Origin of the sequence: Streptomyces sp. NPDC001796 (assembly GCF_042892355.1) — a bacterium.
GTDB lineage: Bacteria > Actinomycetota > Actinomycetes > Streptomycetales > Streptomycetaceae > Streptomyces.
Genome location: NZ_JBIAUC010000002.1, coordinates 646,949 through 704,619 on the forward strand (window position 1 = coordinate 646,949; position 57,671 = coordinate 704,619).

42 protein-coding genes, 9 tRNA genes, 3 pseudogenes and 1 riboswitch (2 of these 55 running past the window's edge) are annotated in these 57,671 nt (G+C 71.4%); of the genes and pseudogenes, 27 read left to right on the forward strand and 27 right to left on the reverse strand.

Annotated features, from left to right (window positions below; translation table 11 throughout):
• The 5 genes from ACFYZE_RS06445 to ACFYZE_RS06465 form a co-directional block, all read left to right on the forward strand.
• Window positions 1-1,802, forward strand: partial view of a DNA polymerase III subunit gamma and tau gene (locus ACFYZE_RS06445; RefSeq protein ID WP_388989387.1) — the 3' portion only. 472 nt of this gene lie to the left of the window's left edge; only the last 1,802 of its 2,274 coding nucleotides appear in the window; its start codon lies beyond the left edge, outside the window; it ends in the stop codon at window positions 1,800-1,802.
• Between the two features lie 114 nt (window positions 1,803-1,916).
• Window positions 1,917-3,173, forward strand: coding sequence for a phosphoribosylamine--glycine ligase (purD, locus tag ACFYZE_RS06450; protein ID WP_388989390.1), 1,257 nt, complete (start codon window positions 1,917-1,919; stop codon window positions 3,171-3,173).
• A gap of 486 nt (window positions 3,174-3,659) precedes the next feature.
• Window positions 3,660-5,501: a hypothetical protein gene (locus tag ACFYZE_RS06455; RefSeq protein WP_388989567.1), complete on the forward strand. Its 1,842-nt coding sequence runs from the start codon at window positions 3,660-3,662 to the stop codon at window positions 5,499-5,501.
• A gap of 467 nt (window positions 5,502-5,968) precedes the next feature.
• Window positions 5,969-7,468, forward strand: coding sequence for a N,N-dimethylformamidase beta subunit family domain-containing protein (locus tag ACFYZE_RS06460; protein ID WP_388989392.1), 1,500 nt, complete (start codon window positions 5,969-5,971; stop codon window positions 7,466-7,468).
• Window positions 7,469-7,554: 86 nt separating this feature from the next.
• Complete coding sequence (locus tag ACFYZE_RS06465) at window positions 7,555-8,454, forward strand: phosphoribosylaminoimidazolesuccinocarboxamide synthase (RefSeq protein ID WP_388989395.1); 900 nt, start codon at window positions 7,555-7,557, stop codon at window positions 8,452-8,454.
• Window positions 8,455-8,585: 131 nt separating this feature from the next.
• On the opposite strand, the gene ACFYZE_RS06470 is transcribed toward ACFYZE_RS06465, so the two are convergent.
• The 9 genes and pseudogenes from ACFYZE_RS06470 to ACFYZE_RS06510 form a co-directional block, all read right to left on the reverse strand.
• Window positions 8,586-8,661: transfer RNA gene (locus ACFYZE_RS06470), tRNA-Gly, on the reverse strand.
• A 22-nt stretch (window positions 8,662-8,683) separates the two neighbouring features.
• A complete protein-coding gene (locus tag ACFYZE_RS06475; protein WP_388989398.1) occupies window positions 8,684-9,304 on the reverse strand; it encodes a response regulator in 621 nt (206 codons plus the stop codon).
• Complete coding sequence (locus ACFYZE_RS06480; protein ID WP_388989401.1) at window positions 9,301-10,569, reverse strand: sensor histidine kinase; 1,269 nt, start codon at window positions 10,567-10,569, stop codon at window positions 9,301-9,303. Before ACFYZE_RS06480 ends, ACFYZE_RS06475 begins: the two co-directional genes overlap by 4 nt.
• A gap of 46 nt (window positions 10,570-10,615) precedes the next feature.
• Entirely contained in the window at window positions 10,616-11,422 is an 807-nt protein-coding gene (locus ACFYZE_RS06485) for an ABC transporter permease (protein ID WP_388989404.1), read from the reverse strand.
• Window positions 11,419-12,300 (reverse strand): annotated as a pseudogene (locus tag ACFYZE_RS06490) (ATP-binding cassette domain-containing protein); the annotation flags it as partial. The gene ACFYZE_RS06485 and the pseudogene ACFYZE_RS06490, both read right to left, overlap by 4 nt.
• A pseudogene (locus ACFYZE_RS06495) lies at window positions 12,240-12,410 on the reverse strand (ABC transporter ATP-binding protein); the annotation flags it as partial. The pseudogenes ACFYZE_RS06495 and ACFYZE_RS06490, both read right to left, overlap by 61 nt.
• A gap of 130 nt (window positions 12,411-12,540) precedes the next feature.
• A tRNA-Gly gene (locus tag ACFYZE_RS06500) sits at window positions 12,541-12,616 on the reverse strand.
• A 95-nt stretch (window positions 12,617-12,711) separates the two neighbouring features.
• Window positions 12,712-12,783: transfer RNA gene (locus tag ACFYZE_RS06505), tRNA-Gly, on the reverse strand.
• 253 nt (window positions 12,784-13,036) lie between these two features.
• Window positions 13,037-13,354, reverse strand: coding sequence for an Lsr2 family protein (locus tag ACFYZE_RS06510; RefSeq protein ID WP_388989407.1), 318 nt, complete (start codon window positions 13,352-13,354; stop codon window positions 13,037-13,039).
• A gap of 376 nt (window positions 13,355-13,730) precedes the next feature.
• On the opposite strand from ACFYZE_RS06510, the gene purS reads away from it, so the two are divergent.
• The 6 genes from purS to purM all read left to right on the forward strand — a co-directional run bounded on the left by purS (window position 13,731) and on the right by purM (window position 20,911).
• Entirely contained in the window at window positions 13,731-13,994 is a 264-nt protein-coding gene (gene purS, locus ACFYZE_RS06515; protein WP_200421782.1) for a phosphoribosylformylglycinamidine synthase subunit PurS, read from the forward strand.
• The gene (gene purQ, locus ACFYZE_RS06520) at window positions 13,991-14,695 is read left to right on the forward strand and encodes a phosphoribosylformylglycinamidine synthase subunit PurQ (protein ID WP_388989409.1); all 705 of its coding nucleotides are present in this window, start codon (window positions 13,991-13,993) and stop codon (window positions 14,693-14,695) included. Before purS ends, purQ begins: the two co-directional genes overlap by 4 nt.
• On the forward strand, window positions 14,692-16,950 hold the full coding sequence (purL, locus tag ACFYZE_RS06525; RefSeq protein WP_388989412.1) for a phosphoribosylformylglycinamidine synthase subunit PurL: 2,259 nt from the start codon (window positions 14,692-14,694) through the stop codon (window positions 16,948-16,950). Before purQ ends, purL begins: the two co-directional genes overlap by 4 nt.
• Before the next feature lie 175 nt (window positions 16,951-17,125).
• Window positions 17,126-17,923, forward strand: coding sequence for a sterol carrier family protein (locus ACFYZE_RS06530; RefSeq protein WP_388989415.1), 798 nt, complete (start codon window positions 17,126-17,128; stop codon window positions 17,921-17,923).
• 327 nt (window positions 17,924-18,250) lie between these two features.
• Window positions 18,251-19,777: an amidophosphoribosyltransferase gene (gene purF / locus ACFYZE_RS06535; protein WP_388989418.1), complete on the forward strand. Its 1,527-nt coding sequence runs from the start codon at window positions 18,251-18,253 to the stop codon at window positions 19,775-19,777.
• A 63-nt stretch (window positions 19,778-19,840) separates the two neighbouring features.
• The gene (gene purM / locus ACFYZE_RS06540) at window positions 19,841-20,911 is read left to right on the forward strand and encodes a phosphoribosylformylglycinamidine cyclo-ligase (protein WP_388989421.1); all 1,071 of its coding nucleotides are present in this window, start codon (window positions 19,841-19,843) and stop codon (window positions 20,909-20,911) included.
• A gap of 69 nt (window positions 20,912-20,980) precedes the next feature.
• Here purM and ACFYZE_RS06545 read toward each other — a convergent pair whose 3' ends face one another.
• Both ACFYZE_RS06545 and ACFYZE_RS06550 read right to left on the reverse strand, forming a co-directional pair.
• Window positions 20,981-21,232: a DUF3073 domain-containing protein gene (locus ACFYZE_RS06545; protein WP_200421788.1), complete on the reverse strand. Its 252-nt coding sequence runs from the start codon at window positions 21,230-21,232 to the stop codon at window positions 20,981-20,983.
• Between the two features lie 303 nt (window positions 21,233-21,535).
• On the reverse strand, window positions 21,536-22,618 hold the full coding sequence (locus tag ACFYZE_RS06550) for a Leu/Phe/Val dehydrogenase (protein WP_388989424.1): 1,083 nt from the start codon (window positions 22,616-22,618) through the stop codon (window positions 21,536-21,538).
• 234 nt (window positions 22,619-22,852) lie between these two features.
• Here ACFYZE_RS06550 and ACFYZE_RS06555 point away from each other — a divergent pair, with 234 nt between their 5' ends.
• Both ACFYZE_RS06555 and bldC read left to right on the forward strand, forming a co-directional pair.
• The gene (locus ACFYZE_RS06555; RefSeq protein WP_388989427.1) at window positions 22,853-23,695 is read left to right on the forward strand and encodes a hypothetical protein; all 843 of its coding nucleotides are present in this window, start codon (window positions 22,853-22,855) and stop codon (window positions 23,693-23,695) included.
• Window positions 23,696-24,261: 566 nt separating this feature from the next.
• Window positions 24,262-24,468, forward strand: a complete 207-nt coding sequence (gene bldC / locus ACFYZE_RS06560; protein ID WP_003949541.1) for a developmental transcriptional regulator BldC — start codon at window positions 24,262-24,264, stop codon at window positions 24,466-24,468.
• A 478-nt stretch (window positions 24,469-24,946) separates the two neighbouring features.
• On the opposite strand, the gene ACFYZE_RS06565 is transcribed toward bldC, so the two are convergent.
• From ACFYZE_RS06565 to ACFYZE_RS06580, 4 genes are all read right to left on the reverse strand, one after another.
• Window positions 24,947-25,150, reverse strand: coding sequence for a DUF6274 family protein (locus ACFYZE_RS06565; RefSeq protein ID WP_388989430.1), 204 nt, complete (start codon window positions 25,148-25,150; stop codon window positions 24,947-24,949).
• Between the two features lie 247 nt (window positions 25,151-25,397).
• Window positions 25,398-25,472: transfer RNA gene (locus tag ACFYZE_RS06570), tRNA-Asp, on the reverse strand.
• A gap of 92 nt (window positions 25,473-25,564) precedes the next feature.
• Window positions 25,565-29,509, reverse strand: coding sequence for an ATP-dependent RNA helicase HrpA (hrpA, locus tag ACFYZE_RS06575; RefSeq protein WP_388989433.1), 3,945 nt, complete (start codon window positions 29,507-29,509; stop codon window positions 25,565-25,567).
• 92 nt (window positions 29,510-29,601) lie between these two features.
• Entirely contained in the window at window positions 29,602-29,865 is a 264-nt protein-coding gene (locus tag ACFYZE_RS06580; RefSeq protein ID WP_388989436.1) for a hypothetical protein, read from the reverse strand.
• A 510-nt stretch (window positions 29,866-30,375) separates the two neighbouring features.
• Here ACFYZE_RS06580 and ACFYZE_RS06585 point away from each other — a divergent pair.
• Window positions 30,376-31,320: a DUF1259 domain-containing protein gene (locus tag ACFYZE_RS06585; RefSeq protein WP_388989439.1), complete on the forward strand. Its 945-nt coding sequence runs from the start codon at window positions 30,376-30,378 to the stop codon at window positions 31,318-31,320.
• Between the two features lie 135 nt (window positions 31,321-31,455).
• Here the strand turns inward: ACFYZE_RS06585 and ACFYZE_RS06590 are convergent.
• From ACFYZE_RS06590 to ACFYZE_RS06605, 4 genes are all read right to left on the reverse strand, one after another.
• Window positions 31,456-31,529, reverse strand: a tRNA-Phe gene (locus tag ACFYZE_RS06590).
• A gap of 24 nt (window positions 31,530-31,553) precedes the next feature.
• Window positions 31,554-31,628, reverse strand: a tRNA-Asp gene (locus ACFYZE_RS06595).
• A gap of 37 nt (window positions 31,629-31,665) precedes the next feature.
• Window positions 31,666-31,738: transfer RNA gene (locus ACFYZE_RS06600), tRNA-Glu, on the reverse strand.
• 80 nt (window positions 31,739-31,818) lie between these two features.
• Complete coding sequence (locus tag ACFYZE_RS06605) at window positions 31,819-33,414, reverse strand: metallophosphoesterase (RefSeq protein WP_388989442.1); 1,596 nt, start codon at window positions 33,412-33,414, stop codon at window positions 31,819-31,821.
• Window positions 33,415-33,518: 104 nt separating this feature from the next.
• On the opposite strand from ACFYZE_RS06605, the gene ACFYZE_RS06610 reads away from it, so the two are divergent.
• The 5 genes from ACFYZE_RS06610 (at window position 33,519) to ACFYZE_RS06630 (ending at window position 39,030) form a co-directional block, all read left to right on the forward strand.
• Window positions 33,519-33,869: a metallopeptidase family protein gene (locus ACFYZE_RS06610; RefSeq protein WP_366028985.1), complete on the forward strand. Its 351-nt coding sequence runs from the start codon at window positions 33,519-33,521 to the stop codon at window positions 33,867-33,869.
• A 214-nt stretch (window positions 33,870-34,083) separates the two neighbouring features.
• Window positions 34,084-34,623 (forward strand): hypothetical protein, encoded by a 540-nt coding sequence (locus ACFYZE_RS06615; RefSeq protein ID WP_388989445.1) that lies wholly within the window; start codon window positions 34,084-34,086, stop codon window positions 34,621-34,623.
• A 250-nt stretch (window positions 34,624-34,873) separates the two neighbouring features.
• A complete protein-coding gene (locus ACFYZE_RS06620) occupies window positions 34,874-37,117 on the forward strand; it encodes a DEAD/DEAH box helicase (RefSeq protein WP_388989448.1) in 2,244 nt (747 codons plus the stop codon).
• A 169-nt stretch (window positions 37,118-37,286) separates the two neighbouring features.
• On the forward strand, window positions 37,287-38,822 hold the full coding sequence (locus ACFYZE_RS06625) for an amino acid permease (RefSeq protein ID WP_388989451.1): 1,536 nt from the start codon (window positions 37,287-37,289) through the stop codon (window positions 38,820-38,822).
• A 135-nt stretch (window positions 38,823-38,957) separates the two neighbouring features.
• Window positions 38,958-39,030 (forward strand) — tRNA-Lys (locus ACFYZE_RS06630).
• Window positions 39,031-39,349: 319 nt separating this feature from the next.
• On the opposite strand, the gene ACFYZE_RS06635 is transcribed toward ACFYZE_RS06630, so the two are convergent.
• Window positions 39,350-40,129, reverse strand: a complete 780-nt coding sequence (locus tag ACFYZE_RS06635) for a hypothetical protein (RefSeq protein WP_388989453.1) — start codon at window positions 40,127-40,129, stop codon at window positions 39,350-39,352.
• Window positions 40,130-40,505: 376 nt separating this feature from the next.
• On the opposite strand from ACFYZE_RS06635, the pseudogene ACFYZE_RS06640 reads away from it, so the two are divergent.
• Together ACFYZE_RS06640 and ACFYZE_RS06645 are read left to right on the forward strand one after the other, a co-directional pair.
• Window positions 40,506-40,628: pseudogene (locus ACFYZE_RS06640) on the forward strand (MgtC/SapB family protein); the annotation flags it as partial.
• A 56-nt stretch (window positions 40,629-40,684) separates the two neighbouring features.
• Window positions 40,685-42,421, forward strand: coding sequence for a heavy-metal-associated domain-containing protein (locus ACFYZE_RS06645; protein ID WP_388989455.1), 1,737 nt, complete (start codon window positions 40,685-40,687; stop codon window positions 42,419-42,421).
• A 139-nt stretch (window positions 42,422-42,560) separates the two neighbouring features.
• Here ACFYZE_RS06645 and tyrS read toward each other — a convergent pair whose 3' ends face one another.
• The 3 genes from tyrS to ACFYZE_RS06660 form a co-directional block, all read right to left on the reverse strand.
• Window positions 42,561-43,829, reverse strand: coding sequence for a tyrosine--tRNA ligase (gene tyrS / locus ACFYZE_RS06650; protein ID WP_388989458.1), 1,269 nt, complete (start codon window positions 43,827-43,829; stop codon window positions 42,561-42,563).
• A 165-nt stretch (window positions 43,830-43,994) separates the two neighbouring features.
• Window positions 43,995-44,804, reverse strand: a complete 810-nt coding sequence (gene ribA / locus ACFYZE_RS06655; protein ID WP_388989461.1) for a GTP cyclohydrolase II — start codon at window positions 44,802-44,804, stop codon at window positions 43,995-43,997.
• A 152-nt stretch (window positions 44,805-44,956) separates the two neighbouring features.
• A complete protein-coding gene (locus tag ACFYZE_RS06660; protein WP_388989464.1) occupies window positions 44,957-45,466 on the reverse strand; it encodes a MarR family winged helix-turn-helix transcriptional regulator in 510 nt (169 codons plus the stop codon).
• A gap of 79 nt (window positions 45,467-45,545) precedes the next feature.
• Here ACFYZE_RS06660 and ACFYZE_RS06665 point away from each other — a divergent pair, with 79 nt between their 5' ends.
• The 5 genes from ACFYZE_RS06665 (at window position 45,546) to ACFYZE_RS06685 (ending at window position 50,972) form a co-directional block, all read left to right on the forward strand.
• The gene (locus tag ACFYZE_RS06665) at window positions 45,546-46,694 is read left to right on the forward strand and encodes a dihydrofolate reductase family protein (protein ID WP_388989467.1); all 1,149 of its coding nucleotides are present in this window, start codon (window positions 45,546-45,548) and stop codon (window positions 46,692-46,694) included.
• A 116-nt stretch (window positions 46,695-46,810) separates the two neighbouring features.
• Window positions 46,811-46,884, forward strand: a tRNA-Met gene (locus ACFYZE_RS06670).
• Window positions 46,885-47,313: 429 nt separating this feature from the next.
• Entirely contained in the window at window positions 47,314-48,540 is a 1,227-nt protein-coding gene (locus ACFYZE_RS06675; protein ID WP_388989570.1) for a PP2C family protein-serine/threonine phosphatase, read from the forward strand.
• A gap of 211 nt (window positions 48,541-48,751) precedes the next feature.
• Window positions 48,752-48,908, forward strand: a riboswitch (cyclic di-AMP (ydaO/yuaA leader).
• Between the two features lie 11 nt (window positions 48,909-48,919).
• Window positions 48,920-49,942 carry a M23 family metallopeptidase gene (locus ACFYZE_RS06680; protein ID WP_388989470.1) on the forward strand — a complete coding sequence of 341 codons (1,023 nt, stop codon included), beginning with the start codon at window positions 48,920-48,922 and terminating at the stop codon, window positions 49,940-49,942.
• An 85-nt stretch (window positions 49,943-50,027) separates the two neighbouring features.
• Window positions 50,028-50,972, forward strand: coding sequence for an aldo/keto reductase (locus ACFYZE_RS06685; protein WP_388989473.1), 945 nt, complete (start codon window positions 50,028-50,030; stop codon window positions 50,970-50,972).
• A gap of 63 nt (window positions 50,973-51,035) precedes the next feature.
• Here ACFYZE_RS06685 and ACFYZE_RS06690 read toward each other — a convergent pair whose 3' ends face one another.
• The 4 genes from ACFYZE_RS06690 to ACFYZE_RS06705 all read right to left on the reverse strand — a co-directional run bounded on the left by ACFYZE_RS06690 (window position 51,036) and on the right by ACFYZE_RS06705 (window position 56,214).
• Window positions 51,036-52,454, reverse strand: coding sequence for a PrsW family intramembrane metalloprotease (locus ACFYZE_RS06690; protein ID WP_388989475.1), 1,419 nt, complete (start codon window positions 52,452-52,454; stop codon window positions 51,036-51,038).
• A gap of 62 nt (window positions 52,455-52,516) precedes the next feature.
• A complete protein-coding gene (gene trmB / locus ACFYZE_RS06695) occupies window positions 52,517-53,374 on the reverse strand; it encodes a tRNA (guanosine(46)-N7)-methyltransferase TrmB (protein WP_388989478.1) in 858 nt (285 codons plus the stop codon).
• Window positions 53,375-53,501: 127 nt separating this feature from the next.
• On the reverse strand, window positions 53,502-54,737 hold the full coding sequence (lhgO, locus tag ACFYZE_RS06700; RefSeq protein ID WP_388989481.1) for an L-2-hydroxyglutarate oxidase: 1,236 nt from the start codon (window positions 54,735-54,737) through the stop codon (window positions 53,502-53,504).
• A 52-nt stretch (window positions 54,738-54,789) separates the two neighbouring features.
• On the reverse strand, window positions 54,790-56,214 hold the full coding sequence (locus ACFYZE_RS06705) for an MFS transporter (RefSeq protein WP_103840391.1): 1,425 nt from the start codon (window positions 56,212-56,214) through the stop codon (window positions 54,790-54,792).
• A gap of 682 nt (window positions 56,215-56,896) precedes the next feature.
• Between ACFYZE_RS06705 and ACFYZE_RS06710 the strand changes: the two genes are divergently transcribed.
• Window positions 56,897-57,671 carry the 5' end (the start) of an asparagine synthase-related protein gene (locus ACFYZE_RS06710; protein ID WP_388989484.1) on the forward strand. It continues 1,310 nt past the right edge of the window, so only the first 775 of its 2,085 coding nucleotides appear in the window; it begins with the start codon at window positions 56,897-56,899; its stop codon lies beyond the right edge, outside the window.

Below are 57,671 nucleotides of genomic sequence, written 5' to 3' on the forward strand. Positions count from 1 at the left end.
CCACCGAGCCCGAGAAGGTCATCGGGACCATCCGGTCGCGTACGCACCACTACCCGTTCCGGCTCGTCCCGCCGGGGACCCTGCGGGACTATCTCGCCGAGGTGTGCGAGAAGGAGAAGATCCCCGTCGAGGACGGGGTCCTGCCGCTGGTCGTGCGGGCGGGCGCCGGTTCCGTGCGTGACTCCATGTCCGTCATGGACCAGCTGCTCGCGGGCGCGGGCCCCGACGGTGTGACGTACGCCATGGCCACCTCGCTGCTCGGGTACACGGACGGCTCGCTCCTCGACTCCGTCGTCGAGGCCTTCGCCACCGGGGACGGGGCCGCCGCCTTCGAGGTCGTCGACCGCGTGATCGAGGGGGGCAACGACCCCCGTCGGTTCGTCGCCGACCTGCTGGAGCGGCTTCGGGACCTCGTCATCCTCGCCGCCGTGCCCGACGCCACCGAGAAGGGGCTGATCGACGCCCCGGCCGACGTGCTGGAGCGCATGCAGGCCCAGGCGGGCGTCTTCGGCCCGGCCGAGCTGAGCCGCGCCGCCGACATCGTCAACGAGGGGCTGACCGAGATGCGCGGGGCCACCTCGCCCCGCCTGCAGCTCGAGCTGATCTGCGCACGGGTGCTGCTGCCCGCCGCATACGGGGACCAGCGGTCCGTCATGGCCCGCCTCGACCGCCTGGAGCGCGGCGTCAACTTCTCCGGCGGCGGTGCGGGGCCCGCCCTCGGGTATGTGCCCGGTCCCGAGGCGCACGGCGGGGCGAGCACGGGGACGTCGCCCGCTCCCGCGGTGCCGCCCGGCGGTGGTCCGGCCGCGGCCCGGGCGGCGGTGCGGGCCCAGGGCGCAGGCGCGGGCGCGGGCAGTGCGCAGGGGCCGGGTGCGTACGACGGTGCGGCGACGCCTGCTCCGGCGCCGCCCGCAGCACCCGCACCGCCCGCGGAGACTCCGCCGGCGGCTCCCGCTCCCGCTCACCCAAGGCCCCAGGCCACCCCTGCTCCCGCTCAGCCAGGGCCTCAGGCATCCCCTGCTCCCGCCGGTCCCGGCGCCTGGCCCACCGCTGCCGCCGCGGGCAGCGGCCGACGGCCCGGCGGATGGCCCACGGCCGCGCCAGCGGGCGGAGGGCAGCCCCCGGCCGCACCCACGCGACCGGCGCCCGCAGCCACGTCGGCACCGGCAGCCTCCGCTCCCGCACCGGCCGCCGCACCGGCGCCCGGCGGGCTCGACCCCCGCGCGCTGTGGCCGAACATCCTGGAGGCGGTCAAGAACCGCCGCCGCTTCACCTGGATCCTGCTCAGTCAGAACGCGCATGTCGCGGGGTTCGACGGGACGACGCTGCAGATCGGCTTCGTCAACGCCGGGGCCCGGGACAACTTTCTCAGCAGCGGCAGCGAGGACGTCCTGCGGCAGGCGCTGGGCGAGCAGTTCAACGTGCAGTGGAAGATCGAGGCGATCGTCGACCCCTCGGGCGGCTCGGCACCGCCGGCCGCCTCGGGCTCGGGCTCGGGCTTCGGCGGCGGTTACCCGTCCGGTGGGGGCGGTGGCTACGGATCGGGCCCCCCGTCGACGCCCCGTCCCGCACCCCAGCAGCCCGCTCCGGCCGCACGCCCGGCGGCGCCCGCCACCCCGGCTCCGGCGGCGCCCGCCCCCGCACCGACCGCGCCCCCCGCGCCGGAGCGCCATGTGGTCGCCCCCGAGGACGACATGCCGGAGGACGACGACCCCGACCTCGACGAGTCGGCCCTCTCCGGCCACGAACTGATCGTCAGGGAGCTCGGGGCCACGGTGGTCGAGGAGTTCTCGAACGAGTAGGAGGACCGAGGGCACCACGAGCGGGGACTCTTGGGAGGAACCCACAAACCCCCGCCCCATCCCTCTTCGGCGGCCCCCACAAGGTCACTCGCCGGCGCCCGTTAGGCTGACCCCGTGAAGGTCCTCGTCATCGGTAGCGGCGCCCGCGAACACGCCCTGTGCCGTTCCCTCTCCCTCGACCCCGACGTCACCGAGCTGCACTGCGCCCCCGGCAACGCGGGTATCGCCGAGGTGGCCCGGTTGCACCAGGTCGACGCCCTCGACGGACAGGCCGTGGCCGCGCTGGCCGGCGAGCTCGGCGCCGAGCTGGTCGTCGTCGGCCCGGAGGCGCCGCTCGTCGCAGGGGTCGCCGACGCCGTGCGCGAGGCCGGGATCCCCGTCTTCGGCCCCTCCGGGGAAGCCGCGCAGCTCGAGGGCTCCAAGGCCTTCGCCAAGGACGTGATGGCGGCCGCGGGCGTCCCCACCGCACGGTCGTACGTCTGCACGAACGCCGAGGAGGTCGAGGAGGCGCTCGACGCCTTCGGCGCCCCGTACGTCGTGAAGGACGACGGCCTCGCCGCAGGCAAGGGCGTCGTCGTCACCGCCGACCTCGAGGCCGCCAGGGCCCACGCGGCCGCCTGTGAGCGTGTCGTCATCGAGGAGTTCCTCGACGGCCCCGAGGTGTCGCTGTTCGCCGTCACCGACGGCGAGACGGTCGTACCGCTCCAGCCCGCCCAGGACTTCAAGCGCGCCCTGGACGGCGACGAGGGACCGAACACCGGCGGCATGGGCGCTTATTCGCCGCTGCCCTGGGCCGACCCGAAGCTGGTCGAGGAGGTGCTGCAGACGGTTCTGCAGCCGACCGTCGACGAGATGCGCCGCCGCGGCACGCCGTTCTCCGGGCTGCTGTACGCGGGACTCGCGATCACCTCGCGCGGCGTCCGGGTCATCGAGTTCAACGCCCGTTTCGGCGACCCCGAGACCCAGGTCGTCCTCGCCCGGCTGAAGACCCCGCTCGCCGGCGTGCTGCTCGCCGCCGCGAACGGCACCCTCGCCGACCTCCCGCCGCTGCGCTGGAGCGACGACGCGGCCGTCACCGTGGTCGTCGCCTCCCACAACTACCCGGGCACCCCGCGCACCGGCGACCCGATCACCGGGCTCGACGAGGTGGCGGTCCAGGACGCCCCGCACGCCTACGTCCTGCACGCCGGCACCCGGCGCGAGGGCGACGCGGTGGTGAGCGCGGGCGGCCGCGTGCTGTCCGTCACTGCGACCGGCGCGGACCTCACCGAGGCACGCCGCCGGGCGTACGCGGCGGTGGGGCGCATCGGACTCGAGGGCTCCCAGCACCGCACGGACATCGCGGCCAAGGCCGCGGGCGCCGGCATCTGACACATCGGGCGCCGGCGTCCGGCACGCCGGCGTCCGACCTCGGCGCGTCCGCGTCGTGGTCACGCCGGCCGCTGAAGCTCGTGGGCCCCGGATCCGTCTCAGGATGCGGGGCCCGTGTCATGCGGTGGTGTCGAGTGGTGGTGTCGCGCGGTGGTTGTCGAGCGGTGGTGTCGCGCGGAGGCTCGACGCCGACCGGGCGGAATCCTGACCTGGCCGTTGCCCTGCGTCAGCCACCTTTCCCCAAAGCCATTCCATCGAGTGAGCGGTGTCCCGTCCGGCTGACGACGGCCGAAGCCCCAACTAGGGTGCGGCGCAAGCGTTCCGGCACTTGGCCCACCGGCATTGCGATGTCAGTGGCGGGTGCCACAGTGGGGGAGTGAGCAACGCACGGGCATCCGGCGGCGACCTCCGTGACGCATACCGTCACGGCACGGGTCGCGCCGGGCAGAGGCGGGTCGGAGGGGGTGACGTCAGGTCGTGACCGGAATGGGTGTGGAGGCGGGCGCGCAGGCCGCGCGCTCACGGGCCCTGGCCGTGCTGCGGATCCGCAGCCGGGCGCTGGCCGTCGCCCTGCTGCCCGCGGCCGTCGCCGTCGTGCTGCTTGTCGGCGGCGCCACGGGGCACCTCCGCGGAACGCGCTGGGGCACCGCCCGCTGGGTCATGACCGGCATCGCCGTGGTGGTCCTGCTCTGCGCCGCCGGTATCGCCCTCGTGATCGCCCGCGCCCGCCCGGCCATGAGCCCGACGGTCCCGATAGTGGAGGACGCGGCACCCGATCTGTACCGGATGGTCAGAGACCTGGCCGACCGCCTCGACGTACCGGCGCCGTCCGCCATAGCGCTGACCCCGGACTGCGACAGCTGGCTGGAGGACCGCACCCACCCCGCTCACGGTCCGCCGGGTCCGCCGCCCGGAGAGGAGATATCCGGCGCCCGGGGCATACGCGGCCTGTCGGCTCCCCGGCACCGCGCCGCGACCGCCCCCGTGCTCGTCATCGGCTCGCCGTTCCTGTGGTGGATGCGGGTGGGCGAGCTGCGTGCGGTCCTCGCCCCGGTCGTCGCCGGTACGGGACCGTCGGCGCACCCGGACATAGCGGCGGCACGGCGCTTCGTCCGGGGGCTGGACGCCGCGGTGGCGGTCACGTCGGCCCCGGCCCACGGGCCCGTGGTCCGTACGGTGCTGGCGGGCGTCGGCTGGGTGGCGCGACTGCTGTTGCGCAGCTGCCGCGGGCATGCGGAGGAGATGGAGCGCGGGGTGGCGGCGGCCGCGGCCGAGCGTGCACAGGCTGTGGACTACGGGGTGCGGATCGTCGCGCAGGAGCAGGTGGGGCTGGCGTACGCGGGCTGGGACCGGCTGCTGACCCGGGTCGCGCTGCCGGCCTGGAGGATGGGCCGCTGGCCCTCGCGCCTGGACGCGGGCGTGGTCGCGGCGCTCACGGAGCTGTCGCGCCGGGACCGGCTGGCCGAGGGCTTCACCTCGCGGCTGGGCGAGCGGCCGGCCTGTGACCTGCTTGAGGAGCCCGGCTTGGTCGACGAGGCCGCGTCCCTGCTCGCTGCCCGCCTCTTCCACGGAGGCCCGGCCGAGTCCGGTCCCAATTGGGCGCCGGTGGACTGGCAGGAGTACCCGGACGAGGTCGTCGACCGCAAGTGGCGCACGGACGCGGCCCGCCTGCACCGCGTCCTGGACGCCCTCGGCGTCCACCACGCCCACCACGGAACGACCCCCGAGGCGAGCGGACCGACGCTGGAGCGGGTCCTGGAGTATCTGACGGTCCGCCCGGCCGTCGGCGCGAGCGGCACGCCGACGGGTGAGGGCGTGAGCGCGAGCGTCACGGGTGAGAACAGGTCCGACGGCATACGCCACCCGGGCGAGGACGGCGCCGGCGACACCGCCGACGTTCCCGACGACGACGCGGTCGCCAGTGTGCGGACCGCCGCGCTCGCCGCCGGGCTCAGCGCCGAGATGGCGCGGGACGAGGCGGCGGGGGCGATGCCCGGCGGCGCCAGGGGACAGGGACAAGGGCCGGACCGTGCGGTGTGGGACGCTGCCGCGATGCTCCCGCTGTTCCCCCTGCAGCCGCCCCGCACCGGTCGCGAACTGCTTGTCGACCACGTCGCCGCGGTGGTGTGCTGCGCCGCGATGGACACGGCGGGAGCGGCACCCGGCCTCGACTGGCTGGACGGCCCTTCCCTCCTGGTGAGGGGCGAACGCGCGGCCGACCTCTCCCCCCGGGTCCGCACGCTCGTCGAGGAGGGCGACCCCACTCCACTGCGCACCTGGCTCCGCAACCTCGGCGTACGCCCCGAGAAACCCGTCCGCCTGGTCTGACGACCTCTGAAGACCGCCGACGACTGCCCTGCCTGGTGTGACGACCCCGACGACTGCCCTGCCTGGTGTGACGACCCCGACGACCGCCGACGACTGCCCCGCCCGGTCTGACGCCCCCCACGACCGCCGACGACTACCCCGCCCGGTCTGAGGCCGCTCCCTCTGGTCGCACGACCGCTCGGTCCGGCCCGAGAGCGGGGTCCGCCCGCTCTGAGGAGCGGTGTGAGTGGGCATGATCCGACGACTGCTCCGCCCCGGTCCGAGACCGTGCGGACCCCCCGCCGACCTGGGGAAACTCCGCCCACCCCGTTCCGTAAGCCCGACCCCTGGCCGCAGAATCCCATTCCGTTCACGTCAATTCGCGACGAACGGTGACGGAGCGGGTGCGTTATGTGATGTGCTGGGTACCGATCGCGTACTCGGTAAGGGCTTACGACGGCTCACGGGGGACGAGGGAGGGGACACGCATGGGGTCGGAACACATCCGCCGGTGGGAGTCGGGTGCTCTCGCGCACGCCGTGACGGATCCTTTCGGCCAGGGTCCCGTTCCCTGGCTGAGGGGCAGTGAGACGTACTTCGACGACACGGGCCACGTGGTCCCCTGGTACGTGGACCCGACCCCGGCCCACGTCCCCGCTCAGGGCCAGAAGGGGGCTCGGATCCCGGCCCCCCGCACCAGCGGACCCCGCTCCGCGGACGACGTCCACCGCCAGATCAAGGGCTTCACCTCCACCGGCGCCGTCGCTCCGGGCGAGGCCCTGGACTTCCACATCACCGTCGACCCGCCCCAGGAGTTCGCCGTCGACGTGTACCGGATCGGGCACTACAACGGCGACGGAGCGGCCAAGATCACCACGAGCCCCCGTCTCTCGGGCATCGTCCAGCCGCCGCCGCTCACCGCGGACCGCACGGTCTCCTGCCATCACTGGTGGCTGTCCTGGCGGCTGCAGATCCCGTCGTACTGGAGTGTCGGCGCCTACGTCGCAGTGCTGACCACCGCCGACGGCTACCGCTCCCACGTCCCGTTCACCGTCCGCGACGCCCGCCCGGCCGACCTGCTCCTGCTGCTCCCGGACATCACCTGGCAGGCGTACAACCTGTACCCGGAGGACGGTCGCACCGGCGCCAGCCTCTACCACGCCTGGGACGACAGCGGCCGGCTGCTCGGCGAGGCCGACGCCGCCACCACGGTCTCCTTCGACCGCCCCTACGCCGGCGCGGGCCTGCCTCTGCACGTCGGTCACGCGTACGACTTCATCCGCTGGGCCGAGCGGTACGGCTACGACCTCGCCTACGCCGACGCCCGCGATCTGCACGCCGGCCGCGTCGACCCCACCCGCTACCGCGGCCTCGTCTTCCCGGGCCACGACGAGTACTGGTCGGCGCGGATGCGCCGCACCGCGGAGCTCGCCCGCGAGCACGGCACGTCGCTGGTCTTCCTCTCCGCGAACACCATGTACTGGCAGGTGGAACTCGGCCCGTCCGCGTCCGGCGTCCCCGACCGCCTGCTCACCTGCCGCAAGCGGCGCGGCCCCGGAAAGCCGGTTCTGTGGCGGGAGATCGACCGTGCGGAGCAGGAGCTGATCGGCATCCAGTACGCGGGCCGGGTGCCCGAACCCCACCCGCTCGTGGTCCGCAACGCCGACCACTGGCTGTGGGAGGGGACCGGCGCCGACGAGGGCGACAAGCTGGACGGCATGGTCGCCGGGGAGGCGGACCGTTACTTCCCGCGTGCCCCACTGCCCGACCACGAGGGCCGGGTCCTGCTCGCCCACTCCCCGTACCGGGACGGCGAGGGTGTTCCGCGCCACCAGGAGACCTCCCTCTACCGCGCCCCTTCCGGCGCCCTGGTCTTCGCGTCCGGAACGTTCGCCTGGTCCCCCGCGCTGGACCGCCCCGGCCACGTCGATCCCCGTGTCCAGCAGGCGACAGCAAACCTCCTGGACCGCATCTGCAAACGAGACTGAACGCAACGCTCCCCGCCCCCGCGGACCGGCTCGCTCCCGGCATGGGGGAGAATCGAGCCATTGGGAGAGAACCACGGGGAGGGACCGTGTCCGGATTCGTCGAAAAGCCCGAACCCGTCCAGGTGCCGGGGCTGGTGCATCTGCACACCGGGAAGGTGCGCGAGCTGTACCAGAACGAGGCGGGTGACCTCGTGATGGTCGCCAGCGACCGCACGTCCGCATTCGACTGGGTGCTGCCGACCGAGATCCCGGACAAGGGCCGGATCCTGACCCAGCTGTCGCTCTGGTGGTTCGACCTGCTCCGGGACCTGGTCCCGAGTCATGTCCTGAGCACCGAACTCCCGCCGGGCGCCCCCGCGGACTGGGCCGGCCGCACCTTGGTCTGCAAGTCCCTGAAGATGGTCCCGGTGGAGTGCGTGGCCCGCGGCTACCTCACCGGCTCGGGCCTCGCCGAGTACAAGGAGTCCCGCACCGTCTGCGGTCTCGCCCTGCCCGAGGGCCTGGTCGACGGCTCGGAACTGCCCGCCCCGATCTTCACCCCGGCGACCAAGGCCGCGGTCGGCGAGCACGACGAGAACGTCTCCTACGAGGAGGTCGCCCGCCAGGTCGGCGCCGAGACCGCGGCCCAGCTGCGGCAGGCGACCCTCGCCGTCTACGGACGCGCCCGCGACATCGCCCGCGACCGCGGGATCATCCTGGCGGACACCAAGTTCGAGTTCGGCTACGACGGGGACACCCTCGTCCTCGCCGACGAGGTCCTCACCCCGGACTCCTCCCGCTTCTGGCCGGCCGACCAGTGGCAGCCGGGCCGCGCCCAGCCGTCGTTCGACAAGCAGTTCGTACGGGACTGGCTCACCTCCCCCGCCTCCGGTTGGGACCGCGCGAGCGAGCAGCCCCCGCCGCCGCTGCCGCAGGAGATCGTGGAGGCGACCCGTGCGAAGTACGTGGAGGCATACGAGCGCCTGACCGGCGTGCGCTGGTCATAGTTCGACCGGCCGACCGCATACGACGGCACGCAGGGCCTGGCACTCGGCCGGGCCCTGAGGGCCGCCGCGAGCATCCGGACGCACCCCGAGGCACACGAAGAAGCCCCCGGCCTGGGCCGGGGGCTTCTTTCTGGAGCGGACGACGAGGCTCGAACTCGCGACCTCAACCTTGGCAAGGTTGCGCTCTACCAACTGAGCTACGTCCGCACTGCGCGCTGCGCGAAGCCAACTATACCCAACCTCGCTCCCGTGCGAGACGCACTGCGGCATGACGGTTCTCGGCGCCGAGTTTGGAGGCGGCCGACGACAGGTAGTTCCGCACGGTGCCCTCCGCGAGCGCGGCCCGCTCGGCGATCTCCGAGACGGGCGCCCCGTCGGCCGCGTACTCCAGCACCTCGGCCTCCCGGGCGGTCAGGGGGGAGTCCCCGGCAGCGATGGCGTCGGCGGCCAACTCGGGGTCCACGTACCGGTTTCCCGCATGCACGGTCCGGATGATCTCGGCGAGCCGCTGCGCGCTGACGGTTTTCGGTACGAAGCCGCGCACCCCCGCCTCGAGCGCACGCTTCAGATGCCCGGGCCGCCCGTGGCTGGTCACGATCAACACCTGGCAGTCCGGCAGCTCGGCCTTCAGGGATGTGGTCACCTTCACACCGTCCGCACCCGGCATCTGAAGATCCACCACGGCCACGTCCGGTCGGTGCGCCCGTGCCATGGCGAGGGCCTCGGGCCCCGTCGCGGCCTCGGCCACCACCAGCAGGTCATCCTCCAGCGACAGCAGCGCGGCCAGGGCTCCCCGGATCAGGTGCTCGTCATCGGCCAGCAGCAGGCGCACGTGCGGTACTGACGTCATGAGGCGACCTCGCTCACACCGCCGGGGACGGCGGCCGACGGCGCGGCGGGCGGCAGCGGAACCTCCGCGGTCAGCAGGAACACCCCTGGTCCCGCGGATCCGGCCCGCAGAGTCCCACCGATCTCCGACAGTCGCTCGCGCAGTCCCACAAGTCCCGACCCCCTTCCCGGCTCTCCGTCCGGTGCCCCGTCGTTCTCGACGCGGAGCACGATCCGTTCGTCCGTCGCTCGCAGGGACACGGCACAGTGCCGGGCATCCCCGTGGCGCAGGACGTTCGTCGTCGCCTCCCGTACGACCCAGGCCAGCGCGGACTGCACCGGCGCGGGCAGCCCGGCGGTCGGCCCGCTCACCGTGCAGTCGATCCCGGCGGCGGTCAACACGCCCCGGGCTCCCGCCAGTTCGGCTGCCAGGTCAGCCTCACGGTAGCCGCGCACGACCTCGCGGACCTCGCGCTGCGACTCCTGCGCGATCCGCTGCACCTCGATCATCTGCTCCAGGGCCTCCGGCCGGCCGCGCCGCGCCAGCTGCACGGCGAGCTCGCTCTTGAGCGCGATCACGGCCAGGTTGCGCCCCATCACGTCGTGCAGATCGCGGCCGAAGCGGAGCCGTTCCTCGGCCACGGCGAGCCGGGCCTCGATCTCACGGGCCCGTTCCGCCTCCCACAGCACCGCCAGGGTCCATGCGCCGCAGCGCGAGGTGAGCAGACAGAACCCGATCGCCAAGGCGGTCATGACACCCGTGGTCACCGCTTCCGTGGTGTCCATGCGGACGAGCGCGGTCGTCACCATGAGGACGCCCCCGAACGCGGCGGACCGCCGAACGAACACCCTCATGGGGACGACGAGTGCGTACAGCATCCCGAACGGCAGCAGCACGGCGTCGAGGGCCAGCAAGCAGGTCGCCGGGGCGGCCGCGTCCAGTGCGTGCAGCACGAGAACGGGCGCCAGCGCCAGGGCGAGCAGCGCAGCCGGTGTCCACAGGGTGCGCGGGGGCATTGCGGAGCGATCGAGGTAGTGGTCGAGCACCGGCCTCAGGAGCCGGTTCGCCGCCGCGCACTGCAGGGCGTTGGCGAGGAGGAGCAGCCCTCCGAGGGCCAGCGCGGTCCGGTCGTGGTGAAGGTCCGAGACGAGTGGCAGCCCCAGCCAGCTCATGGAGAAGCCCCACACCGAGCAGTGCCACACGATCATGCTCTGCAATTCGACGCGGGCGGCCTTGCTGCGGTCGTGCCAGGTACGGCGCTGCCATGCGCGTATTCCTGCGATCACCCGTCTCGTCCCCCTTCGTGCCAACGCGTCCGCACCGCGGCGTCGGTCAGCGCCGCGGTTCCCAGCGGAACCACCGTCGTACGGCCCACACCGCGGCCACCACCCAGGCGACCGCTGTCGCGACGGCGCTCAGAGTGTCGTACACCGACAGGCCGCCGTTCCACCCGCCGCGGATCAGCCGGATCGCCGGGGAGAGCGGCAGCAGCGCGCAGACCGACGCGATCCGCTCGGGCAGCAGCTCCGTCGGGATCGTGATGCCCGAGCCCAGCAGGGAGACGGCCACCATCGGCAGCGCTGTCACCTGTGCGCTCTCGACGGTCCTGCTGAAGCTCGCGGTGACGGCGGCGAGTGCCGCGCACAGGGCGAGGCCCGACGACAGCCCGAGAGCGGCGAGATGGGGGGCACGCGGCACTCCGGCGTCGAGCAACACCGCACAGCCGACCGCCAGCAGCACGGACTGGCCGAGGCCGACGCAGACCGAGGGAAGCGCGGCGCCGGTCAGGATCTCGGCGTCGCCGAGCTCCCCGGTGCGCAGGCGTTTGAGCACCAGCTCCTCCCGGCGGGCGACGAAGACGTTCACGAGGGAGCTGTAGACGGCGAACAGCATGGAGAAGCCGATGGAGGCCGTCACCATCACGGTGCCCATCGTCAGTCCCTCGGCCCTGAGGCCCATCTGCCTGGCCGTCGGCCGCACGCTGAAGGGCAGCGTCAGCGGGACGAACAACGCCGTGATGATCACGCTCTTGTTGCGGCTCAGCAGCGTGAGTTCGGCGCGCGCGAGGGCGCGGAGACGCCTGGCACGGGTGGACCTGCTGCTCGATCCGGTTGCTGTGACGGTCGCGAGGGTGCTCATACCGCGGCCTCCGTCGTCCGGTTCGTCGTGTCGTGCTGTGGGCCGGTGCGGTCCGGCGGCGGTGCGGCCGTCCTGGCGATGTGCAGGAACGCCTCTTCCAGGGATGCGGACCGCACATCGAGGGCGCGCAGTTCGACCCGGGCGCGCTGGGCCCACAGCAGGACGGCGGTGGCGGTGCGCTGGAGTTCGTCGGTCCGCAGGCGGACGGTGCGGCCCGCCGTCTCGTGTGCCGTCACGCCCAGGTCGGCGAGCGGGGGCAGGTCACCGAGGAAGTAGCCCTCGGGCAGCTCGAAGGAGACCCGGGAAGGCTGGGTAGAGGTGACCTCGGACGGTGTGCCCGAGGCGGCGATGCGGCCCTCATGGAGGACGGCGAGCCGGTCGGCGAGCTCTTCGGCCTCCTCGAGGTAGTGCGTGGTCAGCAGGACGGTCGTCCCCGCGTCCCGCAGTTCACGGACCACCCGCCAGGTGTCCTGGCGGCCCTCGGCGTCCAGGCCGGTCGTCGGTTCGTCGAGGAAGAGGACCTCGGGGCGCCCGAGGAGCGCGAGCGCCAGGTCCAGGCGCCGCTTCTCACCTCCCGACAGCTGTTTGACGCGTACGCCGGAGCGCCGGGTCAGCCCGACCAGCTCCAGGGCTTCGCCCACGGGCCGGGCACCGCTGCTGCAGCCGGCCCACATCCGTGCGGTCTCCGCGACCGTCAGTTCGGAGGGGAAGCCACCCTCCTGGAGCATCACGCCGATCCGGGGCCGGACGCGGCCCGCTCCGCGTGCGGGTCGTGGCCCAGGACCCGCACGCGTCCGCCGGCCGGAGGGGCGAGGCCCTCGAGCAGTTCGACGGTGGACGTCTTGCCGGCGCCGTTGGTGCCGAGCAGCGCGAAGACCTCGGCGCGGCCCACCGAGAAGGTGATGCCGCGCACGGCTTCGAAGCCGCCCCCGTACACGCGCCGCAGATCAGTGACCTCAATCACGTGCTCGCGTTGGTCGGTGTTCACGACATCCAGCGTCGTCGTCGACGGGGAGGGGCAGCAGTGCGCCGTGTCATCAGTCCGCGTGACAAATGTCAGAAGACTCGGAAAGCCAAACGAGGAAGGCCCCGATCGACTGACCGGGGCCTTCCTCGTATGGAGCGGACGACGAGGCTCGAACTCGCGACCTCAACCTTGGCAAGGTTGCGCTCTACCAACTGAGCTACGTCCGCATTGCCCTCGACCGCCAGCTGTGAAAGACACAGCCGCCGATCGGTGCGAGCACCAGCGTACCTGATCCACAAGGGTGGTCCGACCGGTCTCGTAGAGCGGGTGACAGGGATTGCACACTGCGCCTCCCCCTTGGAAAGGGGGTGTTCTGCTACTGAACTACACCCGCGTGACGCTCGGGCCTCGGCCCTTCCGGCCTCGCCCCTCGGCGTGCTCAGACTCTAGCTGATCACCAGGGGTGCAACGCAAGTCGGTTGCCTACGGGCCCGCATGGGGCTCTGACGGGGCGAGGGGGAGCGCCCCGGAACCCACGGCGAACCCACGAGGAACGGCACGCGGGGCCCGTGCGGAGCCCCGCGGCGGCACCCCGCCACCGAGCCCCGCTCAGCCGAGGGCGCGCGAAACCTGCCAAGCCCGCGCGGCTACTGCGCCTCGGCGAACGCCTCGTACACCTTCTTGGGGATCCGCCCCCGCGGCGGCACGTCCAGCTTGTTGGAGCGGGCCCACGCCCGGACCGCAGCCGGGTCCGGGGTCAGGGCCGTGTGCGTGTACGTCCGGCCCGACTTGGCCTTCTTCCGCCCGGCCTCCACGTACGGCTCCAGCGCCTTACGCAGTTTCTTGGCATTGGCTTGATTGAGGTCGATCTCGTACGACTTGCCGTCCAGTCCGAAGACGATCGTTTCCGCCGCTTCTGAGCCGTCGATGTCGTCGGAGAGAGTGACCACGACACGCTGCGCCACGAATATCGGTCCCTTCGTGCGGCACCCCCGCGATCCCGTGCCATGACGTGCGCAACGATGACGTGCGCAGTCGTCCGGCGGATGTCGGGGAGGTGTCGACTGTCCGGCAGTAATTGGGCAAAGTATCGGCTATTGCCTTTTCCTTTGTACAGTGCCCGGCATTGCATTGTGAAGACAGGTTGAATACTTCCGCGTGTCCGCGTGCAATGCCCCGGCGTCCTTCTCTTGCGGTTTTTCCGAGGATTTTCCGTGCCCGGCACCGCGTCGATGCCGGATCGTGATGCCGGTCACGTAGGATGCTACGAATCTACGCGAGTAGAAATTGTGTGCGGGTAGTCTGAAGGAACCTGCTCAGCACCACACACCGGGAGTGCCAGTGGCACGCGTCGTAGTCGACGTCATGCTCAAGCCGGAGATCCTCGACCCCCAGGGCCAGGCGGTGCAGCGCGCACTGCCGCGCCTCGGTTTCGACGGCATCTCCGACGTACGTCAGGGAAAGCGATTCGAACTCGAGGTGGACGGGCCGGTCGACGACGCCGCGCTCGCCCGTATCCACGATCTCGCCGAATCCTTCCTCGCCAACACCGTGATCGAGGACTTCACCGTCAAGGTGGAGGAAGTGGCGGAGGCCTCGAAGTGACCACCCGTATCGGCGTCGTCACTTTCCCGGGCAGCCTCGACGACCGGGACACCCAGCGCGCGATCCGTATCGCCGGGGCGGAGCCCGTCGCCCTCTGGCACAAGGACAAGGACCTCAAGCAGGTCGACGCCGTTGTCCTGTGCGGCGGTTTCTCCTACGGCGACTATCTGCGGGCCGGTGCCATCGCCCGCTTCTCGCCGGTGATGGAGCCCCTCATCGAGCAGGCGAAGGCGGGCCTCCCGGTCCTCGGCATCTGCAACGGCTTCCAGATCCTCACGGAGGCCCATCTCCTCCCGGGCGCGATGCTCGGCAACGACCACCTCCACTTCATCTGCCGCGACCAGAAGCTGCGGGTGGAGAACGCGGACACTTCCTGGACCAGCGACTACGACGCCGGCCAGGAGATCCAGATCCCGCTGAAGAACATGGACGGCCGGTACGTCGCCGACGAGTACACCCTCGACAAGCTCGAGGCCGAGGGCCGGGTCGCCTTCCGCTACCTGGTCCGCGGCGAAGCCGCTGATGGATACGGCAACCCCAACGGCTCGCTGCGGGACATCGCCGGCATCACCAACGAGGCGGGCAACGTCGTGGGCCTCATGCCGCACCCCGAGCACGCCGTCGAATCGCTGATCGGTACCGGTCGTACCGACGGCCTCCCGTTCTTCACCTCGATCCTCAAGAAGCTGGTCACCGCATGAGCAGGACGCCTCTGGACACGGTCGAGCACGCGACCGCGACCCCCGACGTCGCGCTGCCCTGGGCCGAACTCGGCCTGAAGAAGGACGAGTACGAGCGGATCGTCGAGATCCTCGGCCGCCGCCCGACCGGCGCCGAACTCGCGATGTACTCGGTCATGTGGTCCGAGCACTGCTCGTACAAGAGCAGCAAGGTCCACCTGCGCCAGTTCGGCGAGAAGGCACCCGAGTCCGACGCTCTGCTCGTCGGCATCGGCGAGAACGCCGGTGTCGTGGACGTCGGCCAGGGCTACGCCGTCACCTTCAAGGTGGAGTCGCACAACCACCCCTCCTACGTCGAGCCCTACCAGGGCGCGGCCACGGGCGTCGGCGGCATCGTGCGCGACATCATCGCGATGGGCGCGCGCCCGGTCGCCGTGGTGGACCCGCTGCGCTTCGGCGCGGCCGACCACCCCGACACCAAGCGCGTCCTGCCCGGCGTCGTCGCCGGCATCGGCGGCTACGGCAACTGCCTGGGCCTGCCGAACATCGGCGGCGAGGTCGTCTTCGACGCCTGCTACCAGGGCAACCCGCTGGTCAACGCCGGTGCCATCGGTGTGATGCGGCACGAGGACATCCACCTCGCGAAGGCGTCCGGCGCCGGCAACAAGGTCATCCTGTACGGCGCCCGCACGGGCGGCGACGGCATCGGCGGCGCCTCCATCCTCGCCTCCGAGACCTTCGACGACGCCAAGCCCTCCAAGCGCCCCGCCGTCCAGGTGGGCGACCCCTTCCAGGAGAAGCTCCTCATCGAGTGCACCCTGGAGGCGTTCCGGGAGAAGCTCGTCGTCGGTATCCAGGACCTGGGCGCGGCGGGCCTGTCCTGCGCGACCTCGGAGCTGGCCTCGAACGGCTCCGGCGGCATGCGCGTCACCCTCGACGACGTCCCCCTGCGTGACTCGACGCTCTCCCCCGAGGAGATCCTGATGAGCGAGTCGCAGGAAAGGATGTGTGCGGTCGTCGAGCCGGAGAAGGTCGACCGCTTCCTGGAGATCTGCGCCAAGTGGGACGTCATCGCCACCGTCATCGGTGAGGTGACCGACGGGGACCGCCTGGAGATCTACTGGCACGGCGAGAAGATCGTCGACGTCGACCCGCGCACGGTCGCGCACGAGGGCCCGGTCTACGAGCGCCCGTACGCCCGCCCGTCCTGGCAGGACGAACTGCAGGCCGACGACCCGAACAAGCTCCCGCGCCCGGCGACGTCCGAGGAGCTGAAGGACCAGGTCCTGAAGCTGGTCGGCTCGCCCAACCAGGCGTCCAAGAAGTGGATCACGCAGCAGTACGACCACTTCGTGCAGGGCAACACGGTCCTCGCCCAGCCCGAGGACTCCGGCATGATCCGCATCGACGAGGAGTCCGGCCTCGGCGTGGCCATCGCCACGGACGGCAACGGCCGCTACGCCAAGCTCGACCCGTACGCGGGCGCGCAGCTGGCCCTCGCGGAGGCGTACCGCAACGTGGCGACCACGGGCGCCAGGCCGCTGGCCGTCTCCGACTGCCTGAACTTCGGCTCGCCCGAGGACCCGGCGGTGATGTGGCAGTTCGCGGAGGCCGTGCGTGGTCTGGCGGACGGCTGTCAGCAGCTGGGCACCCCGGTGACCGGCGGCAACGTCTCCCTCTACAACCAGACGGGCGAGGCTGCCATCCACCCGACCCCGGTGGTCGCCGTGCTGGGCGTCATCGACGACGTCGCCCGGCGCACCCCGGTCGCCTTCCAGGAGGAGGGCCAGCTGCTGTACCTCCTCGGCGACACCCGTGAGGAGTTCGGCGGTTCGGCCTGGTCGCAGGTGATCCACGACCACCTCGGCGGTCTGCCCCCGCAGGTCGACCTGGAGCGCGAACGCCTCCTCGGCGAGATCCTGATCTCCGCATCCCGCGACGGCATGATCGACTCCGCGCACGACCTGTCCGACGGCGGTCTGATCCAGGCCGTGGTCGAGTCGGCGCTGCTCGGCGGCAAGGGCGCACGGCTGATCGTGCCGGACGGCCTGCACGCGTTCACGTTCCTCTTCTCCGAGTCGGCGGGACGCGCGATCGTCGCCGTGCCGCGCTCGGAGGAGGTCCGCTTCAACGACATGTGCGGCGCGCGCGGCCTGCCGGCCACCCGCATCGGTGTCGTGGACGGGGAGACCGTCGAGGTCCAGGGCGAGTTCGAGCTGACCCTGGCAGAACTGCGCGAGGCCCACGAGGGCACCATTCCGGCGCTGCTCGCGTAAGCGTTCGTCGGACGGTCGTACGTCGGTGAAGGCCCCACCCGGTCGACGGGCGGGGCCTTCACCGTTCGCGTCCCCCCGCCCCCGCCTCCGCCTCCCGCGTTCCCCAGGCCCCGCCCCCGCCTCCCGCGTTCCCCAGGCCCCGCCCCCGCCTCCCGCGCCCACTAGGCTCGACGCCATGCCCCCGGCCAAGAAGCGCACTCGGACCTACGACCCCGTCAAGACCCGCGCCGCCGTTCTCGCGCAGTTCGGGAACGTACGGGAGGCCGTGCGCACCCTCACGGCCGAACAACTCGCGCTGCCCACCCGGCTCGGGGACTGGACCGTGCGGGAACTGGCCACGCACATCGGGATGGCCCTCTCGGCCTTCGGGCGGTTCCTCGGCAGGCCGGAACCCGCCGCGCAGAACGCCACCGTCCTCGACTGGCCCTTCGCGACCTCCGCCAACTCCGGGGCCATCGCGGACACCACCCGCACACTGGCCGCCCAGAACCCCGACCTCGACACCTACCTCGCCGGCATCGAGAAGGAGTTCTCGGAACTCCTCGCCGCCCACCCCGGCACCCGGCTTCTCGACAGCTCCGCGGGCGCCATGCCGATCGCCGACTACCTGGTCACCCGCACCGTCGAACTCGTCGTCCACACCGACGACCTGAACGCCGCCGTCCCCGGTCTCGACATCCCCTACGACCGCCAGGCCCTCGCCGCCGCCACCCGGCTGCTCGCCGACGCGCTCGCCGCGAAGGCGCCCGGCGCCTCCACCGAGGTGCGTGTCCCGCCGTACGCCGTCGTGCAGTGCATCGAGGGCCCCCGGCACACCCGCGGCACCCCGCCCAACGTCGTCGAGACCGACCCGCTGACCTGGGTCCGGCTCGCGACCGGCCGTACGAGCTGGGACACGGCCCTCGCCGACGCCACGGTCAGCGCGAGCGGCGAACGGGCCGACCTCGGCGGGCTGCTGCCCTTGATGGCGTGAGGTGCGTGAGGCCGTGACGGCGTGGCCGTCGTGGAGCCGCGAAGGCGACGATACGTGCCGGTCGCTTCACGGACCGCACCCTCCGCCCACCCACCCGGTAGATGTGCGACGGCTCACTCATGGACACCGGCGAGCCGCTGAGCGAGCTCCCGGGCCGCCCGCCGTCCTCCGCCCCCGGCCGCCGGAGCACCTCTCTGACCAGCGCAGACGTCACGGGCGTCAGCGCGTTCGCCGAGCGCCGACCACGGGCGTCCGGCCAGTGCGCACGGCGTGCGGCATCGGTGACCGGATTCGGACCAGTGCGCGATCTCGCCTACACTCGGTGGCGTGCCACGTGGTGACGGTCGACTCAATCACGATCTGCTCCCCGGTGAGAAAGGCCCCCAGGACGCGTGCGGCGTCTTCGGTGTCTGGGCCCCGGGCGAAGAGGTCGCAAAGCTCACGTACTTCGGGCTCTACGCCCTCCAGCACCGGGGTCAGGAATCCGCGGGTATCGCGGTGAGCAACGGCTCCCAGATCCTCGTCTTCAAGGACATGGGCCTGGTCTCCCAGGTCTTCGACGAGACCTCCCTCGGTTCGCTCCATGGTCACATCGCGGTCGGTCACGCCCGCTACTCGACCACCGGCGCCTCCGTCTGGGAGAACGCCCAGCCGACGTTCCGGGCCACCGCGCACGGCTCGATCGCGCTCGGCCACAACGGCAACCTGGTCAACACGGCGCAGCTCGCCGAGATGGTCGCCGACCTCCCCAAGGAGAACGGCCGCGCCACCCAGGTCGCCGCCACCAACGACACCGACCTCGTCACCGCCCTCCTGGCGGGCCAGGTCGACGACGACGGCAAGCCGCTGACCGTCGAAGAGGCGGCCCCCAAGCTTCTGCCCCAGGTCAAGGGCGCCTTCTCGCTCGTCTTCATGGACGAGAACACCCTCTACGCGGCCCGCGACCCGCAGGGCATCCGCCCGCTGGTCCTCGGCCGGCTGGAGCGCGGCTGGGTCGTCGCCTCCGAGACCGCCGCGCTGGACATCGTCGGCGCGAGCTTCGTCCGCGAGATCGACCCGGGCGAGTTCGTCGCGATCGACGAGAACGGCCTGCGCACCTCCCGGTTCGCGGAAGCGAAGCCGAAGGGCTGTGTCTTCGAGTACGTGTACCTGGCCCGCCCGGACACCGACATCGCCGGCCGGAACGTGTACCTCTCCCGCGTCGAGATGGGCCGCCGCCTGGCCAGGGAGGCGCCCGTCGAGGCCGATCTGGTCATAGCGACGCCCGAGTCCGGCACGCCCGCCGCGATCGGCTACGCGGAGGCCTCCGGCATCCCGTTCGGCTCCGGCCTGGTGAAGAACGCGTACGTCGGCCGGACCTTCATCCAGCCCTCGCAGACGATCCGCCAGCTCGGCATCCGGCTGAAGCTGAACCCCCTCAAGGAAGTCATCAAGGGCAAGCGCCTGGTCGTCGTCGACGACTCGATCGTGCGCGGCAACACCCAGCGGGCACTGGTGCGGATGCTGCGCGAGGCGGGCGCCGCCGAGGTCCACATCCGGATCTCCTCGCCGCCGGTGAAGTGGCCCTGCTTCTTCGGCATCGACTTCGCGACCCGCGCCGAGCTGATCGCCAACGGCATGTCGGTCGAGGAGATCGGCCGCTCCCTGGGCGCCGACTCCCTGGCGTACATCTCCATCGACGGCATGATCGAGGCGACCGCCATCGCCAAGCCGAACCTGTGCCGCGCCTGCTTCGACGGCGAGTACCCGATGGAGCTGCCCGACCCGGAGCTCCTCGGCAAGCAGCTGCTGGAGACCGAGCTGGCGGCCGGTCCCGCCGCCACGGCCGCGACCGACGCGATCCGTCGCCCGTAAGACCAGAGGGTCCGGGGGCGTCCCCCCGGAAGACCCAGCCACCAACCCGAAAGATCCCAGGCAATGTCTGAGACCCAAACCGGTGCTTCCTACGCGGCGGCAGGCGTCGACATCGAAGCGGGCGACCGCGCCGTGGAGCTCATGAAGGAGTGGGTGAAGAAGACGCAGCGCCCCGAGGTCCTCGGCGGCCTCGGCGGCTTCGCCGGCCTCTTCGACGCCTCCGCCCTCAAGCGCTACGAGCGTCCGCTGCTCGCCTCCGCCACCGACGGCGTCGGCACCAAGGTCGACGTCGCGCGCCGGATGGGCGTCTACGACACCATCGGCCACGACCTCGTCGCCATGGTCATGGACGACATCGTGGTGTGCGGCGCCGAGCCGCTGTTCATGACCGACTACATCTGCGTCGGCAAGGTCCACCCCGAGCGGGTCGCCGCGATCGTGAAGGGCATCGCCGAGGGCTGCGTGCTGGCGGGATGCGCCCTGGTGGGCGGAGAGACGGCCGAACACCCCGGCCTGCTGGGTGCGGACGACTTCGACGTCGCGGGCGCCGGTACGGGTGTCGTGGAGGCCGACCGGCTGCTCGGCGCCGAGCGCGTCCGCGAGGGTGACGCGCTGATCGCCATGGCGTCCTCCGGACTTCACTCCAACGGGTACTCCCTCGTCCGGCACGTCCTGCTCGACCGGGCGAAGCTCGGCCTCGACCAGCACATCGACGACCTCGGCCGCACCCTCGGCGAGGAGCTGCTCGAGCCCACGAAGATCTACTCGCTGGACTGCCTGGCCCTGATGCGCACCGCCGAGGTGCACGCGTTCAGCCACGTCACCGGCGGCGGACTCGCGGCCAACCTGGCCCGCGTGATCCCCGACCACCTGCACGCCGTCATCGACCGCTCGACCTGGACCCCCGCTCCGGTGTTCGACCTCGTCGGGAGGACCGGCGACGTCGAGCGCCTGGAGCTGGAGAAGACCCTGAACATGGGCGTCGGCATGATCGCGGTCGTCCCCGAGCAGTCGGTGGACGTCGCGCTCGCCGCCCTCGCCGACCGCGGCGTGGACGCATGGGTCGCCGGCGAGATCACCGAGCGGGGCGAGCACGAAACGGGTGCCGCCCTGGTCGGGGACTACGCCGGCTGAGACCCTGCCGACAGCACAGAACCCGGTCCGTGGCCAGGGCCACGGACCGGGTGAAAACTCAGTGCAGGGTCAAGCGCCGCGACGGTGCCGAGAGGACGACTCGTCTTGCTCGTCCTCGTCGTCGTCCGCGTACAGCTCGGCGTACCGTGCGTACAGATCGTCGTCGTGCTCATCGTCCTCGAACCGGTCGCCGTTCGGCGACGCGTTCGACGTCGATGCGCCCAGCTCCTCGGCCAGGCGTGAGAGGTCCGTCCCACCGCTGTTGTACTTCAGCTGGCGGGCGACCTTCGTCTGCTTGGCCTTGGCCCGGCCGCGCCCCATGGCTCGACCCCCTCAACGACGGGGCTCGACGGCCCCAGAGTCTTGACACGCGTTCATGATCCGGAACGGGCTCTCCGCAGAGAGACCGGCCCGTAGGGCTTCCACGGTACCTGAGCCCACGCCCATACGGTACGTCGCCCGCAGGACGGGCGTGTGCCCATGACCGTCGAGGAGCCCTGTCCTCGCTGGTCACGGCCGATTTTAACCACTTATTGGCCGACGACCCGCCGTGGAAAGTGAGAGTCCTCTCAAACCCTCCCTCGGCGGGTACCGGTCAAACCCGGGTGGCCCCCCTCGGGAAGGTCACCGTCCGCGTGCCTCCGCCATCCGCTGCTCGGCGATCCGGTCGGCTGCGGCGGCCGGCGGAATGCCGTCTTCCTTCGCACGAGCGAAGATCGTCAACGTGGTGTCGAAGATCTTCGCCGCCTTCGCCTTGCACCGGTCGAAGTCGAATCCGTGCAGCTCGTCGGCGACCTGGATGACGCCGCCGGCGTTCACGACGTAGTCGGGCGCGTACAGGATCCCGCGGTCCGCGATGTCCTTCTCCACACCCGGGTGCGCGAGCTGGTTGTTGGCCGCGCCGCACACCACCTTGGCCGTCAGCACCGGCACCGTCTCGTCGTTCAGCGCCCCGCCCAGCGCGCACGGGGCGTAGATGTCCAGGCCCTCGGTGCGGATGAGGGCAGCGGTGTCGGCGGCGACGGCGACCTGCGGGTGCGCGTCGGTGACGCGGCGCACGGCGTCCGGCCGTACGTCCGTGATCACGACGTCGGCGCCGTCCTCGAGCAGGTGCTCGACCAGGTAGTGCCCGACCTTCCCGACACCCGCGATGCCGACCTTGCGCCCGCGCAGCGTCGGGTCGCCCCACAGGTGCTGTGCGGAGGCCCGCATGCCCTGGAAGACGCCGTAGGCGGTGAGCACGGAGGAGTCGCCCGCGCCGCCGTTCTCGGGGGAGCGGCCGGTGGTCCAGGGGCACGCCCGGGCCACCACGTCCATGTCGGCCACATACGTACCGACGTCGCAGGCCGTGACGTACCGGCCACCGAGCGAGGCCACGAAACGGCCGTAGGCCAGCAGGAGCTCCTCGGTCTTGATCCGCTCGGGGTCGCCGATGATGACGGCCTTGCCGCCGCCGTGGTCGAGACCGGCCATGGCGTTCTTGTACGACATCCCGCGCGAGAGGTTCAGCGCGTCGGCGACGGCCTCCTCCTCGCTCGTGTACGGGTAGAAGCGCGTGCCGCCGAGGGCGGGGCCCAGAGCGGTGGAGTGGATCGCGATGACGGCCTTGAGGCCACTGGCCCTGTCCTGACAGAGCACGACCTGCTCATGACCCCCTTGATCCGAGCGGAACAGGGTGTGCAGGACGCCGTCGGTTACGTCGGTCACGGTGGTGACTCCCGGTTGAGTAGCGGCGGTTGGGGGAGGGTCCCGTGCGGGTGGCGGGGCCCGTGGGCATGAGCGTAGAGCGTGCGGGCGCCCACGATGCGCGCAGTGCCGAGGATCACCCTCCCTCGGAGTACGCCCGGACGGGTTCGTGGGACGATTTGCAAGGGTTTTCCACCTCGGCCGGGCCGGTGCCCGGGCGGGTTCGGGTCGGGTTCGGGTGGGGAGGGAGCAGGTGTGCCCAAGGTGTCCTCGGTGATCGTCCCGTACGCGACCTACTTGCGCGTGTACGAACCGCTGGCCGCCTTCCCGGAGCCGGAGCGCAGCCACTGGGCCCGCTACGCCCGCCGCCCCGACCGTCCCTCGTACCAGGACGAACTGCGCCGTTCCCTGGCCGACTTGCTGCCCACGCCGCCTGTCCCGGTGCCGGTGCACGAGAGCGACGACGCCTTCGTGACCGAGGTCGAAGGCGTGCTCTGCGTGTGCCCCTGGCGCACCCGGCTGCGCGGCTGGGAGGCGCTGGAGGAGCTGCCCGAGGAACTGCCGGCGCCGGTCCTGGACGCGGTCCTGCCGCCCGTCGTGCGCCGCCAGGCCGCCCAGGACTACGAGCGCTGGCGGGAGCGGAACCCGGACGCGCGCCCCTGGATCCGCACCGCGACCTGGCAGGTGCCGCTGAACTGGTTCGTGCTGGTCTCCGACGAGGAGCGCAGGTACGAGAAGGGGTCCGGCGAGGTGCCCCCGATGCTGCGCTACCGCACGCCCATGGTGCAGGCCCGCAGGCGCGTCGCGCGGGCGCTCAGGACGCTGAAGGACACGATCGACGAGGGACCGCTCATCGACGGACTGGTGGACGTCGGGCGGTGGCTCGAGGAGTTCCACCCCCGGTCGCTGGTCGAGCTGGACTACGGCGGGCTCGTCCACGTCCTGCCGGCCGCGGAGCTGGACGCGGACCACTCGGCCGCGGACGTCGCCGAGGGCATCGAGGCCCTGCGGCTCGGGGACGGGGCGGCGGCCGGGGAGGCGTACGGGCGGCTGGTGGAGCGCTGGCGGGCCGTACGGGAGCGCCGGTCGGCGAACTGAGGGCGGTCCCTCAGCCGGGGCGCCGGTGAACCGTTGCTCGAATTGTGACCCGCGAGACATGGTGAAGTCAGAACCCTTGGCCCATGGTTGACGTACCGCAGGTAGGCGCGGGGTCGGAGCCGAGGACGTAGCGACCGATCCGGGCTTATGCCGCCAAGCGTGACGGACGGCACTTACAAGGACCTTGCGTCTTACGGCCCTCCTCGTGCCAAAATAGGACAAGGAGCCCGGGGGAGGCTCCTTCTGCCCACATCTGGGCGGAAACTCAGCATTGCACGCTTTGGGGGGTCTTGTGACTCCTGATCGTCCTGTGACTGTTCGTCACAGTGGCGTGACTGTCCGCTATGGCATGGTCCATCGGCTTCCGTCGCTGATGAACACCTGGGAGGGCAATTCCATCGGTTTGGCCGACGCGGCTGGACAGATGGTGTAGTTGTAGTGCCGAGGACAAGCCGTTCGTCCTATAACCGACTCGACTCGCGTCCGCCATTTCGGGCAACGCGGGTCAAGGTGCAGAATTTAGAGGAAAGAACCGAGAAGGTTCGGTTCTCCCGAGGAGGCCGCTCATGACCGCTCGCACCCCTGATGCCGAGCCGCTGCTGACCCCGGCTGAGGTCGCCACCATGTTCCGTGTCGACCCCAAGACGGTCACGCGGTGGGCGAAGGCCGGCAAGCTCACGTCCATCCGTACGCTCGGCGGGCACCGCCGCTACCGCGAGGCCGAGGTCCGCGCCCTGCTCGCGGGCATCCCGCAGCAGCGCAGCGAGGCCTGAAAAATCGCATAGCCGGACATACGAGCAGGTCCCCCACCTGCCGTGACGTCCGGGACAACAGCTCCAAGCGACGCGGGTCCTGCCCCAACAGGACTCACGCCCGAGGTCAACAGAGACACGACAAGGGTGCGTCGTAGGTCGCGCTGGACTCCGCCGGGTCCAGCGCGATCTTTTTTTGTGCGCCGGCCGACTGCCCGGGACCGGGCTGTGAGCGGCCTTGTCGCAGTCTGGGGAAGGGTGTCGGAACTTCTGCGCGACACCTCAGGGCAGGGTGCAATTGCACATATTAAATTGACCCTTTGTAGGAGGGGGGTAAGGGTGGCGGTCCCCGAGACTGGTTCGGTGACACCCGTCACATGCCAGAGTCCTTGTTACGGGCGTGGAGTCTTTGCTAGGGAACAGCCCGCTGAGCGGCGGGTGTTGGCCGGCCGCACGTCCAGGAGTGCCCACGCCGACGCGGGATGAACCCCCGGGTTTGTCACGCGGTCGTGGCACTCTCGGGGGCGCCGTCGCCCACCGGGGCCGTCTCCGGCGCCTCCTCGCCGCGCTGGGCGGGTTCGAGGGCCAGGCGCAGCAGGTGGTGGCAGATGGGGCAGTGCGGGGTCAGATGGCGGTACCCGGCCGCGGCGGACAGATGGGCACGGAGCAGAGCACGGGTCTCATGCCGAACGGACGCCGCCATACGCCACCTCCCCGGGGCCGCCCGCACCTCAGGGAGCCCTGACTTCTGGGGTACCGAGGGAAAGTGACGCCGTCAAGGCACGGGGCACTGCCGCTCGGGGAGCCGAGGGGGGTGCCACCGGCCGAGGGCCCGGTGGTGTCCGGTTGCGGCTGCGCCGCGGGCGCGGCCTCTGTCTCGACCGGTGGTGTCGTGTGCTGGTGGTACGGCGAAGGCCCGCGTCCGTTGCCGGATGCGGGCCTTCTCGATGCGGTCCTGACGGGATTTGAACCCGCGGCCTCCACCTTGACAGGGTGGCGAGCACTCCAAACTGCTCCACAGGACCAGGTCTCGCGGCGCTTTCGTGCGTTGCGCTGCGAGAAGAGACTGTACAGGAGGGTGAGCCCCTGGTCGAACTCACCCATCGTGCACGCGCCGTCACGGCACCGCCGCGTCGATCGCCTTCACGATCCGCTTGTCGGAGATCGGGTACGCCGTGCCCAGCGCGTGGGCGAAGTAGCTGACCCGGAGCTCCTCGATCATCCAGCGGATGTCCCGCACCGAGGACGGCACGGGACGGCCCTGCGGCAACTGCTCCAGCAGCCACGCGTACTCGTCCTGCATCTCCCGGACCTTCTCCATGCGCGTGGTGTCCCGCTGCACGTTCGTCGGCATCTGCTGGAGGCGGCGGTCGGCGGCCACCAGGTACCGCATCAGGTCCGGCAGCCGCCGTATCCCCGCCTCCGTCACGAACCCGGGTTTCACGAGGGCGTCCAGCTGCGCCCGTACGTCCGCCAGGTTCGGCAGCAGGGCCGGGCTGCGCACCGCCTTCAGGCGGCGCTCACAGGCCTGCCAGGCGGCCAGTACCTGCTGCACCTGTGCGACGGTGCGCACCGTCGTGTCGACGATCTCCGCGCGCACCCTGTCGAACAGCTTCCGGTACGACTCCTCGTCCCACGCAGGCCCCCCGAAGTCCCCGATCAGCTTGTCCGCCGCCGCCATGGCGCAGTCGTCGAACAGGGCCTGGACCGAGCCGTGCGGGTTCGCGGACAGGGCGAGCTTGTGCTGGTTGGTCAGCTTCTCGGACGCGAACTTCGCGGGGTTCACCGGGATGTTGCGGAGGATGAGCCGGCGTGTGCCCTTCCACATGGCCTCGGACTGTTCGGCCTCCGTGTCGAAGAGGCGTACGGACACCGTGTCGCCGTCGTCGACCAGTGCCGGGAACGCCTTGACCGGCTGCCCGGCCCGACGCGTCTCGAACACCTGGGTGAGCGTGCCGATCGTCCAGTCCGTGAGGCCAGTGCGCTCCAGGGACTCGCCGCCCTGCCGCTCGGCGGTGGCCGCCGCGGCCTGCGACAGCGCCTTGCGCGCCTTGGGCTTCAGCTGCAGCTTCAGGGCCTCGAGGTCCTTGTCCTCCGCCAGCTTGCGGCGCCGCTCGTCGACGATCCGGAAGGTGATCTTCAGATGGTCCGGCACCTTGGACCAGTCGAAGTCCTCCGGCTCGAACGGCACACCGACCATCCGCTTCAGCTCACGCGCCATCGTGGTCGTCAGCGGCTCCTGCAAGGGCACCGCGTTCTCCAGGAACGCCTTCGCGTAGTTCGGCGCCGGGACGTAGTTGCGGCGGATCGGCTTCGGCAGGGAGCGGATCAGCTCGGTGACCAGCTCCTCCCTCAGGCCCGGGATCTGCCAGTCGAAGCCCTCGTCCACGACCTGGTTGAGGACCTGCAGCGGGATGTGGACGGTCACGCCGTCCGCGTCCGCGCCCGGTTCGAACTGGTACGTGACCCGGAACTTCAGCCGGCCCTGGCGCCACGAGTCGGGGTAGTCGTCCTTGGTGACCGCGCCCGCCTTCTCGTTGATGAGCATCTCGCGCTCGAAGTCGAGGAAGTCGGGCTGCTCGTGGCGTTTGCGCTTCCACCAGGAGTCGAAGTGTGCGCCGGAGACGACGTGTTCGGGCACGCGCTGGTCGTAGAAATCGAACAGCGTCTCGTCGTCGACCACGATGTCCCGCCGCCGGGCGCGGTGCTCCAGCTCCTCGACCTCGCTCAGCAGCCTGCGGTTGTCGGCGAAGAACTTGTGGTGGGTGCGCCAGTCGCCCTCGACCAGGGCGTTGCGGATGAACAGCTCGCGGCTGGCCTCGGGGTCGATGCGGCCGTAGTTCACCTTCCGCTGGGCGACGATCGGGACGCCGTACAGCGTGACCTTCTCGTACGCCATCACGGCCGCCTGGTCCTTCTCCCAGTGCGGTTCGCTGTACGTCCGCTTCAGCAGATGGCCGGCGAGCGGCTCGACCCACTCGGGCTCGATCTTCGCGTTGACGCGGGCCCACAGGCGTGAGGTCTCCACCAGCTCGGCGGACATCACGAACCGTGGCGGCTTCTTGAAGAGGGCCGAGCCCGGGAAGATCGCGAACTTGGCGTTCCGGGCACCCAGGTACTCGTTCTTCGCCCCGTCCTTCACGTCCTTCATGCCGATGTGCGACAGCAGACCCGCGAGGAGCGAGACATGGATGCGGTCGGCCGGGGCGTCGTCCTCGTTGACGTGGATGCCCATCTGCTTGGCGACCGTGCGCAGCTGGGTGTAGATGTCCTGCCATTCGCGAATGCGCAGGAAGTTGAGGTACTCCTGCTTGCACATCCGGCGGAAGGACGAGGACCCCCGCTCCTTCTGCTGCTCGCGGATGTACCGCCACAGGTTGAGATACGCGAGGAAGTCGCTCGTCTCGTCCTTGAAGCGGGCGTGCTGCTGGTCGGCCTGGGTCTGCTTGTCGGCGGGGCGCTCGCGCGGGTCCTGGATGGACAGTGCGGCGGCGATCACCATGACCTCGCGCACGCAGCCGTTCTTGTCCGCCTCCAGGACCATGCGCGCCAGGCGCGGGTCGACCGGCAGCTGGGCGAGCTTGCGTCCGGTGTCGGTGAGGCGCTTGCGCGGGTCCTTCTGCGTGGGGTCCAGGGCGCCCAGTTCCTGCAGGAGCTGCACGCCGTCGCGGATGTTGCGGTGGTCCGGCGGGTCGATGAACGGGAACTTCTCGATGTCGCCGAGCCCGGCCGCGGTCATCTGGAGGATGACGGAGGCGAGGTTGGTCCGCAGGATCTCGGCGTCGGTGAACTCCGGGCGGGCGACGAAGTCGTCCTCGCTGTACAGCCGGATGCAGATACCGTCGCTGGTCCGGCCGCAGCGGCCCTTGCGCTGGTTGGCGCTGGCCTGCGAGATCGGCTCGATGGGCAGCCGCTGGACCTTGGTCCGGTGGCTGTACCGGGAGATCCGGGCGAAGCCGGGGTCGATGACGTACTTGATGCCCGGGACGGTGAGGGAGGTCTCGGCGACGTTCGTCGCGAGAACGATCCTGCGCCCCGTGTGCGGCTGGAAAACGCGGTGCTGCTCGGCGTGGGACAGCCGGGCGTACAGCGGCAGGATCTCCGTGAACCTGTACTGCTTCCTGGTGAGCGCGTCCGCCGTGTCGCGGATCTCGCGCTCGCCGGAGAGGAAGACGAGGATGTCGCCGGCCCCCTCGGCCATCAGCTCCTCGACGGCATCGGTGATCGCGGTGATCTGGTCCCGGTCCGCGTCGTCGGAGTCCTCCTCCAGGAGGGGCCGGTAGCGCACCTCGACGGGGTAGGTCCGTCCGCTGACCTCGACGATCGGCGCGTCGCCGAAGTGCCGGGAGAAGCGCTCGGGGTCGATCGTGGCCGAGGTGATGACGACCTTGAGATCCGGGCGCCGGGGGAGCAGCTGGGCGAGGTAGCCCAGCAGGAAGTCGATGTTGAGGGACCGTTCGTGGGCCTCGTCGATGATGATCGTGTCGTAGGCGCGCAGCTCGCGGTCCGTCTGGATCTCCGCGAGCAGGATGCCGTCCGTCATCAGCTTGATGAAGGTGGCGTCCGGGTTCACCTGGTCGGTGAAGCGGACCTTCCAGCCGACGGCCTCCCCGAGCGGGGTGTCCAGCTCTTCCGCGACCCGCTCGGCGACGGTACGGGCGGCGATACGGCGGGGCTGGGTGTGGCCGATCATCCCGCGGACGCCCCGGCCGAGCTCGAGGCAGATCTTCGGGATCTGGGTGGTCTTGCCGGAGCCGGTCTCACCGGCCACGATCACGACCTGGTGGTCGCGTATGGCCTCGGCGATCTCGTTCTTCTTCTGGCTGACCGGGAGCTGCTCGGGGTAGGTGACGGCGGGCACGCGCGCGGTGCGCTCGCCGATCCGCGCCTCGGCCTTGGCGACCTCCGCCTCGATCTCGGCGAGTACGGCGGCCCGGGCCTCGGGCTTGCGGATCTTGCGCGCGCCTTCGAGCCTGCGGCCGAGCCGGTGCGCGTCGCGCAGGGAGAGCTCGGTCAGGCGAGGGGCGAGGGTGCCGAGGGCGGGGGCGGGATGCGTAGACATACGCGGTCCAGGATCTCACCTCGGCGAAATTCGTGGCTAACGAATTGCCGTCGGCGGTACGGCACGGCGCGGTGCGCGGGAGGTCGGAACCTCTAGTGCTGCTGGGGAGCCGACGGCGGCTGGTCGCGCGCGGCTATGGACTTCGCCGTGTTGGAGACTGCCTTGATGCCCAGATACGCCGTGGTCACGCTGCTGACGGCGGTGAAGGCCGCGCTGAGGACGCCGACGATCACCGACTTGTCCCCGTCCAGGCGCCAGACACCGAAGGCCGCCACGCCGGCTATCGCGAGATTGGTGGTGATCACTGCGAGGAGGCCGTAACGGGCCCGGGTCTTCTCCAGATCGACGTCCCGCATGGCTCCTGCCCCGTCCCCGCTCATGATTCCCCCACGGCTGCCTCGACGCGGCAGAACGTAGCGCCCGGGCGGGAACATGCCAAGCAGGCGCGGCCGAAAGCCGTCGGCGGGCCCGGTGCTGGGCCCGTCTGATTTCTTCGGGGTGTCCGGGCACCGCGTTTCCCGTCGGATCATGCTTCACGTCGTGTGGTGCTGTGACATGCCGCTTTTGGTGTAATCAGCCGTTATGGACGGTTCGGCCGTCATTCTGTGCCTGTCGATCGTGGTCCAGGTCAAGGGAGGCCGTCGGCGCGCAGGTCGCGGGAGAGCGACTTTCAGAGGATCCGGCGGCCACACTCACAACGTGGTTGGGATGGCGAACACATGGCTGTTGAAGCGAGGCCGGGGTCGGCCGTAACAGGTGCCCGGGCGTCACGCCGCCGCCTCCTGACGATGGCTGCGCTGGGATCGGTATGTGCGGCCGTTCCGGGACGGGCCGCCGGCGTCGCGCAGGGTGGCTCGTGCGATGGGGTGCACGGTGGCACGGAGCACGCCTGCGGTGGTGAGCGCGCGGGCGCCGACGGCAAGGCCGACCGGGATGCCGACGGGTTGGTGCGTCCGGTCGAGAGCAGGGCGAAGGACTGGGCTCATGTCGCGACGGAGCTGGGCCGCGAGGGCAACATGCTGGGCAGGCTGATCTACCGGACAGCTTTCCCCCGCACCGACCTGCGCGTCTCCTCCCAGGGCGTCATCGTGTCGCCGGAACTCGCCGTCGGCTCGCATGTGTCCTTCATCCGCTATGCCGACAACACCGTCATGACCATGGGAGAACTGGCCGTCACCGAGGCGGAGCTGCACCATGTGACCGGCGCGCTGCAGTCACACGGCATTGAGCAGGTTGCCATTCACAACCACCTGCTCGCCCACTTTCCCCGTCTCGTGTGGGTCCATACGCACGGGCACGGTCCGGATGCTGTGACCCTGGCCCGCGGCCTGCGCGCCGCGCTCAGCCGGACAGGCACGCCGCCCGCCAAGTCCTCGACGACTCCTCCGAAGAAGCTGAACCTGGACACAGCGGGGATCGACGCCGCCCTGGGCACCACAGGCACCGTTTACGGCGGCGTCTACAAGTCCGCCTTTCTGCGCCGCGAGTCGATCACCGACGGACGCTACGTCCTGCCGCCCGGTTCCGGGGCGACGTCGGCTCTCAGCTTTCAGCCTGTGGGAGGAGGCCGTGCTGCGGTCGCCGGGGACGTCGCCGTGCTGGCCGGTGAGGCTCAGGCCGTGCTGGAGGCGCTCCATCGTGGCGGAATCCGGGTCGTCGAGTTGCACAACCACGGCATGGTCGACACGCCCCGCATGTTCTTCATCCATGTCTGGGCCGTCGGTGACGCCGTGGAGATTGCGCGGGCCCTGCGCCGTGCGGTGGCCGCGACCAACGCCGCACCTGCCCGTGGGGTGGGAGGGGGCGAGTAGCGCTCGGAGGGTGCCGTGCCCCATCCATGCTCGCTGCCGGGTCCCCGAGCCGTTGACGTACCGCCTGGTGCGGCTGACACGAAAACACCCCCGCCGAAGATCTTCGACGGGGGTGTTTGCCCTGATAGGGCCATGTGGCTGGGGCCGGGGTCGAACCGGCGACCTTCCGCTTTTCAGGCGGACGCTCGTACCAACTGAGCTACCCAGCCACGAGGTTTCACGTGAAACCTCAGCGGTCCTGACGGGATTTGAACCCGCGGCCTCCACCTTGACAGGGTGGCGAGCACTCCAAACTGCTCCACAGGACCAAGCGCTGCGTACGACAGTGTCGCACAGGGTGGTGCGTGCCCCCAACGGGATTCGAACCCGTGCTACCGCCTTGAAAGGGCGGCGTCCTAGGCCGCTAGACGATGAGGGCTATCGGCCCGCCTGGGCGCTTCTCAGCGCGTCGGGGACGTGAGAAGCATATGGGATGGGAGGAGGGTTCGCCAAAACCGTTTAGGGGGCGCTCGGCGTCGGGGTCGCGCCGGAGCGGCTCGTGGGGGGAGCGCTCGGGGGCGTGGTGCCGGGCGAGGGGCTCCCGCCGGGCTGGTTCTCCTTGGCCAGGTGACGGGTCACCTCCGCCGTCGTCTGCCCCAGGCCGCCGAGCCTGATCTCGTCCCAGGCCTGCAGACGGCGGGTGTCCCGGTCCAGGTAGAGGATCGAGGCCTCGATCGGAGCCGGGTACTGGCGCTCGACCGCCCGCAGGCCGCTGCCGCCCGTAGATCCCTCGATGCGCAGCCGCGTGCCGTACTTCATGATCTCCATCCCCTCGTGGTGCAGATGTCCCGCAAGGACCAGCGGCACATCGCCGTCCACCTGGCGCGCGGCCGTCGGCTCGTGGGCGATCGCGATGTCGACGGGCCTGCCCGCCGCCTTCTGGTCGCGCAGGGCCGTGGCCAGGCGCGCGCCCGCCAGTTCCTCGGCGCGGTCGCCGCCCGGGGTGACCGACCGGTCGGGGGTGAACTGCGGATCCCCCGTCCCGGCGAAACGCAGGCCCGCGATGCTGACCGCCCTGCCGTCGTCCAGGACGTGCACATTCTTCATGTGCTGCAGGTAACGCTGGGTCGCCAGGGAGTCGTGATTGCCCCGGACCCAGACGTAGGGGGCGCCCAGGTCGGCGATCGGGTCCAGGAAGCGGTTCTCCGCCGCCGTGCCGTGGTCCATGTTGTCGCCGGAGTCGACGATCACGTTGACGTCGTACTGCTTGACCAGCGAGGCGATGATCTTCCAGCTCGCCGGGTTGAGGTGGATGTCGGAGACGTGCAGGACCCGGATCGTCGTCGGGTCCGGCTGGTAGGCGGGGAGGGTGGACGTGACGTCGTAGAGCTTCGTCACGTTCGTCACCAGGCGCGCCAGTTCCTGCTGGTAGACGTCGAACTCGGTGACGATGCTGCGCGCGTTGCCGACCAGGGAGGGCGCGGAGGACAGCAGGCCGGAGAACCTCGGCTCGAGGACCGACTCGGGGTTCCAGGTGGCGTACGCCGTCGCTCCGGAGGCGCCGAGGAGGGTGAACGCCAGCCCGCCGGCCGCGAGGGCCCGGCGGGGGCGGCGGTAGACCGCCAGGCCGAGCGCGGTGGCGCCGGCGACCACGGCCACGCAGGAGCGCACGGCGAGGTCGAGCGTGCCGTGCTCGACGTCGTGGGTGATCTCCTCCTGGAGCCCGGAGATCCGCTCCGGGTGGTCCACCAGTTCCTGGGAGCGGCCCGGGTCGAGCTGGTCGACGTTGACGTCGAGGCGGACGGGCGCCTGGTGGCTGTGCAGCTCCAGGGCGCCGAGCGGAGAGATGTTGATCTTCGTGCCCCCGGCCAGCGAGGGACGCAGGGTCATCGTGGTGTTCATGGGGCCCACCGGGACGCGTACGTCGCCCACGATCAACAGGCCGAGCCAGGCGCCCAGGAGCACCACGGCGACCATGCCCAGGGCCCGGAGCCAGGGGTGGGGCTGCGGGACGAGTTGTGCGGCCGGGTGCGGGCGGAGTGAGCGGTAGTACCGGGCGATCGTGGAGGGCGCCCTTCGAACGCGGTTCAGAGCTGCTGCGGGCACGCGGTCCATTGGTCCCGTATGCCCAGGTTCCTGAGCCGATATGCGGAGTGGATCAACGGATTCGGGGGCGGTCGAACCCCGCCGGCCGGGGTGTCGTGCCGGACAATGGCCCTGTGCTGGAGATGACGCGCGAGGAGTTCGAGGAACTGGTCGCCGAGGCGCTCGACCGGATCCCGCCTGAGCTGACGCGGCTCATGGACAACGTCGCGGTGTTCGTCGAGGAGGAGCCGCCCGCCGACGATCCCGGGCTGCTCGGGCTGTACGAGGGCACTCCGCTGACGGACCGTGGCGAGTGGTACGCGGGCGTGCTGCCGGACCGGATCACGATCTACCGGGGGCCGACCCTGCGGATGTGCGACACCCGTGAGGACGTGGTCGCGGAAACCGAGGTGACGGTGGTGCATGAGATCGCGCACCACTTCGGCATCGACGACGCCCGGCTGCACTCGCTCGGGTACGGGTGACGTGGACGGTGCGCGGTCGGGGCACGGGTCACGTGGTACGGCGCGTGCTCCGGTGCGGGTGACGTCCGGGAGGCTAGGGCCGCGGTGGCCGTCGAGCGTTCTTGCGTACAGGTGACCTCGGGCGGGTGACGTTCCCTTCGCGCGGCGCGTGTCCTCTTGCGGGCGGCGGGAGTTGGGCAGGCTGACTTCTCGTACGCCCCGGAGGTGGCTGCCCGTGCGCGCCAGTTACGTACCCGTCCGTCTGGCCGCCGCGGTCATGGCCCTCGCCGCCGCCACCGGCTGCATGAGCGTGGGGGACGACGCGGGCGCTCCGTCGCAGGCGCCTTCGGCAGGGCGGCACGGCGGGGCGGCGCCGGACGGCGGTTCGGTGACGAGCGGGGGCGCCGACGCGGGCCTGGGCGGAGCGGCGGCCAAGGCGGGGTCGCCGAAGCCGGCCGGGTCCGGCACCGGAGCGTCCTCCGGGCCGCCCTCCGCGTCGGCGTCCAAGGGCGGCGGCGGATCGAAGGGTGCCGAGCCGACCGCCAAGGAGACGCCACAGCCCGGCAAGGGGGGTGGTGGAGGTGCGGTGCCGCCCGCGCCCACGGTGGGCGAGCCGGACCCCACGCAGACCTCGGTCGACCCCACGCCGACGAGCCGGCCGGACCCGCCGTCGCCGACCCCGACGACCGCGGAGCCGTCCTCCTCGGCGCCCGGGCAGGCCACGCAGCTGACGCAGCGGGAGCCCGCGCCGCGAGCGGGAATCCCGGTGGCGTAGGCGTGTCCCCTCTCTGGGGCCCTGGCGCCTGTGGCGAGAGTCACCCGGACGGGGCGGGGATCGGTTTGCTTTCGGCGGGCGGAGGTGCGTATCTTGGTAGATCGTTTGATCCCATTTGCCCGGCGCCTTGAAGACGCGCCGCGTGTGGCGCGTACTCTCCCTAGCCGTGGCCGGACCGCATCGAGGCGGTCGAATGCGACTTCACGGATGTTTGGGCGCGTGCCAGAACTCCGGAAGGTTCGCATTTCGTATGTCTGTTGCCAGTACCGAGCACATCGTCCTGCCCGCGGACGACTCCCAGAACACCGAGGGCACCTCTGTGGCCGCTGAGGCCCAGGACACCGCCCCCGAGATGACCTTCGCCGACCTCGGCCTGCCCGAGGGCGTCGTCCGCAAGCTCGCGCAGAACGGCGTCACCGTCCCCTTCCCGATCCAGGCCGCGACCATCCCGGACGCCCTGGCCGGCAAGGACATCCTCGGCCGTGGCCGCACCGGCTCGGGCAAGACGCTGTCCTTCGGTCTGCCCACCCTGGCCATCCTGGCCGGCGGCCACACCGAGAAGAAGAAGCCCCGGGCCGTGATCCTCACCCCGACCCGTGAGCTGGCCATGCAGGTCGCGGACGCGCTGCAGCCCTACGGCGACGTGCTCGGGCTGAAGATGAAGGTCGTCTGCGGCGGCACCTCCATGGCGAACCAGATCTACGCCCTCGAACGCGGCGTGGACATCCTGGTCGCCACCCCCGGCCGGCTGCGCGACATCATCAACCGCGGCGCCTGCTCCCTCGAGGACGTGCGGATCGCCGTGCTCGACGAGGCCGACCAGATGTCCGACCTGGGCTTCCTGCCCGAGGTCACCGAGCTGCTCGACCAGGTCCCGGCGGGCGGCCAGCGGATGCTGTTCTCCGCGACCATGGAGAACGAGATCAAGACCCTCGTCGACCGGTACCTGAACGACCCGGTGAGCCACGAGGTGGACGCCGCCCAGGGCGCGGTGACGACCATGTCGCACCACATCCTCATCGTGAAGCCCAAGGACAAGGCCCCGGTCACCGCCGCGATCGCCTCCCGCAAGGGCCGCACCATCATCTTCGTCCGCACCCAGATGGGTGCCGACCGCGTCGCCGAACAGCTGCGCGACGCCGGGGTGAAGGCGGACGCGCTGCACGGCGGCATGACCCAGGGCGCGCGCACCCGGACGCTGGCCGACTTCAAGGACGGCTACGTCAACGTGCTCGTCGCGACCGACGTCGCCGCCCGCGGCATCCACGTCGACGGGATCGACCTGGTGCTCAACGTGGACCCCGCCGGGGACCACAAGGACTACCTGCACCGCGCCGGCCGCACGGCTCGTGCCGGCCGCACCGGCACGGTGGTCTCCCTCTCGCTGCCGCACCAGCGGCGCCAGATCTTCCGGCTGATGGAGGACGCGGGCGTCGACGCCTCGCGCCACATCATCCAGGGCGGGGCCGCGTTCGACCCGGAGGTCGCCGAGATCACCGGCGCCCGGTCGATGACCGAGGTCCAGGCGGAGTCCGCCGGGATGGCCGCGCAGCAGGCCGAGCGGGAAGTCGCGCAGCTCACCAAGCAGTTGGAGCGGGCGACGCGGCGCGCGGCCGAGCTCCGGGAGGAGGCCGACCGCCTCGTCGCGCGGGCCGCGCGGGAGCGGGGCGAGGACCCGGAGGCGGCGGTGGCGGCCGCGGCGGAGAGCGCCGAGGCGCCGGCCGAGGTCTCGGTACCGGAGCAGCGGACCGCCAAGGACGCGGAGCGCGCCGTGGGCGCCGAACTGGGTGAGCGTGAGGAGCGCACGGCCGGTTCGTCGTACGAGCGGCGTGAACGCCGGGAGGAGCGCGGCGGTTTCCACCGGGACCGAGGGTTCGACCGTGACCGGGACCGTGGCTTCGACCGCCGGGACGACGACCGTGGCGGCCGTTCGTTCGAGCGGCGCGACGACCGGGGCGGCTTCCGCCGTGACGGCGACCGGCGCCCGTTCGACCGTGACCGCGACCGCGGCTTCGCCGGCCGTGACCGCGACCGTGGCTTCGACCGTCGTGACAACGACCGTCGTGACAACGACCGTCGTGACGGCGATCGCCGTTCGTTCGACCGGCGTGACGACCGCGGTGGCTTCCGTCGCGACGACGACCGCGGTGGCTTCCGCCGCGACAACGACCGTGACCGCCGCCCGTTCGACCGCGACCGTCGTGACAACGACCGTCGTGACAACGACCGCCGCGACGGGGACCGCCGTTCGTTCGACCGGCGTGACGACCGCGGTGGCTTCCGCCGTGACAACGACCGGCGTCCCTTCGACCGGCGTGACGACCGCGGCGGGCACCGCGGCAGCGACCGCCCGTTCAACCGGGACCGCCAGGGCGACCGCCCCGGCTTCCGCTCCGGCGGCCACGACCGCCCCTACGGCCGTCGTGACGACCACCGCGGCACCGGCTCGTTCGGCCGCCGCGAGGACAAGCCGCGCTGGAAGCGCAACGGCTGACGCCGAGTAGCTCGAAGGGCCCGTACGACTTTCCGTCGTACGGGCCCTTCCGTTTCCCGTCGTACGGAGGCCCCCACCGCGCACCACGGCAAGGGTCCCTTTTCCGGCCGTCGGTTTCAGGTCATCGGGTGACGCATGTCACGCCTCCGGCGAGGGAATCGCTGGGGGCATGACAGATGACGTCAGAGCGAGTGGGCTGTCGGACGAAGAGCGGCTGGCCCAGCTCGGCTACACACAGGTTCTCGCGCGCCGGATGTCGGCGTTCTCCAACTACGCGGTCTCCTTCACGATCATCTCGGTGCTCTCCGGCTGCCTGACCCTCTACCTCTTCGGGATGAACACCGGCGGCCCCGCCGTGATCACCTGGGGCTGGGTGGCCGTCGGTCTGATGACGCTGTTCGTCGGGCTGTCGATGGCCGAGATCTGCTCGGCGTACCCGACCTCCGCGGGCCTGTACTTCTGGGCCCACCGCCTGGCGCCGCCGCGCTCGGCAGCGGCCTGGGCCTGGTTCACGGGCTGGTTCAACGTGCTGGGCCAGGTGGCCGTGACGGCGGGCATCGACTTCGGAGCGGCGTCCTTCCTGGGCGCGTACCTCAACCTCCAGTTCGACTTCGAGGTCACCCCCGGGCGCACGGTTCTGCTCTTCGCGGCGATCCTGCTCCTGCACGGCCTGCTGAACACCTTCGGCGTCCGTATCGTCGCCATCCTCAACAGCGTCAGTGTCTGGTGGCACGTCCTCGGGGTCGCGGTCATCGTCGGCGCGCTGGCCTTCGTCCCGGACCACCACCAGTCGGCGTCCTTCGTCTTCACGAAGTTCGTGAACAACACCGGCTGGAGCAGCGGCACCTACGTGGTCCTGCTCGGTCTGCTGATGGCCCAGTACACCTTCACCGGCTACGACGCCTCCGCCCATATGACGGAGGAGACGCACGACGCGTCCACGGCCGGCCCGAAGGGCATCGTCCGCTCCATCTGGACCTCCTGGATCGCCGGCCTCGTCCTTCTGCTGGGCTTCACCTTCGCCATCCAGTCCTACGACAGGGAACTTCAGTCCCCGACCGGCGCGCCGCCCGCGCAGATCCTGCTGGACGCCCTCGGAGCGAGCGCGGGCAAGCTGCTGCTGCTCGTGGTGATCGGCGCGCAGCTCTTCTGCGGGATGGCGTCCGTGACGGCCAACAGCCGCATGATCTACGCCTTCTCCCGTGACGGGGCGCTGCCGTTCTCGCACGTGTGGCACACGGTGAGCCCACGTACGCGCACCCCGGTGGCGGCGGTGTGGCTGGCGGCGATCGGGGCACTGGCCCTGGGCCTGCCGTACCTGATCAACGTGACCGCGTACGCGGCCGTGACGTCGATCGCGGTGATCGGCCTCTACATCGCCTACGTCATCCCGACCCTGCTGCGGGTCCGCCGGGGCGAGGCCTTCGAACGCGGTCCCTGGCACCTGGGCCGCTGGTCCCAGCCGATCGGCGTGATCTCGGTGGTCTGGGTCGTCGTGATCACGATCCTCTTCATGCTCCCGCAGGTCTCCCCGGTCACCTGGGAGACGTTCAACTACGCCCCGGTCGCCGTCCTGGTCGTCCTCGGCTTCGCGGCCACCTGGTGGCTGGCCTCGGCCCGCCACTGGTTCCTGAACCCCGACCACGAACGCACCCGCATCCGCGAGGCCGCCCGCTCCGGCGCCCCCGAACCCGCCGACCCGTAACGCCACCGGCCACCCGCACGGCCGCCCCGCCACCCACCCGCATGCCACCCACAGCGAACACTTCAGGCCCGCCTCCCCGATACCCGATCGGAGATACGGCCTCGTCGGGCTATGCTCGGGGAGGCAACATCACGAGGGCCCTTAGCTCAATTGGCAGAGCAGTGGACTTTTAATCCATTGGTTGTGGGTTCGAGTCCCACAGGGCCTACGGTCCGCAGGCGGGCTATATGCTCTCTGACCTGCTACGCAGCGCCTGAGTCGGCTTCGGCCGGCTCGGGTGCTGCCTTGTTTTTCGAGCCGGATCGTCGAGCTGCTCGAACAGCGGGCGCCGTACGGCCGTGCCCGCCCTTCCATCGAGGCAAACCGAACGGTTCGGTCCGGTAGCTTGGTGCTAAGAGCACCTCGACGGGAACGGACTCCACCCGCGACCGCATCGTCGTCGCGGCCACGGCCGAGTTCGCCCGGCCCGGGTGCAGCGCCTGTTCCCCGCCTCCACGGCCTAGGCGCCAGGGTCCGCCGGGCAGGGCCTAGCCCTGCGTGGAAGCACCCGCTCGTCGACCGTCCGTTGTTCGAGAGTGCGTCGTACTGATGCTGTTCTCTGCGACGCTCTTGAGGACGGGCAGCATCTGCTTCCGGTACACCTTGCGGACGCGACCCTGCAGCGTCAGGGCCCGGACGGCGGTGGGGTCGGCTCTTGTGAACGTCGGTTCCCAGGCCGAGGAGAAGTGGATCAGTCCCTGGACGCCGATCCAGGTCAACTTGGTGTCAGGGTTCCGCAGGGCCGGGTATGGGGGGAAGGACGGGGCCCTCGCGGGCAGTTCGCCCTTTTCACGGAGTTCCCTCGCGCGATCCTCGAAGGTCTTGGGGACGGCCTCCCGGAAGCGCTCGTACCCTGCCTCGTCCGACAAGACGAGAAGCAGTAATCGCTCGGGCGGCAGGAGCCGGACGGCTTCTGTGAGTTCCCACAGTGTTCCGGGCCCGGTCCCGGCGACCAGGGTGACAAGGCGAGCTCGCCTGATGAGGTCGCTGACAGCGGGCTTCCAGTCGTTCAAGGGCAGATAGAAACGGTGGGCGCCGGGAAGAGGCAGGCGCTCCCCCGGCTGCCCGACGGCGACAACGCGGCCGAACCTGCGCCGAAAGGTCCAGACCACTTCCTCTTCGCGTGTGCGACTGTTGGGGGTCTGAAGTCTGAGGCGGAGGCTACGGGTGGACGCCGGCTTCACCCCGTACAGGAACTCGTCATCCTCGAAGGGGCGGAGGAACAGAGTGAACGACTCATCCGGAAGCTCCGCCGGATTCTTGATCACCCGGGCTGTGTGCCGTCTTCCGTACCTCGACAGACGCGCACCCATGAACACGGCCGCAATCCCTGCCGCGATCATCAAGATTCCAGTCGGCCAAACGTGCGACGTCGACGTGCCATAGACAGAAGGAGCCCGTAAGTGGCCTGCTCCACCCACCGAGGCCAACATCCCGGCGATCCGCAGGAAGCAGCCCATGCCACGGGCACCGCACCCGACGGCAGGCACGCGTCGCTGATCGTGGACAAATGAGTCCTGTGCGTCTCGCTCCATGATTGCCGACACCGTAGCCGCGCAGCCGAGTTGGAGGAGGCCGTATCGGCATAGTCGACCGCCCCAGGTCGACTCGGACGAAGAGCGCGGTCTTCACGGAGGTGATCTCATGGCCGACCGGATCGTCTCCGGTATCGGGATCATCGGCGGCGGGCTGGTCCTCGTACGGCGGGACGCCGTCCGGGGTCCGACCACCGCGGCGACGATCTGGCCCACCTGCGCGGTCGGCATTGTTCGGGCAGCGGCCGGCGAGCGGCATTAGGGCGCGAGCCCTGTGGGTACCCGGGCGTGGTGGCCGGAAGTGTGGTGTCGTCCCTGGGGTCCGCTGCCCGTGCCGGGGTCGGCGGAGCGTGGGCCCTGGGCGCGGCGGGCGCCCGCACCGCCGGGCGGGTGGCGCCGGTGGCGGCCAGGGCCGGGCTGCGCGCCGCAGAGGGGAGCGGGCGGGTCGCGGTGGCGGCGGCCCGGCAGGGGGTCTCGGTGGCCGCGGGAGTGCCCGGGCGGGCCGTGCGGGCGGGGCGTGTTCTGGCCGATCTCCATCCGCGGCGGCACACCCGTCATGTGTGGGCCTCGCACGGGCGTGCCCATATCGAGGTGCGCGGGCTCGATCGCGGCGGCCGCACTCGGGAGCGGCTGACCGGCGGGGTGACCAGGGCGCTGCGCGGGCTGAACGGGGTGCGGTGGGCCGAGGTCAACGCGGTGACCGGCCAGGTCCTGCTGTCGTTCGACGAGCGCAATGTCGGGGTCGACCGCCTCCTGAACACGGTCAGGGCGGTGGAGAAGGCCCAGGGTGTGCGTGACGCGGACTTCGCCTGGGCGCAGCCGGTCACCCCGGGCGACGACGCGCCCGTCGCGGCGGTGACGGCCGAGTTGCTCTTCGACTGCGCGGCGGTGGCCGCCGGGGTGGTCCGGAGGGTCTTCCGGCTGCCGTCGCTGCCCCGGGTGGTGCCCGTGGCGGTGGCGGCGCTGGAGCTGGAGCGGGGTCTGCGCCGACCGTTGGTGCGCCGTATCGGCCCGCTGGAGACCGATCTGCTGCTGTCACTGGCCGGCGCCGTCGTGGGCGGGCTGTACGGCGGTGTCGGGATGCCGGCCGTCGACGCGGCGAACCGGTTGCTGCTGCTTCGCGAGATCCGGGCCCGGCGTCAGGTGTGGGAGCGGCGTGAGCGGGACCTGTGCCCGGGACCCGATTGTGTGCCGCACACCCGGCCGGTGCGGCATCTGCGCGGCAGGGCGCGGCCGCCCGGTCCCGTCGAGTGGTGGGAGGCGCGGCTGGCGCCGACCGCCCCGCTCACCGCGGCGGCGGTGTTCGCGTTGACGGGCAGCACCGGCCGGGCGGCGGACGCCCTGCTCGCCGCCGTCCCCCGGGCGGCCCGTTACGGGAGGGAGGCCTTCGCGGCCACGGTCGGACGTGAGCTGGCGCGGCGTGGCGTCGTACCGCTGGACCCGTCGGCGCTGCGGCTGCTCGACGTGGTCTCCGCCGTGGTCGTCGACTCCGGGGTGCTGGTGACGGAGGGCGGGCGGCCGGCCCCGCCCGCCGTGACGGTGCTGGCCGCCGCGCGCGCCACCGGGGCGCGCGCGGTGCTCACCGAGGACGAGCGCATCCGTGAACTCCTCTGCCCCTCCGACGAGATCGTCGACGGGCGCGAACGCCTCGCCGACCGGGTGTGCGAACTGCGGGACCACGGGGAGGGCGTCCTGGTGATCTCGGGTGCGGACGCGGAGGCGCTGGCCGCCGCGGACATCGCGGTCGCGGTGCCCGACGCGCCGGGCGCCGAGGCGTCCTGGTCGGCGGACCTGGTCTGCGCGGACGGTCTTCATGACGTCTGGCGCATCCTGCGGGCGGTGACCGCGGCCCGCACGGTCTCCCGGCGCTGCGTCCGCCTGGCGCTGGCAGGCTCCGCCACCGGAACCCTGCTCGCCCTCGTCGGCCGGAGGCACGGCGTCCTTCGCGCCCTCACCCCGGTGCATGTCGCGAGTCTGCTGGCCCTGCTGTGGTCCACCAGGACGGCGCGGCGCGCGTTGCGATGAGCCTCAGGGACGTGATCGGGCCGTGCCGGGGCCGATGCCGGCCGGCTTGCCCGCCCCGCGGCTGCCGCAGCTCGGCTTCGTGGGTGGGAGGCACGCCTCCCACCCACGGCCGAGCTGAGCTTCCGGCTCCCGGGCTGCTTCAGGCTCCGGCGACCTCGACCACTGCCAGGTTCTTCTTGCCCCTGCGCAGCACCAGCCAGCGACCGTGCAGCAGCTGGTCGGCCGTGGCCACCGCGTCCTCGGCGGTCACCTTGACGTTGTTCACGTAGGCGCCGCCCTCCTTCACGGTGCGGCGGGCGGCCGACTTGCTCGCCACCAGGCCGACCTCCGCGAAGAGATCGGCGACCTGGCCGAGTTCGCTCACCTTGGCCTTCGGGAGCTCGGAGACCGCGGCCGCCAGCGTCGCCTCGTCGAGTTCGGCGAGTTCACCCTGCCCGAACAGCGCCTTCGACGCGGCGACGACGGCAGCGCACTGGTCGGCGCCGTGAACCAGCGTGGTCAGCTCCTCGGCGAGCGCGCGCTGCGCGGTGCGGGCTTGCGGTCGCTCCGCGGTCACCTTCTCCAACTCCTCCAACTCCTCGCGGGACTTGAAGGAGAGGATGCGCATGTACCGCGAGACATCCCGGTCGTCCGTGTTCAGCCAGAACTGGTAGAACGCGTACGGCGTGGTCATCTCCGGGTCGAGCCAGAGCGTGCCGGTCTCCGTCTTGCCGAACTTGGTGCCGTCCGCCTTCGTCATCAGTGGCGTCGCGAGCGCGTGCACCTCGGCGTGCGGTTCCAGGCGGTGGATCAGATCGAGACCGGCCGTGAGGTTCCCCCACTGGTCACTGCCGCCGGTCTGTAGGGTGCACCCGTACCGCCGGTACAGCTCCAGGAAGTCCATGGCCTGGAGCAACTGGTAGCTGAACTCCGTGAAGCTGATGCCCTGCTCGGACGCCAGGCGCTGGGCGACCGAGTCCTTGGTGAGCATCTTGTTCACCCGGAAGTGCTTGCCGATGTTCCGCAGGAACTCGATCACGGACAGGCCAGCGGTCCAGTCCAGGTTGTTGACCATGGTCGCCGCGTTGTCGCCCTCGAAGGAGAGGAACGGCTCGATCTGCGCGCGCAGCCGGGCGACCCACCGGGCGATGGTCTCCGGGTCGTTCAGGGTGCGCTCGGCGGTCGGCCGCGGGTCGCCGATGTGGCCGGTCGCGCCGCCCACGAGCGCCAGGGGCCGGTGCCCCGCCTGCTGGAGTCGGCGTAGGGTGAGCACCTGCACCAGGTGGCCCACGTGCAGGCTGGCCGCGGTGGGGTCGAAGCCGCAATAGAACGTGACGGGGCCATCCGCGAGAGCCTTGCGCAGTGCGTCCTCGTCAGTGGCCTGGGCGATCAGCCCACGCCACTTGAGCTCGTCGACGATGGCCGTCACAGTCCTGTGTCTCCTCAGTCGCGTGTGTCAATGTGGCGGCCAGTGTAGTGCTCCGGCCGGATTTCTGCCTTTGTGCTGCTCAGCGGCGGTGCGGGGAAAGCCCGGCCAGGTCGTTTGAGCACGCCGGAGTCTCCTGGACCACACAGCCCCGGACCGGCCTGCCCTTCAGCCCGCCGTCAGTTCCGTCAGCGGCAGCGTGTGCTGGGTGTGGGCCACCTTCGCGCGCAGATAGCGCACGTTCTGGGCCGTGGTGAAGACGCCCGTGGGGACGCGGTGGGTGACCGTGAGGCCGAGGTCGCGCAGCTGCTGGGCCTTGTCGGGGTTGTTGGAGAGCAGGTCCAGGGCGTCGATGCCGAGCGCGCGAAGCATCTGTGCGGCGGACGTGTAGTCGCGGGCGTCCTCCGGCAGGCCGAGCGCGGCGTTCGCCTCGTAGGTGTCCAGGCCCTGGTCCTGGAGGGCGTAGGCGTCGAGCTTGTTGTAGAGGCCGATGCCGCGGCCCTCCTGGCGCAGGTAGAGCAGGACGCCGCCCTGCTCGGCGATGCGCTCCACCGCCTCCCGCAGCTGGGGGCCGCAGTCGCAGCGGGCCGAGCCGAAGACGTCACCGGTCAGGCACTCGGAGTGCAGCCGCACCAGCGGCGGCCGGCCGGCGGCCGCCTCGCCGAGGACCACGGCCACGTGCTCCTGCCCGTCGGTGAGGCCGTGGAAGGTGACCAGGTCCGCGGTGACCGTGTAGCCGTCGCCGAAGCGGAGCGGGACCGTCACCCGGGTGCGGACGGTGGCGGCCGGAAGCCCGGCACCCGGCAGGTCGGCGCCGGGCAGGTCGGTGACGGGAAGAACGGCACCGGGCAGGTCGTTGACGGGGAGGGGGACGGCCAGGGCGGCTGCGGGCAGCCCCGCCGTGTGCGGGGCGGTCGTGTCCGGGTCGGCTGGGTCACCGGTGTCGCGGGAAGGGGCGGTCTCGTGTGCGTCGCGCATGGCTGTCGTCTTTCTCCTGGCCGACGATGGCGGGTGCGGAGGATGCTTCATGCTTCAGATTTGAAGCACAACCTCGGCCGAGACTCTATCCCTGCTTTAAATTTCAAGCAACCCTTTTTCCCCTGTTGCCTGGGTCGCGGCGGTTGCCTGGGTCACGGCGCGGACGAACGGCGGCGCCACGGCAGCCCGCCGCACGCCGACCGCTCCTCGTCCTGCTGTAGCACCTCCGTGATCCGGGAGCAGATCGCCTCCAACTGGGCCACCTGCTCCTCGGTGAGGTGGTCGAACACGGCCGAACGGACCGTCTCGACATGACCGGGCGCCGTACGTTCCAAGAGCGCCATGCCGTCCTCCGTCAGGATCGCCACGCTGCCGCGCTTGTCGGTCGGGCACCCCTCCCGGCGGACCGTCCCGTCCTTCTCCAGCCGGGTGACCACGTATGTCAGCCGGCTGCGCGTGATCTTCAGTGCCTCGGCGAGATCGGTCATGCGCATACTGCGGTCGGGCGCCTCGGAGAGGTTGGCCAGGACCGAGTAGTACAGGTGCGGCATGCCCGCCTCCTGCTGGAGCTGCCGGTCGATCGCGTCCTCCAGGAGCCACGACGCGGCCAGGTACGCGCGCCAGGCACGCAGTTCCTCGGGGGTGAGCCAGCGGGTCGTCATGCTGGCAGTGTAGTTATTGTTTAAAAGTTGAACCAAGCTGCCTCGTCCGCCGGATCGTCCCGACCCCAGGAGCGCCGCCATGGCCCATCCCTACGTCCTGTTGTCCGCCGCCGTCTCCCTCGACGGCTTCCTGGACGACACCGGGCCCGAACGGCTGCTGCTGTCCGGCCCGGAGGACTTCGACCGGGTCGACGAGGTGCGGGCGGGCAGCGACGCCATCCTCATCGGCGCGGGCACGCTGCGCACCGACAACCCCCGGCTGCTGGTCTACTCGGCCGAGCGGCGCGCGGCCCGCCTCGCCGCCGGTCTGCCGGAGTATCCGCTCAAGGTCACGGTCAGCGCGTCCGGGGACCTCGATCCGGGGGCCCGCTTCTGGCACACGGGCGGCGCGAAGACCGTCTACACGACGGACAAGGGCGCCCGGCGGCTGCGCGGTCTGCTGCCGGCGGACGTGGAGGTGGTCGCGCTCGGGCCGGACGTGGAGTGGCGGGCCGTGCTCGACCACCTCGGGGATGTGAAGGGCGTACGGCGGTTGATGGTCGAGGGCGGCGGGAGCGTGCATACGCGGCTGCTCCAGCAGGGGCTGGCGGACGAGGTGCAGCTCGTGGTGGCGCCGCTGTTCGTGGGGGAGCCGGACGCCCCGCGGATGTTCGGGCACGGCGCGTACCCGCCGGGGCGGATGCGGCTGGTGGAGACGCGCGCGGTCGGGGACGTGGTGCTGATGCGGTACGTGCCCACCGCGCCCGGCACCGGGAGGCTCGCCTCGGCCGCGGACCGGCGGTGGCTGGAGGTGGCCTGCGGGCTGGCGGCCGAGTGCCCGCCGTCGGAGACCGCCTTCAGCGTCGGCGCGGTGGTCGTCGCTGCCGACGGCACGGAACTGGCGCGGGGCCACTCCCGGGAGGGCGGCGACCCCGTCGTCCACGCCGAGGAGGCGGCGCTGGCGAAGCTGGACCCGGCGGATCCGAGGCTGGCCTCCGCGACGGTGTACAGCAGCCTGGAACCGTGCGCCCGCCGCGCGTCCCGGCCGGCGCCCTGCTCCAGGCTGATCATCGAGGCGGGGGTACGACGGGTGGTGACCGCCTGGCGGGAACCGGACACGTTCGTCGCGTCGGCCGACGGGAACGCGGTGCTGGCGGCCGCCGGCGTGGACGTGGTGCTGCTGCCGGAGTACGAGGACCGCGCCAAGGCCCCGAACACCCATCTGCTGCCCCCGGCCGCCCGCTCCTGACGGCCACGAGGGGGATCGAGCGGCTCCGCGTACGGCCGGAAATCGCTGGTGGGGCGGTATGGGGGTGAAACCCGTGCGCTACCTGTCGCGCGCATGGCGTACACTGGGATTACCGACGCGGGGTGGAGCAGCTCGGTAGCTCGCTGGGCTCATAACCCAGAGGTCGCAGGTTCAAATCCTGTCCCCGCTACTGAAGGCCGAGGGCCGGAGTCCGAAAGGGCTCCGGCCCTCGGTGTTTCCCGGCTCTCCTCCACCCACTGGCGGCTACTCCGCCCGGCCCACAGCGGTCGCCCCCCGCCGCCCTTCCGGGAAGCCTGGACGGGTGGTGCAGCAAGCAGGCGAGCGGTGGTCATGGGAGCAGGACGATCCCGACGAGCGGCGTGGGCCCGACGGGCCGGGTGAGGAGAGGGCCGAGGAGCACGAGCGGGCGCGTGGGCGTCTCCCCGCCCGTCACGACCGGTCGGGCGGGCGTCTTGCCGACTGCGGCAACCGGTCCGGCGGGGGTCTCCCCGACCGCCACGACAGCGACGACAGCGACGACCGCCGACCCGGCCGGCTCGTCGGAGCCCCCGAACCGGCCCCACAACCCTCCGAGGCTCCCGGAGCCCCCGCAGTCCCCGTGCCCGACCCCGGCACCCCCGTCCCCGACCCCGGCACCCCCGTCCCCGCCCCCGGCGGGAGGGTCGTTCCGGTGCCGGCGTACGGAGGGGCCGAGGCGGAGGCCGCCACGGAGGCCGAGGAGCGGCGGATCTCGTACGCGCGGGCCTTTCTGCGCGCCCTGCCCGGGCTGCTGATCGTCGCCGGGGTCTGCTTCGACCTCTTCGCCCCGTCCGACTACACGGCCGGCCCCCTCTTCACCGCCGCCCCGCTCGTGGCCGCGCCCCTGTTCTCGTTGCGCGGCACCGTCCTCACCGGCACGGCGGCCGTCGTCGTGGTCTTCGGGGTCCACCTCGGGCTGGGCGTGCTCGGAAAGGCGGGCGAGGTCACCGAGGTGGCCACGGTCGTCACCGTCGCCGCCCTCGCCGTCCTCATCAACGTGCTGGTCCGCCGCAACGTCGCCCGCCTCGCCTCCGCCCGCCAGATCGCCGAGGCCGCGCAGCGTGCGGTGCTGCCCGAGCCCGCCGCCCGGATCGGTGGACTGGACATCGCCGCCCGTTACGAGGCCGCCCAGGCCGACGCGTTCATCGGCGGCGATCTGTACACCGTCCAGGACTCCTCGCACGGGGTACGGCTCGTCGTCGGCGACGTACGCGGCAAGGGCATGGGGGCCGTGACCGCCGTGGCCGTCCTGATCGGCGCCTTCCGGGAGGCCGCCGAACAGGAGCCGACGCTCGAGGCCGTCGCCCAGCGCCTGGAGCGGGCGCTGTCACGCGACCGCGCCGGACGCGAGGGACCCGACGTGTACGAGGGGTTCACCACCGCGGTCCTCGCCGAGATCCCGCACGGCTCGGGCGTCGTCCGCATCGTCAACCGCGGCCACCCCGCCCCGCTGCTCCTGCTCCCGGACGGTTCCCTGCGAGAGCTGGGGGCCCGCGAACCCGCGCTGCCCCTCGGCATGGGCGACCTCGGCGTCCGGCCCGACCGGGCGGAGGAGTGGGACTTCCCGCCCGGCTCGACGCTGCTCTTCTACACCGACGGCGTCTCGGAGGCACGGGACGCGCACGGCCGGTTCTACGACCCGGCCGTCCGCCTCGCCGGACGGGTCTTCCCCGGCCCGGGCGCCCTGCTGAGCACCGTCACGCGCGAGGTCGCCCGGCACACCGGCCGCCGCGGCACGGACGACATGGCCCTGCTGGCCGTGCGCCGACCCGGGCGCCCCCCGAGTGCGGTCACGAAGAGTGAGTGATCCATGCCTCTGCGCATAACAACTGACATACTGTCAATATCCGTGTGGTCGGTGGGGCGGGGGCGACTCGCCCGATTTCCTCCGTTCAGGCCATGAAAGTCCTGGCCAGCGGCATAAACCGATCTGTCTGAACGGCTTGGAATACGGGCCCCGGGTCTATTAACGTTCGATAACGCAGCGCGGTCGTCCCAGCCGTCACCAGAGGCGGCTCCGTGCGCGCCTGCCGAATCCCGCGAGGGAGCCGGGGAACCACCACCTTGGGGTGAATCGAGCGGATACCGCCGTGCCGCACGGCCGGTATACGCGCGTAGGAGACCTTCCTGCTCCGAACCCGTCAGCTAACCCGGTAGGCGAGACGGAAGGAAAGGAGTGCGCCCACGTGGCGTTCAACCGGCCTGCCCCGAGCACCTCGTTCGCCCCGAACGGTAATCAGACGCTGGACGTCGCACCCGGCATCGACGAGGGCCCCTGGGAGGAGTGGAACCCCACCGAGGACTCCATCCGCCCCGTCCGCGGCCGGCACCGCGTCGTCAAACAGCGCGGGGGCGGGCTCGCCCGCAGCTCCACCGTTCTCGGCGTCGGTGTGATGGCCGCCGTCGGCGCGGGCGGCATGGCAACCGCGCAGTCCGGCAAGCCGCCGGTGTCCATCTCCCTGCCGGACCTCTCCTCCGTCACGGAATCCGCCAAGGCGCTCATCGGCGACGACTCCGCCGCCCCCGAGAGTTCGGCCACCGCTCTCAGCAGCGTCGGCCGGACCGACGCCGGTGACACCGCCGACGCCGCCGACTCGAAGGGCGCGGGCGAGGCGCTGCGCGCCCGGATCATGCAGCAGGCCGAGACCCAGCAGGACCGGATCGCGCAGGAGGCGGCGCAGGCGGCCGAGGACGCCGCGGTGAAGAAGGCCGCCGCCGCGGCTGCCAAGGCGCAGGACGACGCGCAGGCCAAGGCCGCCGCTCTGCAGAAGAAGGCGCAGGAGGCCGCGCGGCTCGCAGCGCTCGCCCGGCAGTTCACGCTGCCGACCTCCTCCTACACCCTGACCTCCCACTTCGGTGACGCCGGTGCCATGTGGTCCTCCGGCTTCCACACCGGCCTGGACTTCGCCGCGCCCACCGGCACGCTCATCAAGGCCGTCCACAGCGGCACGATCACGGAGGCGGGCTGGGCCGGCTCGTACGGTTACCGCACGATCCTCACCCTCGACGACGGCACCGAGCTGTGGTTCTGTCACCAGTCGTCGATCAGCGTCACGGTCGGGCAGAAGGTCAGCACGGGAGACGTCATCGGCCGCGTGGGCGCGACCGGCAACGTCACCGGGCCGCATCTGCACCTGGAGGTCCATCCGAACGGCGGCGCCGCGATCGACCCGCTGGCCTGGCTGCGCGGCAAGGGCCTCAACCCCTGACCCACCCTGCGAAGAGCGCGCTGTTTGCAAGATCTTTGCGGGCTTCCCGGAATACGCCCGTCCGGTCCGGACGTTGACACGAAGCATGACTTCTCTTCGCAAACTGGGTTCTTCCGATCTCGAGGTCTTCCCACTGTCCCTCGGCGGCAACGTCTTCGGCTGGACCGCCGACGAGACGCAGTCTTTTGCGGTTCTCGACGCATACGCGGAGGCGGGCGGGAACTTCATCGACACGGCCGATTCGTACTCGGCCTGGGTGCCGGGCAACGAGGGCGGCGAGTCCGAGACCATCATCGGCAAGTGGGTGAAGGCGCGCGGCAACCGCTCCGACGTGGTCATTGCGACCAAGGTCAGCCAGCATCCCGACTACCAGGGGCTGACCGCCGCCAACATCAAGGCCGCGGCCGACGCGTCCCTGCGCCGTCTGGACACCGACCACATCGATCTCTACTACACGCACTTCGACAAGCCGGAGGTGCCGGTCGAGGAGATCATCGGCGCGCTCGACGAGCTGGTGAAGGCGGGCAAGGTGCGCGCCATCGCCGCCTCCAACATCTCCGCCGAGCGCCTGAAGGAGTCCCTGGACTTCTCGGACCGCGAGAACCTCGCGCGCTACGTGGCGCTGCAGCCGCACTACAACCTGGTCTCGCGCGACACCTACGAGGGTGCGCTGCAGGACCTCGCATCCCGTGCGGGGCTCGCGGCGGTTCCCTACTTCGCGCTCGCGTCGGGCTTCCTGACCGGCAAGTACCGGCCGGGTACGACCGTGGAGTCGGCGCGTGCGGAGGGCGCGGCCAAGCACCTGGCGACCGAGCGCGGACAGCGCGTCCTGACGGCCCTGGACGAGGTCGCCGAGGCCCGGGGCGCCGAGATCCCGACGGTGGCGCTCGCCTGGCTGGCGGCCCAGCCGACGGTCGCGGCTCCGATCGCCTCGGCGCGGACGGTGGAGCAGCTGCCGGCGCTGCTGGCGGTGGCGGACCTGACGCTGACGGACGAGGACGTGGCGAAGCTGACGGAGGCGTCGGCGTAGGGCCTGTCTTTCGGATCAGCCGTCCAGGCGGCGGAATCCGGCGGTGCCGAGCCCGCGTAACTCCTAGGAGCGATAGGGGTTGTGTCCGGGATACGGCGCCGCCGGACCGTACTGCGGCGTCGCGGAGCCGTACTGCGCCGCCACCGGGCCGTACTGCGGCGCCACCGGGCCGTACTGCGGCATCGCGGAGCCGTACTGCGCGTACTGCTGCGTCCCCTGGAAGGGCACGTGCCCGTAGCCCGGCCACATCGGCGGAGCCACCGGAGCCGTCGCCCGTGCCGCATACGCCAGTGCCGGCCGCGCCACCTCCCGGCGGGCCCACAGTTCGGTCAGCAACTCCTGTTCCCGTACGACGAAATCGGCGCCCACCCGGCCCCGGCGCCCCCGGTGGCGCAGAAACGCCAGGGACGTCGCGTACGCCTCGTACCGCGCGACCGACCGCGCCGCGTCCTTCCCGAAATGCTGCCTCGCGTACTCGCGGGCCAGCCGCCGCGCCCGCATCGAACCGAGGACGAAGGGCTCCACCGGCCCCATCCACCCGGCGACCACGTACGCGGGCAGCTCCTCCCGCACCGTCCGCAGCTCCCGTTGCCGCGTCCAGATGACCAGCCAGGTCAGCAGCCCGAACGCGGGCACCATGAACGACGCGTACACCGCGAAGAAGCCGTACTGGCCGAACGTGGACGACCCGTTCCACATGGAGTGCATGCCCATCGCGAGCAGCAGCCCGCCGAGCGGCGTCAGCACCCGCCGGACGTGCTGGCGTTCCGCGGACAGCGCGGCGATGCCGAAGCCGATGCCGGTGAGCACGGTGAACAGCGGGTGCGCGAAGGGCGACATCACCACGCGGACGAAGAAGGTCGCGGCCGTGACGGACGCCAGCCCGCTTCCCCCGCTCATCTGGTCGGTGCCGAACGCCGTTCCCAGGTAGAGGATGTTCTCGGTGAAGGCGAAGCCGGTGGCGGTGACGCCCGCTATCACCACTCCGTCGACGATCCCGGTGAAGTCCCGTCTGCGGAAGAGGAAGACGAGCAGCACGGCCGCGGCCTTCGCGGACTCCTCCACGATCGGTGCTATCACGGTCGCGCCGAGCGTGTCGGCGCTGTGCGGATCGGCGGTCGCGGTGGCTATCCACCGGGTGGCGAAACTGTTGGCGACGATCGCGATGAGCGCGGCGGCGCACGCGCCCCAGGCGAAGGCGAAGATCAGGTTCCGCCAGGGTCCGGGCGCCACCCGGTCCAGCCAGCGGAAGGCCGCGATGAGCAGCGGCACGGGCAGGACCGCGAGGCCCAGCCCGACCAGAAAGCCCTCGGTCCCGGTCTGCTGCCGTACGAGGGCCAGGATGACGAGCCCGGAGAGCGCGAGGAGCGTGATCAGCGCCCCGTACCGCACCCACCGCCTCTGCCACCAGTGCGGGTGCCCGAACGAGCCGCCGGCGGCGTCACCGCCCGGGTGAGTCGGGTACGAGGGAAAGGTGGCCACGGCATCGACCCTAACGAGACGGGGGCGCCGTCCGCGACGGTGTCCAACGGACGCGCGGACGCTCAGTCTTCGGCGGTGGGCTGGTCGCGGTGCTGTACGCGCCGGAAGAGCAGGTCGTTCACGAGATGACCCTTGTCCAGACCCTGCCCCTCGAAACGGGTCAGCGGCCGGAAGTCGGGGCGTGGCGCGTACCCGCCGCCGGGCTGGGTGTTCTCGAACCCCGGGTGCGCGGTGAACACCTCCAGCATCTGCTCGGCGTACGGCTCCCAGTCCGTGGCGCAGTGCACCAGCGCGCCCGGCTTGAGACGGCTCGCGGCGAGCGTGAGGAAGTCGGGCTGGATGAGCCGCCGCTTGTGGTGGCGCTTCTTGGGCCAGGGGTCGGGGAAGTAGACGCGCAGCCCGTTGAGGGAGTCGGGGGCGAGCATCTCGCGGAGCAGGATGATCGCATCGCCGTTGCCGACGCGGATGTTGGTCATTCCGCCCCGGTCGGCGAGGGCCAGCAGGTTGCCCTGGCCGGGGGTGTGCACGTCGACGGCGAGGATGTTGGTGTCCGGGTCGGCGGCGGCCATCTCCGCGGTGGCCTCGCCCATGCCGAATCCGATCTCCAGCACGACGGGGCGGCCGTTCCCGAACAGCTCGGCGAGGTCGATGACCCGCTGTCCGTCGATGTCCAGCCCCCACTTGGGCCACAGCCGCTGGAGCGCGTCCGCCTGTCCGGCCGTCACCCGGCTCCGCCGCGGCTGGAAGCTGCGGATCCGCCGCTCGAAGTGCGAGCCGGCGGGATCGGCCTTGGGCCCGTCGGGAAACCGGGGCTCCCCCTTGGCCCGGGTGTGCCGATTGGAGACCCCGGCACCACGACCGGAGCCGCCACCACGGTTGACCTGGGAATCTTCGGGAGCGAAGTTGAGGGAATCAGACACAGTGGGATCAATTTTAGAGGCAGGGCAGCTGTTACCGGCCCGTCCGGGGGGCTGGCGGTGGAGCCCCCGGGGAAGGGCAGGGACGCCGGTGGCGATTCCGACCTGACGGCCCCGGCCCACGGCCGGCTCACCGCCCCAGCACCACCAACGTCCGCCGCGCCACCTCCCGCCCGATCGCCAGCGAAGCGGTAGCCGCAGGGGACGGCGCGTTCAGTACGTGCACCGCCCGCGCCCCCTCCCGGATCAGAAAGTCGTCCACCAGCGTCCCGTCCCGCAGCACCGCCTGCGCCCGCACCCCGGACGGGGCCCGCACGAGGTCGTCCTCCCGCACCGCGGGCAGCAGCCTCCGCACGGCCTCGGTGAACGCCCCCTTCGACACCGACCGGCGCAGCTCCCCCGCCCCGTACCGCCAGTGCCGCCGCGCGATCCGCCACGACCCCGGCCACGCCACCGTCGCGCCCAGCTCCCGAGGACGTACGACGCCCCAGCCGTACCCCTCGCGGGCCAGCGCCGGCACCGCGTTCGGCCCGATGTGCACCTCTCCGTCGATCCCGCGGGTCAGATGCACCCCGAGGAACGGGAACGCCGGATCCGGCACCGGATACACCAGCCCCCGCACCAGCTCGGGCCGGCGCAGTGCGTAGTACTCGCCCCGGAACGGCACGATCCGCACCTCGGGGTCGTCCCCGGTCAGCCGGGCCACCTCGTCGCAGTGCAGCCCGGCGCAGTTGACCAGCACACGCGCGCGGAGCACCGCCCCGTCACCCGTGCGTACGGCGACCCCCAGCGAGGCGCGCCGGTCGATCCGGACCACCTCCGCCCCGTACCGGATCTCCGCGCCGGAGGCCTCCCCGAGCTGCCGGGCGACCGCCACGAAGTCGCAGATCCCGGTGGTGCCCACATGGATGGCCGCCAGACCCCGCACCTCCGGCTCGTACTCCGCTATCTGGGCGGCGCCCAGCTCACGTACCGGAATGCCGTTCTCCCGGCCGCGCTGCACCAGCGCGTGCAGGCGCGGCAGCTCGTCCCTCTCGGTCGCGACGATCAGCTTTCCGGTGACGGCGTGCGCGATGCCGTACTCCGCGCAGAACTTGACCATCTCGGCGGCACCCTCGACCGCGTACCGCGCCTTCAGCGAGTCGGGTCGGTAGTAGATCCCGCTGTGGATGACCCCGCTGTTGCGCCCCGTCTGGTGGCGGGCCGGGCCGGCCTCCTTCTCCAGGACGGTCACCCGCGTGCCCGGCGCGGCACGCGTGATCGCATAGGCCGTCGAAAGACCGACGATTCCGCCACCGATCACCAGCACGTCGCAGTCGTAGGCGATCTCCCGCACCTGCTCCACCTCCCGGTTTCGATAGTGCACTGCGCCACTGACAATGCCTTCAAACCCGGGGGAGCGCCCTGCGGCCGCCTCGTCAGACCGGAGCCATCAGCAGCGGCCGCGCCCGCTCCCGCAGCTCCGCCACGCGCGGTTCGTCACCGTAGGGCTCCAGCCGGTGCAGCAGGTCCCGCACGTACTCGGTGGTGCGCGCCGACGATATGCGCCCGGCGATCTCCACCGCCCGCACGCCCTGCTCGCACGCCGCGTCCAGGTTGCCCGACTCCAGCTCGGCGACCGCCGACACCACCAGGCGCAGCCCGTGCGAGCGCACGTACTCCTCACCGGGCCGCGACAGCGCCTGTTCGGTGAAGCGGCGGACCTGGCGCGGGGCCTTCAGGTCGCGGTAGCACTCGGCGGCGTCGGCCGCGAAGCGGTCGTAGGAGTAGAAGCCGAGCCAGGACGGGTCGTTGTCGCCGTCGCGGGCCCGCTCCAGCCAGCCCTCGGCGGCTTTCAGGGCCGCGCCGGCCGCCTGGGCGTCACCGGCGCGCGCGTGCGCGCGTGCCTCGACCAGGCGGAAGAAGCTCATGGTGCGGGCGGTGGCCAGGCCGCGGTTGCGCTCCAGGGCGGCCTGGGCGAGGTCGACGCCCTCGTCGCCGAAACCGCGGTAGGTCGCCTGCAGCGACATGGAGGCAAGGACGTAGCCCCCGAGGGGCACGTCGGCCGCCGCGCGCGCGAGGCGCAGCGCCTGGATGTAGTAGCGCTGGGCGGCCTCCTGCTGGCCGGTGTCGAAGGCCATCCAGCCCGCCAGCCGGGTCAGCTCGGCCGCCGCGCCGAACAGCGCCCTGCCGACCTCGTCGGAGTACGACCCGAGCAGCAGCGGCGCCGCCTCCACCCTCAGGCACTCCGGCACCATCGACGACCGCCAGTCGCCGCCCCCGTACTTGGAGTCCCAGCGCCTCGCGTCCTCCGCGGCCTCGCGGAGCTTCCGGACGTCGCTGTGGCCGACCTTGATCGGTGCTCCGGACCCGTCGCCCGGGGCGGGGTCGCGTGCCACCGAGCTGTCGGCCGGTGTTATCAGCCAGCGGGAAGCAGGCGTCGCGTAAGCGCTCACTGCGAACGATCCGGCCAGCGACTGCCAGATGCCGCCGCTGCCGGCTCGGCGCCCGGCGAGGTCGAGGCGGTAGAGCTCCGTCGCCGACCTCACCGCCTGTCCTACGTCCCGGGGGAAGGCGAGGCCCACTTCCGGTGCGGGATCCGCGTCCGCCAGACCGATCTCGTGGAGCGGTACGGGGCGGCCGAGCTTCTGGCCGATGGCCGCGGCGATCAGGTGCGGCGCGGCGCCCTGCGGCACCATGCCCTTCGACACCCAGCGCGCCACCGAGGTCTTGTCGTAGCGAAGTGTCAACCCGCGCTGGGCGCCAAGATCGTTGACGCGCCGGGCGAGTCCTGCGTTGCTGATTCCCGCGAGGGCGAGAACGGCGCCGAGCTTTTCGTTCGGCCCGCGTTGCTCCCTGGACATGCGCCACCCCTCGACACAGACGGCTGCCGCGGCGGTGGCATAACCGCGCGGCATTCGTAAACCCAGCGTAGTTCGCCGCATCCCATGCGTTAAGGGGCGTAAATCCGGTTGGCGGGATTGTGGTCCGTACTTATGTACGGAGTGTCGCCATGTGCTCCCGCTGTGTGGCCGTGCGCCCGTCCGTGCGCTCTTCTCCGGCCACCGCGGGGCCGGTTCCATGGGCCGTGCGTGGGTCGGCCCGCTGTACTGGATCCAGTGGGCTGGGGGACACCGCCGCCTACATCCCCGCGGGCGGCGGACCGGTCCGGGAGGCGAACTCCGCCTCCCGGACCGTGCGTTGCCCAGGGTCTGTACGGAGCGTGCCCAAGCCTGGCCGCCCGCAGCCGATTTGGCCGAAAACCGATGGTGGATTTCGACCGTCATCAAGGCCCCGACCACGACTCTTGAGGGCGCGAACGGCGTTTTCGGGGAGCATTACGGGGGCGCATTCACGTCGCTGTTTCCTTCGTACTGTCTCCGACGGCCGCGGGTCGTACGGGAGTTCACCGGCTCGAGGACCGCTCTCCAAGGGCGCGTCACGGGGCGCACGAGCTGTGGCTTGCACCCTCCGGGGCGCATTCTTCGTGGCAGCATGGAGCCGTTCGTACGGTGCACTGGTTGTCCACAGCCTGTGGAGGCGTCGATGCGGTGGTTGGTGGGATGGAGCAGCACCGCCGCGGGGGCCGCCGGGCCCGGCTCCGCAGGCGCCACCGGATACGACGGCGAGACCGTGCACCCGGTCGGCTCCCAACTCCTGTGGGGCGACCCCGACCCGCTGTGGGCGGTCGGCGACTGGCGCCCCGACGAGGTGCGCGTCGTGAAGGCCGACGCGCGGACCCGGATCGCGGTCCTGGGCACCTGCGGCGCATCCGACGAGCAGCTGCGCGTCGCACTGTTCGCCGCCCGGGGCGGGGCGCTGCGCCATCTGACCGCCTGGTCCGGCAGCTACACCGCCGTGGTCCAGGTCGGCCGCAGGACCACCGTGTGCGGCGACCTCGCGGGCGCCCGGCCGGTGTTCTACACCCCCTGGGCCGGCGGCACGGCCTACGCGACCGCCGCGCTGCCGCTCGCCGACCTCATCGAGGCCAACCTGGACTTCGGGCACCTGGCGGCCCTGCTCGCCGCCCCCGACGTACCGGCAGCGCTGCACGACTCCACCCCGTACGACGGCGTACGACGCATCCCGCCGGGGCACGCGCTGATCCTGCGCGCCGGGGCCCGGGAGATCGCCGGGTACGAGCCGGTCGCCTCCCTCGCCGTCGCGGCGCCCCCGGCGGACCCGGCCGACGCGGTGGACGCGGTGCGCGACGCCCTGGTCGACGCCGTACGCGCGCGTCTGTCGGCGCCCCGGCACGTCCCGAGCACGGACCTCGACCCGGGGCCCGTGCCCGGCATGGGACCCGCGGAACGCCGTGCCG

Excerpts from the sequence above, each read along its gene's own strand:
- ACFYZE_RS06665 (WP_388989467.1), top strand. The coding sequence starts at position 45,546 with ATGGCCCATCCCTACGTCCTGTTGTCCGCCGCCGTCTCCCTCGACGGC.
- hrpA (WP_388989433.1), bottom strand. The coding sequence starts at position 29,509 with ATGTCTACGCATCCCGCCCCCGCCCTCGGCACCCTCGCCCCTCGCCTG.
- ACFYZE_RS06605 (WP_388989442.1), bottom strand. The coding sequence starts at position 33,414 with ATGGACCGCGTGCCCGCAGCAGCTCTGAACCGCGTTCGAAGGGCGCCC.
- ACFYZE_RS06455 (WP_388989567.1), top strand. The coding sequence starts at position 3,660 with ATGGGTGTGGAGGCGGGCGCGCAGGCCGCGCGCTCACGGGCCCTGGCC.
- bldC (WP_003949541.1), top strand. The coding sequence starts at position 24,262 with ATGACCGCTCGCACCCCTGATGCCGAGCCGCTGCTGACCCCGGCTGAG.
- ACFYZE_RS06460 (WP_388989392.1), top strand. The coding sequence starts at position 5,969 with ATGGGGTCGGAACACATCCGCCGGTGGGAGTCGGGTGCTCTCGCGCAC.
- ACFYZE_RS06530 (WP_388989415.1), top strand. The coding sequence starts at position 17,126 with ATGCCCCCGGCCAAGAAGCGCACTCGGACCTACGACCCCGTCAAGACC.
- ribA (WP_388989461.1), bottom strand. The coding sequence starts at position 44,804 with ATGCGCGACGCACACGAGACCGCCCCTTCCCGCGACACCGGTGACCCA.
- ACFYZE_RS06620 (WP_388989448.1), top strand. The coding sequence starts at position 34,874 with ATGTCTGTTGCCAGTACCGAGCACATCGTCCTGCCCGCGGACGACTCC.
- purM (WP_388989421.1), top strand. The coding sequence starts at position 19,841 with ATGTCTGAGACCCAAACCGGTGCTTCCTACGCGGCGGCAGGCGTCGAC.
- ACFYZE_RS06475 (WP_388989398.1), bottom strand. The coding sequence starts at position 9,304 with ATGACGTCAGTACCGCACGTGCGCCTGCTGCTGGCCGATGACGAGCAC.
- ACFYZE_RS06660 (WP_388989464.1), bottom strand. The coding sequence starts at position 45,466 with ATGACGACCCGCTGGCTCACCCCCGAGGAACTGCGTGCCTGGCGCGCG.
- ACFYZE_RS06485 (WP_388989404.1), bottom strand. The coding sequence starts at position 11,422 with ATGAGCACCCTCGCGACCGTCACAGCAACCGGATCGAGCAGCAGGTCC.
- ACFYZE_RS06580 (WP_388989436.1), bottom strand. The coding sequence starts at position 29,865 with ATGCGGGACGTCGATCTGGAGAAGACCCGGGCCCGTTACGGCCTCCTC.
- ACFYZE_RS06545 (WP_200421788.1), bottom strand. The coding sequence starts at position 21,232 with ATGGGGCGCGGCCGGGCCAAGGCCAAGCAGACGAAGGTCGCCCGCCAG.
- ACFYZE_RS06625 (WP_388989451.1), top strand. The coding sequence starts at position 37,287 with ATGACAGATGACGTCAGAGCGAGTGGGCTGTCGGACGAAGAGCGGCTG.
- ACFYZE_RS06685 (WP_388989473.1), top strand. The coding sequence starts at position 50,028 with ATGACTTCTCTTCGCAAACTGGGTTCTTCCGATCTCGAGGTCTTCCCA.
- ACFYZE_RS06705 (WP_103840391.1), bottom strand. The coding sequence starts at position 56,214 with ATGTCCAGGGAGCAACGCGGGCCGAACGAAAAGCTCGGCGCCGTTCTC.
- purL (WP_388989412.1), top strand. The coding sequence starts at position 14,692 with ATGAGCAGGACGCCTCTGGACACGGTCGAGCACGCGACCGCGACCCCC.
- ACFYZE_RS06565 (WP_388989430.1), bottom strand. The coding sequence starts at position 25,150 with ATGGCGGCGTCCGTTCGGCATGAGACCCGTGCTCTGCTCCGTGCCCAT.